Annotated in this window: 64 protein-coding genes; 36 read left to right on the top strand and 28 right to left on the bottom strand. The window is 38.3% G+C overall.

Going from position 1 to position 56,220, the window contains the following annotated elements; translation table 11 throughout:
• The first annotated feature begins 153 nt into the window (after positions 1 to 153).
• The 5 genes from ACI3ES_RS05380 to ACI3ES_RS05360 all read left to right on the top strand — a co-directional run bounded on the left by ACI3ES_RS05380 (position 154) and on the right by ACI3ES_RS05360 (position 2,975).
• Positions 154 to 414: a GNAT family N-acetyltransferase gene (locus ACI3ES_RS05380; RefSeq protein WP_407631926.1), complete on the top strand. Its 261-nt coding sequence runs from the start codon at positions 154 to 156 to the stop codon at positions 412 to 414.
• A gap of 325 nt (positions 415 to 739) precedes the next feature.
• Positions 740 to 817: a putative holin-like toxin gene (locus tag ACI3ES_RS05375; protein WP_370687703.1), complete on the top strand. Its 78-nt coding sequence runs from the start codon at positions 740 to 742 to the stop codon at positions 815 to 817.
• Between the two features lie 223 nt (positions 818 to 1,040).
• The gene (locus ACI3ES_RS05370) at positions 1,041 to 2,363 is read left to right on the top strand and encodes a Y-family DNA polymerase (RefSeq protein WP_407631925.1); all 1,323 of its coding nucleotides are present in this window, start codon (positions 1,041 to 1,043) and stop codon (positions 2,361 to 2,363) included.
• Entirely contained in the window at positions 2,356 to 2,724 is a 369-nt protein-coding gene (locus ACI3ES_RS05365) for a hypothetical protein (protein ID WP_256971342.1), read from the top strand. Before ACI3ES_RS05370 ends, ACI3ES_RS05365 begins: the two co-directional genes overlap by 8 nt.
• Positions 2,721 to 2,975 (top strand): hypothetical protein, encoded by a 255-nt coding sequence (locus ACI3ES_RS05360; RefSeq protein WP_011679840.1) that lies wholly within the window; start codon positions 2,721 to 2,723, stop codon positions 2,973 to 2,975. Before ACI3ES_RS05365 ends, ACI3ES_RS05360 begins: the two co-directional genes overlap by 4 nt.
• Positions 2,976 to 3,379: 404 nt before the next feature.
• Here ACI3ES_RS05360 and ACI3ES_RS05355 read toward each other — a convergent pair whose 3' ends face one another.
• Together ACI3ES_RS05355 and ACI3ES_RS05350 are read right to left on the bottom strand one after the other, a co-directional pair.
• Positions 3,380 to 3,703 (bottom strand): hypothetical protein, encoded by a 324-nt coding sequence (locus ACI3ES_RS05355; RefSeq protein ID WP_407631924.1) that lies wholly within the window; start codon positions 3,701 to 3,703, stop codon positions 3,380 to 3,382.
• Complete coding sequence (locus ACI3ES_RS05350; RefSeq protein WP_114668669.1) at positions 3,684 to 3,914, bottom strand: hypothetical protein; 231 nt, start codon at positions 3,912 to 3,914, stop codon at positions 3,684 to 3,686. Before ACI3ES_RS05350 ends, ACI3ES_RS05355 begins: the two co-directional genes overlap by 20 nt.
• 17 nt (positions 3,915 to 3,931) lie before the next feature.
• On the opposite strand from ACI3ES_RS05350, the gene ACI3ES_RS05345 reads away from it, so the two are divergent.
• A complete protein-coding gene (locus ACI3ES_RS05345) occupies positions 3,932 to 4,141 on the top strand; it encodes a hypothetical protein (RefSeq protein WP_256971340.1) in 210 nt (69 codons plus the stop codon).
• Positions 4,142 to 4,361: 220 nt separating this feature from the next.
• Here ACI3ES_RS05345 and ACI3ES_RS05340 read toward each other — a convergent pair whose 3' ends face one another.
• The 8 genes from ACI3ES_RS05340 to ACI3ES_RS05305 form a co-directional block, all read right to left on the bottom strand.
• The gene (locus ACI3ES_RS05340; RefSeq protein ID WP_002814570.1) at positions 4,362 to 4,580 is read right to left on the bottom strand and encodes a hypothetical protein; all 219 of its coding nucleotides are present in this window, start codon (positions 4,578 to 4,580) and stop codon (positions 4,362 to 4,364) included.
• Positions 4,581 to 4,590: 10 nt separating this feature from the next.
• The gene (locus ACI3ES_RS05335) at positions 4,591 to 4,809 is read right to left on the bottom strand and encodes a hypothetical protein (protein ID WP_256971339.1); all 219 of its coding nucleotides are present in this window, start codon (positions 4,807 to 4,809) and stop codon (positions 4,591 to 4,593) included.
• Entirely contained in the window at positions 4,796 to 5,239 is a 444-nt protein-coding gene (locus ACI3ES_RS05330; protein ID WP_061514929.1) for a hypothetical protein, read from the bottom strand. Before ACI3ES_RS05330 ends, ACI3ES_RS05335 begins: the two co-directional genes overlap by 14 nt.
• Positions 5,239 to 5,460 (bottom strand): hypothetical protein, encoded by a 222-nt coding sequence (locus ACI3ES_RS05325; protein WP_256971337.1) that lies wholly within the window; start codon positions 5,458 to 5,460, stop codon positions 5,239 to 5,241. Before ACI3ES_RS05325 ends, ACI3ES_RS05330 begins: the two co-directional genes overlap by 1 nt.
• 355 nt (positions 5,461 to 5,815) lie before the next feature.
• Positions 5,816 to 6,028: a hypothetical protein gene (locus ACI3ES_RS05320; protein WP_072613651.1), complete on the bottom strand. Its 213-nt coding sequence runs from the start codon at positions 6,026 to 6,028 to the stop codon at positions 5,816 to 5,818.
• Positions 6,015 to 6,386, bottom strand: a complete 372-nt coding sequence (locus ACI3ES_RS05315) for a hypothetical protein (protein ID WP_004915925.1) — start codon at positions 6,384 to 6,386, stop codon at positions 6,015 to 6,017. Before ACI3ES_RS05315 ends, ACI3ES_RS05320 begins: the two co-directional genes overlap by 14 nt.
• A gap of 10 nt (positions 6,387 to 6,396) precedes the next feature.
• Positions 6,397 to 6,741, bottom strand: a complete 345-nt coding sequence (locus ACI3ES_RS05310; protein ID WP_407631923.1) for a hypothetical protein — start codon at positions 6,739 to 6,741, stop codon at positions 6,397 to 6,399.
• Positions 6,742 to 6,757: 16 nt separating this feature from the next.
• Positions 6,758 to 7,189, bottom strand: coding sequence for a JAB domain-containing protein (locus ACI3ES_RS05305; RefSeq protein ID WP_407631922.1), 432 nt, complete (start codon positions 7,187 to 7,189; stop codon positions 6,758 to 6,760).
• 455 nt (positions 7,190 to 7,644) lie between these two features.
• Here ACI3ES_RS05305 and ACI3ES_RS05300 point away from each other — a divergent pair, with 455 nt between their 5' ends.
• The 10 genes from ACI3ES_RS05300 (at position 7,645) to ACI3ES_RS05255 (ending at position 22,810) form a co-directional block, all read left to right on the top strand.
• A complete protein-coding gene (locus ACI3ES_RS05300) occupies positions 7,645 to 7,911 on the top strand; it encodes a hypothetical protein (RefSeq protein WP_407631921.1) in 267 nt (88 codons plus the stop codon).
• Positions 7,898 to 10,165, top strand: a complete 2,268-nt coding sequence (locus tag ACI3ES_RS05295; RefSeq protein ID WP_407632057.1) for a toprim domain-containing protein — start codon at positions 7,898 to 7,900, stop codon at positions 10,163 to 10,165. Before ACI3ES_RS05300 ends, ACI3ES_RS05295 begins: the two co-directional genes overlap by 14 nt.
• 13 nt (positions 10,166 to 10,178) lie before the next feature.
• Positions 10,179 to 10,661, top strand: a complete 483-nt coding sequence (locus ACI3ES_RS05290; RefSeq protein WP_021210368.1) for a hypothetical protein — start codon at positions 10,179 to 10,181, stop codon at positions 10,659 to 10,661.
• Positions 10,658 to 12,556, top strand: coding sequence for an AAA family ATPase (locus ACI3ES_RS05285; protein WP_407632056.1), 1,899 nt, complete (start codon positions 10,658 to 10,660; stop codon positions 12,554 to 12,556). The genes ACI3ES_RS05290 and ACI3ES_RS05285 overlap by 4 nt, the downstream gene beginning before the upstream one ends.
• Entirely contained in the window at positions 12,543 to 15,563 is a 3,021-nt protein-coding gene (locus tag ACI3ES_RS05280; protein WP_407632055.1) for a type IV secretory system conjugative DNA transfer family protein, read from the top strand. Before ACI3ES_RS05285 ends, ACI3ES_RS05280 begins: the two co-directional genes overlap by 14 nt.
• A complete protein-coding gene (locus ACI3ES_RS05275) occupies positions 15,560 to 17,671 on the top strand; it encodes a pLS20_p028 family conjugation system transmembrane protein (RefSeq protein ID WP_407632054.1) in 2,112 nt (703 codons plus the stop codon). Before ACI3ES_RS05280 ends, ACI3ES_RS05275 begins: the two co-directional genes overlap by 4 nt.
• 62 nt (positions 17,672 to 17,733) lie before the next feature.
• On the top strand, positions 17,734 to 18,237 hold the full coding sequence (locus ACI3ES_RS05270; protein WP_407632053.1) for a hypothetical protein: 504 nt from the start codon (positions 17,734 to 17,736) through the stop codon (positions 18,235 to 18,237).
• 209 nt (positions 18,238 to 18,446) lie between these two features.
• Positions 18,447 to 19,670: a DNA adenine methylase gene (locus ACI3ES_RS05265; RefSeq protein WP_407632052.1), complete on the top strand. Its 1,224-nt coding sequence runs from the start codon at positions 18,447 to 18,449 to the stop codon at positions 19,668 to 19,670.
• Entirely contained in the window at positions 19,663 to 20,574 is a 912-nt protein-coding gene (locus ACI3ES_RS05260; protein ID WP_407632051.1) for a Dam family site-specific DNA-(adenine-N6)-methyltransferase, read from the top strand. The genes ACI3ES_RS05265 and ACI3ES_RS05260 overlap by 8 nt, the downstream gene beginning before the upstream one ends.
• A 64-nt stretch (positions 20,575 to 20,638) precedes the next feature.
• A complete protein-coding gene (locus ACI3ES_RS05255) occupies positions 20,639 to 22,810 on the top strand; it encodes an AlwI family type II restriction endonuclease (RefSeq protein WP_407632050.1) in 2,172 nt (723 codons plus the stop codon).
• A gap of 46 nt (positions 22,811 to 22,856) precedes the next feature.
• Here the strand turns inward: ACI3ES_RS05255 and ACI3ES_RS05250 are convergent, their stop codons facing one another.
• From ACI3ES_RS05250 to ACI3ES_RS05240, 3 genes are all read right to left on the bottom strand, one after another.
• Positions 22,857 to 23,039, bottom strand: a complete 183-nt coding sequence (locus tag ACI3ES_RS05250) for a transposase (RefSeq protein ID WP_407632049.1) — start codon at positions 23,037 to 23,039, stop codon at positions 22,857 to 22,859.
• A 500-nt stretch (positions 23,040 to 23,539) separates the two neighbouring features.
• Entirely contained in the window at positions 23,540 to 23,821 is a 282-nt protein-coding gene (locus ACI3ES_RS05245; RefSeq protein ID WP_270314199.1) for a hypothetical protein, read from the bottom strand.
• Positions 23,821 to 24,600 carry a ParA family protein gene (locus ACI3ES_RS05240; RefSeq protein ID WP_407632048.1) on the bottom strand — a complete coding sequence of 260 codons (780 nt, stop codon included), beginning with the start codon at positions 24,598 to 24,600 and terminating at the stop codon, positions 23,821 to 23,823. The genes ACI3ES_RS05245 and ACI3ES_RS05240 overlap by 1 nt, the downstream gene beginning before the upstream one ends.
• Before the next feature lie 434 nt (positions 24,601 to 25,034).
• Between ACI3ES_RS05240 and ACI3ES_RS05235 the strand changes: the two genes are divergently transcribed.
• The 9 genes from ACI3ES_RS05235 to ACI3ES_RS05195 all read left to right on the top strand — a co-directional run bounded on the left by ACI3ES_RS05235 (position 25,035) and on the right by ACI3ES_RS05195 (position 31,724).
• Positions 25,035 to 25,298: a hypothetical protein gene (locus tag ACI3ES_RS05235; RefSeq protein ID WP_332844427.1), complete on the top strand. Its 264-nt coding sequence runs from the start codon at positions 25,035 to 25,037 to the stop codon at positions 25,296 to 25,298.
• On the top strand, positions 25,298 to 25,951 hold the full coding sequence (locus ACI3ES_RS05230) for a hypothetical protein (protein WP_004915941.1): 654 nt from the start codon (positions 25,298 to 25,300) through the stop codon (positions 25,949 to 25,951). Before ACI3ES_RS05235 ends, ACI3ES_RS05230 begins: the two co-directional genes overlap by 1 nt.
• Before the next feature lie 2 nt (positions 25,952 to 25,953).
• The gene (locus ACI3ES_RS05225) at positions 25,954 to 27,909 is read left to right on the top strand and encodes a type IV secretion system protein VirB4 (RefSeq protein ID WP_407632047.1); all 1,956 of its coding nucleotides are present in this window, start codon (positions 25,954 to 25,956) and stop codon (positions 27,907 to 27,909) included.
• A gap of 1 nt (position 27,910) precedes the next feature.
• Positions 27,911 to 28,105, top strand: a complete 195-nt coding sequence (locus tag ACI3ES_RS05220) for a hypothetical protein (protein ID WP_004901748.1) — start codon at positions 27,911 to 27,913, stop codon at positions 28,103 to 28,105.
• 3 nt (positions 28,106 to 28,108) lie between these two features.
• The gene (locus tag ACI3ES_RS05215) at positions 28,109 to 29,359 is read left to right on the top strand and encodes a phage tail tip lysozyme (protein ID WP_407632046.1); all 1,251 of its coding nucleotides are present in this window, start codon (positions 28,109 to 28,111) and stop codon (positions 29,357 to 29,359) included.
• Between the two features lie 12 nt (positions 29,360 to 29,371).
• Positions 29,372 to 29,797: a thioredoxin family protein gene (locus ACI3ES_RS05210; RefSeq protein WP_407632045.1), complete on the top strand. Its 426-nt coding sequence runs from the start codon at positions 29,372 to 29,374 to the stop codon at positions 29,795 to 29,797.
• Between the two features lie 2 nt (positions 29,798 to 29,799).
• Positions 29,800 to 30,357 carry a hypothetical protein gene (locus ACI3ES_RS05205; protein WP_267287109.1) on the top strand — a complete coding sequence of 186 codons (558 nt, stop codon included), beginning with the start codon at positions 29,800 to 29,802 and terminating at the stop codon, positions 30,355 to 30,357.
• Between the two features lie 2 nt (positions 30,358 to 30,359).
• A complete protein-coding gene (locus tag ACI3ES_RS05200) occupies positions 30,360 to 30,956 on the top strand; it encodes a hypothetical protein (protein ID WP_407632044.1) in 597 nt (198 codons plus the stop codon).
• 132 nt (positions 30,957 to 31,088) lie between these two features.
• Complete coding sequence (locus tag ACI3ES_RS05195) at positions 31,089 to 31,724, top strand: YitT family protein (RefSeq protein WP_021210356.1); 636 nt, start codon at positions 31,089 to 31,091, stop codon at positions 31,722 to 31,724.
• Positions 31,725 to 31,801: 77 nt separating this feature from the next.
• Here the strand turns inward: ACI3ES_RS05195 and ACI3ES_RS05190 are convergent, their stop codons facing one another.
• Both ACI3ES_RS05190 and ACI3ES_RS05185 read right to left on the bottom strand, forming a co-directional pair.
• Positions 31,802 to 32,317, bottom strand: coding sequence for a nucleoside 2-deoxyribosyltransferase (locus tag ACI3ES_RS05190; RefSeq protein WP_139968636.1), 516 nt, complete (start codon positions 32,315 to 32,317; stop codon positions 31,802 to 31,804).
• 62 nt (positions 32,318 to 32,379) lie between these two features.
• Positions 32,380 to 33,300: an IS30 family transposase gene (locus ACI3ES_RS05185; RefSeq protein ID WP_012268558.1), complete on the bottom strand. Its 921-nt coding sequence runs from the start codon at positions 33,298 to 33,300 to the stop codon at positions 32,380 to 32,382.
• Between the two features lie 414 nt (positions 33,301 to 33,714).
• Between ACI3ES_RS05185 and ACI3ES_RS05180 the strand changes: the two genes are divergently transcribed.
• The 7 genes from ACI3ES_RS05180 to ACI3ES_RS05150 all read left to right on the top strand — a co-directional run bounded on the left by ACI3ES_RS05180 (position 33,715) and on the right by ACI3ES_RS05150 (position 43,293).
• Entirely contained in the window at positions 33,715 to 34,632 is a 918-nt protein-coding gene (locus tag ACI3ES_RS05180; protein WP_407632043.1) for an IS30 family transposase, read from the top strand.
• Between the two features lie 143 nt (positions 34,633 to 34,775).
• On the top strand, positions 34,776 to 35,591 hold the full coding sequence (locus tag ACI3ES_RS05175; RefSeq protein ID WP_267287112.1) for a hypothetical protein: 816 nt from the start codon (positions 34,776 to 34,778) through the stop codon (positions 35,589 to 35,591).
• Between the two features lie 325 nt (positions 35,592 to 35,916).
• Positions 35,917 to 36,306: a hypothetical protein gene (locus tag ACI3ES_RS05170; protein WP_013102158.1), complete on the top strand. Its 390-nt coding sequence runs from the start codon at positions 35,917 to 35,919 to the stop codon at positions 36,304 to 36,306.
• 15 nt (positions 36,307 to 36,321) lie between these two features.
• Positions 36,322 to 38,451: a hypothetical protein gene (locus ACI3ES_RS05165; RefSeq protein WP_407632042.1), complete on the top strand. Its 2,130-nt coding sequence runs from the start codon at positions 36,322 to 36,324 to the stop codon at positions 38,449 to 38,451.
• Positions 38,452 to 38,461: 10 nt separating this feature from the next.
• On the top strand, positions 38,462 to 39,343 hold the full coding sequence (locus tag ACI3ES_RS05160) for a class A sortase (RefSeq protein WP_407632041.1): 882 nt from the start codon (positions 38,462 to 38,464) through the stop codon (positions 39,341 to 39,343).
• 61 nt (positions 39,344 to 39,404) lie between these two features.
• Complete coding sequence (locus tag ACI3ES_RS05155; RefSeq protein WP_407632040.1) at positions 39,405 to 41,540, top strand: LPXTG cell wall anchor domain-containing protein; 2,136 nt, start codon at positions 39,405 to 39,407, stop codon at positions 41,538 to 41,540.
• Positions 41,541 to 42,267: 727 nt separating this feature from the next.
• The gene (locus ACI3ES_RS05150) at positions 42,268 to 43,293 is read left to right on the top strand and encodes an IS30 family transposase (RefSeq protein WP_407632039.1); all 1,026 of its coding nucleotides are present in this window, start codon (positions 42,268 to 42,270) and stop codon (positions 43,291 to 43,293) included.
• Between the two features lie 665 nt (positions 43,294 to 43,958).
• Here the strand turns inward: ACI3ES_RS05150 and ACI3ES_RS05145 are convergent.
• The 12 genes from ACI3ES_RS05145 to ACI3ES_RS05090 form a co-directional block, all read right to left on the bottom strand.
• On the bottom strand, positions 43,959 to 44,516 hold the full coding sequence (locus ACI3ES_RS05145) for an IS30 family transposase (protein WP_407632038.1): 558 nt from the start codon (positions 44,514 to 44,516) through the stop codon (positions 43,959 to 43,961).
• Complete coding sequence (locus tag ACI3ES_RS05140) at positions 44,500 to 45,420, bottom strand: IS30 family transposase (protein WP_012268558.1); 921 nt, start codon at positions 45,418 to 45,420, stop codon at positions 44,500 to 44,502. Before ACI3ES_RS05140 ends, ACI3ES_RS05145 begins: the two co-directional genes overlap by 17 nt.
• Before the next feature lie 84 nt (positions 45,421 to 45,504).
• Positions 45,505 to 46,254 (bottom strand): IS30 family transposase, encoded by a 750-nt coding sequence (locus tag ACI3ES_RS05135; RefSeq protein ID WP_407632037.1) that lies wholly within the window; start codon positions 46,252 to 46,254, stop codon positions 45,505 to 45,507.
• A 125-nt stretch (positions 46,255 to 46,379) separates the two neighbouring features.
• Entirely contained in the window at positions 46,380 to 46,751 is a 372-nt protein-coding gene (locus tag ACI3ES_RS05130) for a hypothetical protein (protein ID WP_114667736.1), read from the bottom strand.
• A 297-nt stretch (positions 46,752 to 47,048) separates the two neighbouring features.
• Positions 47,049 to 47,852: an IS3 family transposase gene (locus ACI3ES_RS05125; RefSeq protein WP_180921964.1), complete on the bottom strand. Its 804-nt coding sequence runs from the start codon at positions 47,850 to 47,852 to the stop codon at positions 47,049 to 47,051.
• A gap of 8 nt (positions 47,853 to 47,860) precedes the next feature.
• Entirely contained in the window at positions 47,861 to 48,121 is a 261-nt protein-coding gene (locus ACI3ES_RS05120) for a transposase (RefSeq protein ID WP_103152754.1), read from the bottom strand.
• Between the two features lie 53 nt (positions 48,122 to 48,174).
• Entirely contained in the window at positions 48,175 to 48,438 is a 264-nt protein-coding gene (locus tag ACI3ES_RS05115) for a hypothetical protein (protein WP_317211412.1), read from the bottom strand.
• The gene (locus ACI3ES_RS05110; RefSeq protein ID WP_114667665.1) at positions 48,435 to 48,806 is read right to left on the bottom strand and encodes a hypothetical protein; all 372 of its coding nucleotides are present in this window, start codon (positions 48,804 to 48,806) and stop codon (positions 48,435 to 48,437) included. The genes ACI3ES_RS05115 and ACI3ES_RS05110 overlap by 4 nt, the downstream gene beginning before the upstream one ends.
• A 35-nt stretch (positions 48,807 to 48,841) precedes the next feature.
• On the bottom strand, positions 48,842 to 49,474 hold the full coding sequence (locus ACI3ES_RS05105) for an SAP domain-containing protein (RefSeq protein WP_114667666.1): 633 nt from the start codon (positions 49,472 to 49,474) through the stop codon (positions 48,842 to 48,844).
• A 17-nt stretch (positions 49,475 to 49,491) separates the two neighbouring features.
• Positions 49,492 to 50,814 carry a Y-family DNA polymerase gene (locus ACI3ES_RS05100; RefSeq protein WP_114667667.1) on the bottom strand — a complete coding sequence of 441 codons (1,323 nt, stop codon included), beginning with the start codon at positions 50,812 to 50,814 and terminating at the stop codon, positions 49,492 to 49,494.
• A 159-nt stretch (positions 50,815 to 50,973) separates the two neighbouring features.
• Positions 50,974 to 51,381 (bottom strand): hypothetical protein, encoded by a 408-nt coding sequence (locus tag ACI3ES_RS05095; RefSeq protein ID WP_114667668.1) that lies wholly within the window; start codon positions 51,379 to 51,381, stop codon positions 50,974 to 50,976.
• On the bottom strand, positions 51,365 to 51,589 hold the full coding sequence (locus ACI3ES_RS05090; RefSeq protein ID WP_114667669.1) for a helix-turn-helix transcriptional regulator: 225 nt from the start codon (positions 51,587 to 51,589) through the stop codon (positions 51,365 to 51,367). The genes ACI3ES_RS05095 and ACI3ES_RS05090 overlap by 17 nt, the downstream gene beginning before the upstream one ends.
• Before the next feature lie 480 nt (positions 51,590 to 52,069).
• Here ACI3ES_RS05090 and ACI3ES_RS05085 point away from each other — a divergent pair, with 480 nt between their 5' ends.
• The 3 genes from ACI3ES_RS05085 (at position 52,070) to ACI3ES_RS05075 (ending at position 54,233) form a co-directional block, all read left to right on the top strand.
• Positions 52,070 to 52,771 carry a CPBP family intramembrane glutamic endopeptidase gene (locus tag ACI3ES_RS05085; RefSeq protein WP_114667670.1) on the top strand — a complete coding sequence of 234 codons (702 nt, stop codon included), beginning with the start codon at positions 52,070 to 52,072 and terminating at the stop codon, positions 52,769 to 52,771.
• Positions 52,772 to 52,945: 174 nt separating this feature from the next.
• Entirely contained in the window at positions 52,946 to 53,395 is a 450-nt protein-coding gene (locus tag ACI3ES_RS05080) for an ASCH domain-containing protein (protein ID WP_114667671.1), read from the top strand.
• Positions 53,396 to 53,663: 268 nt separating this feature from the next.
• Positions 53,664 to 54,233, top strand: coding sequence for a GNAT family N-acetyltransferase (locus tag ACI3ES_RS05075; protein ID WP_407632036.1), 570 nt, complete (start codon positions 53,664 to 53,666; stop codon positions 54,231 to 54,233).
• A gap of 150 nt (positions 54,234 to 54,383) precedes the next feature.
• Here ACI3ES_RS05075 and ACI3ES_RS05070 read toward each other — a convergent pair whose 3' ends face one another.
• On the bottom strand, positions 54,384 to 55,415 hold the full coding sequence (locus tag ACI3ES_RS05070; protein WP_142511840.1) for a zinc-binding alcohol dehydrogenase family protein: 1,032 nt from the start codon (positions 55,413 to 55,415) through the stop codon (positions 54,384 to 54,386).
• Between the two features lie 169 nt (positions 55,416 to 55,584).
• Here ACI3ES_RS05070 and ACI3ES_RS05065 point away from each other — a divergent pair, with 169 nt between their 5' ends.
• The gene (locus tag ACI3ES_RS05065; RefSeq protein ID WP_114667674.1) at positions 55,585 to 55,920 is read left to right on the top strand and encodes a helix-turn-helix domain-containing protein; all 336 of its coding nucleotides are present in this window, start codon (positions 55,585 to 55,587) and stop codon (positions 55,918 to 55,920) included.
• The last annotated feature ends 300 nt before the right edge of the window (positions 55,921 to 56,220 follow it).

Below are 56,220 nucleotides of genomic sequence, written 5' to 3'. Positions count from 1 at the left end.
TAGAATTATATTAGATTAGAAAGTCAGTGCGCGGTTTAATAGTTTAAATAAAATATCTATTATCATACCAATTGGTCGAATCATAAAAACCAGAATGGTTTTTTTACTTTTGTTCTAAAAATTTTCTGAAAAGGGTGTATTAGGAGGAAAATTATGCAATTTGTCAACTATAATGGCCGCTTGAGTGTACCAGGAAGAAATGATGATTTAGCCTTTATTGATTATGAAGAAGACAGGAATACATGGAAAATTACAAATACCTATGTTTCACCTGCATTGAGGGGACAGGGTATCGCGCAACAAATGATTGATGAATTAGTTTCGCTAGCCAGAAAACAAAATATTAAAATTAACCCAGCTTGTCCTTTTGCCGAAAAGTATTTGAAAAAGGACTTTATGCAGATATTGAACTAAAATAATGCTGAGTCAATTAACTAGCTCGACATAACGTGTGCTATCATCAGTAACGCTATATCATCTTTTTAAAGCTGTTAAAAATAAGGGTTCCAAAGACTTTGTGAAAGTTTTTTGGAACCCTTATTTTAGTAAGCATTTTTAAAATTTCACAAGCGTTTGAGTTTTAGAGCAATTGGTATTTTGGAGTATGCTATACTAGTTACAGCAAACAAGTTAAGATGGTGGCTATCCCGAATGGAGGTGGTGCTTATGGTGTAACAGCTAGAAGCCCAGATTCTAGGAAAGGAGATGCCTAGTGTCCGTATCGGATGCATTACAGCTAATGATTAGCTTTGGAATGTTTATTCTATCGTTAATTACTTTAGTTGTTGTGTTGATCAAAAGCAGCGCAAAAAAATAACCATTCTTAGCTTTGGATGAGCGAATGGTTATTAGTTTAACTTAAAGCTTAGCCACCGTCGAAACGGGTTTGCTAGGAGTCGTAGTTAGCGCTACGGCTCTTTTCTATGTCTTTATTATAGCATAGCTTTGGATTTTGTCACAAATTTAATGCTTTGTTCGCTTGCTTAATCGAACGCTTGTTCGTATAATGAATTATACACAATTGTTTTTGGAGGTTGCTGATGGAAAACGCAATCACAACTGAATATGATTATAGCAAAGAAAACCGTGGCGTGTTCTTCCTAATTGATTCAAAAAGTTTCTACGCCAGTGTTGAAAATGTTGAGCGGGGCTTTAATCCATTAAAAAGTGATTTAGTCGTGATGTCTGAACAAGCAAACACGAATGGTGGTTTAGTCCTAGCGGCCTCACCAACAGCTAAGAAGGACTTAGGCATTAGTAATGTGATGCGCCAGCATGATTTACCTGATGTGCATGGCTTGTTTATCGCACACCCTAGGATGAATAATTATATTGCTGAAAACCTAAAAATCAATAATATTTATCGTCAATATACCGATGATATTAATTTGCTGCCGTACTCGATTGATGAGTCTATTTTAGACGTAACCCACTCTTGGCGGTTGTTTGGTAAAACTCCTGAGGAAGTCGCTTTTAAAATTCAAAAGCAAGTTAGAGCGGAAACGGGTGTCTATTTAACAGTTGGTATTGGTGACACGCCTGTGCTCGCAAAAATAGCCTTAGACATTGAAGCAAAACACACTAAAAACCTGACGGGTATTTGGCATTATGAGGATGTGCCGACAAAGTTGTGGCCAATTACGAAACTGGATGATGTCTGGAGTATCGGTTCCCGCACAGCACATAAGCTTGAAGTGATGGGTATCCATTCAATGTACGATTTGGCGCATCAGGACCCTTATCAATTTAGAGCCAAAATGGGATTGGTTGGCGAGCAATTGTTTGCCTTATCTTGGGGCATTGACCGTACAGATATGGCTGAGGTGGTCGTGCCTAAAAGCAAATCATACAGTAATTCTCAGGTATTACCGCGTGATTATAAACAAAAAGAAGAGATTGAAATTGTTGTCCGTGAAATGGCAGATCAAGTGGCGACCAGGATTAGAGCACATAAGAAACAAACTTGTTTGGTTAGCTTGTTCATCGGGTATTCTTTTGACGAAAGTGAACGCCAGGGAAGTCATGGTTTTAGAAAGCAACAAAGGATTGATCCAACTAATGATACCCGAAAATTAATGGCTATTATGGTGGCTTTGTTTGAAAAGCACTGGCATGGCGAAGTGATTCGCAACATTGGGATTGATTATGGCGGGTTAATTGAGGACAGTGGCGTACAGCTTGACCTCTTTGAACAACCAGAAAAATCAATTAAATCCAATAAGATTGATCAAGTTGTTGATGAAATTCGAAAACGCTTTGGCACCACAGCCCTGATGCGGGCGATGTCCAAAGAAAAAGGCGGTACGGCGATTAACCGTGCCAGCCTTGTTGGTGGTCATAACGGAGGTAACAGCTATGAGTGATGCAGAATTTAGTAAGATGATTAACAATTACTTTCAAAACGACTATCGCGAGCGTGGCAAGGTGAAGTGGAATGGCTATTTCCTGTCGGACCATACCTCAGCTTTAAAGCGTGAAGCACAGAACAAAAATGCCGTACCTGTTAAATTACCAATGATGTCCTTAACGACTTGTCAAAATATCTTGCGTCATGCCTCAGCGAATTATGAATTTGTGACTGTACAACAAAATATTGAGGACCCGGATGGCAATTTAGTGCCTAACGTAACTGGTTTGGTCGATGGTTTTTCTGATTTAGGGGTGTATATTAATGAGTCCTATATTGCCTTTGAAAATATTAGAGCGGTGGTGAAAGAAAAATGAATCAAATTGATGCTATCATTGTAGATATTAAAAAGATGTTTGCTAAACAACCTAACACAATCTATGAAGTAAGGGTGGTCGATCAGATATACTCAAAGAAGGTCAATATTTTCTTTGAATACTATAAAATTGGCAAAGCAACACACTCACAACAAATAGCTCGCTTAGATAGTGAGTACAGAGAACAGATACCTGAAATCATTGCTAAAATTCGCAAAGAAACTGGGCTGACAGTTAACACCAATATTTAAAAGCGTCACTCAAAAGATGATATAATACACAAGTAAATGATACCAGTGGCATTTACAACGCGCTTAACCATTGGATACCGAATGTTATAGTTCGGTAAAAGCTCTGATTATCAGGGCTTTTTATTTTGTTATGAATTGCGATGACGCGGCCAATATATCATTAGTGCTAATACAAGTGAAAGAATGAGAATAATTAGCACCAGCATCGCTAAGACACTTTTGATGCCAAAAGCAATAGTTAGACTTATCAAAATAATAAGTGGCAAATAAAAATACCAATATAAAATCACATGACCCACAAATAGGATACTCACATACAGGATGGTGCCAATGATGTGGCCAAATAGCCAAAACAGAAACATCGCTAATAAACATAAACAAAAAATTAACATGATTTTATCCTCCTATTCGGATAGTTTTGTCAGACAGAGAGAAAAAAGCTCCTTTGTCACTGAGGGATAGTTCAATAGATTCCTAATACCAAAATGCGTTTGCGTATAAGCACAGACCAGATAACCAAAATACCAGTCATGACCTAATTCACTCAGACCGTCTGGGTGATCAACAAAAAGACGTTGCAGTCGCTTTAAAATACGCGGACCAAAAATAGCATCGTCAAAGATTGCTTGTGCCAAACCTGGATAGATATATTGGCCATTGCTTTCTAACATGACTAGCCCGTTAGCATTAGTAGTGTTAGACAATGTTTTAGTTGTGAGTTTTGACATGAGTTTTCTCCTTATGGGGCAGGTGACCATTGTCGATCCAGGAACTCATCGCTTTATAAGCGGACTGCTTAAAAGCCAAACATGCTAAGACATAAAAGCCAGCCAGGGTGAGTAAGACATACAGCATCGTGCCATTGATGACCATTAGTAAAATATCCAAACTGATAATTGTTGCGGCAATAGTAGTGATAACTTTGGTAATTCGATTCATAGTAGTTCTCCTTGATTATGTACGCACCAGGCAGAAACTTTTTCCTGTCGGCCCTGCCTGTGATTGGTGTGTTATTTCGTTTTGACGATGAACATGGGGACACAAGCAGCGCAGAATACAAGGGTGAGCGTGGCGAATTTACGAAGCCCTTGTATTCTGTGCTAGTGCTTGTTGCTGTGGTATCACCACCACAGTTTACAAGTCACTGGTTGTGGCACAATGTTTGACTCAAAGCGAAGTGGCACCCAAGAGCTTGGCAGGACAAGCGTAGCGTGTTTGATCCCGCTTGCGGGTCTGGGGAGCACGGCAAAAAATTTTTACCGCTCATCATCTTCATGTGCAATCATAATCACACCAACTATGTAATAGAGTATGTAAACCAATAAAATGATTAACACAAATAATTTAAAAACAAATGTCCCCATATTGCCACGCTCCTATTTGTGATTAAAATTCCTCGTAATCCGTTGTCTCTTGTTTGTACTCCGCACTGATTTCACGTAAATCTAAATCATCTGCCCCTAAGATCACTTTTTCATCAAAATAGTGACGTTTACCAATTTCAACAGCTTGTGTCAGTTTCTGTTCATCTGTGAGTGTATCAGGGACATTAACTGCCACTGTTTTAACCAATGTTTCCATATATTTAACGTTGACGATTGCCATATTATTCTCCTTAAATTGTGGTTCTTAGGGTAACGCGTTTACCCTCAGCCAATTCTTCCATGATAAATGCGCTTAATCGCAGTGCTTCATCATCTGATAAATCTATTTCACCCGAGTCATTGCTTGTGGACTCACTGACGTAAATTTCACTACCGCCCATAGGGAATTCATCAGACCATGAAAAGTAACGTATGGCTATATTTTCAATCACTTCGTCATTCATTGTCATTAGTCTCCTGTTGGTTTTGCGTGTAATAGGTGAGTCCGTTTTCTTCAACTTGATTGAACATTTGGATAAAGTCCTTATCAAGGATATTTTTCTTTTTGTTCAATTCAAATTGTGACCAAGTAAATTCCATTGCTTGATATTGACTGGGGGTAATACTGCTAGGCTTTACTTTGGTATCAAGGCAGAGCATAGCTTGATAAAACAATTTGGGGCTTTCTTTTTGCAAAGCTTGTAAAGTGTTGAAAATGGTGTTGACTAATGAAACACTAACGCTTGCTTCAACCATTTCTTCAAAGCCTTTACTTAATTGCGCCTTATAGTGACTAGTTGGCACTTTGGTCTCATTGAACAAATAAGTCATATCAGCGATTGATTGTGCCATTTTGGCGATTGGTAATTTGCTAAAATCATCATAGAATTGCTTTGTCATTATTTTTTCTCCAGTTCATCAACATTGACTAATTTAATATTGTTGCCGTATTGGGTGGCTAAAAAGACAAATGTGTCCTTCAAAATATAATCTATAGAACGATTAGTGCCATAGATTTGTAAATAAATTGGGTAGCCATGCGTGAGAACAACTTGCTTATCAGTTGAGGCATAACGCACGGTACGACCGCTGTTGCGAATGAGTTGATAATAAACTTCCATAAGAAATAAACCTTTCCAAAACTTTTCCTGTTGGCAATCGCTCCAATTGAGCTGGTTGCGTCGTGACGGGTAACAATTGGCATGATAACCAAAGAAACACAAGGATTGCGCAGCAACTTGCCACGTCCTTGTGTTTCTTTGTAGAGACTGTTTGGCGCTTGCGCCTTACAGACTCTTTATCATGCGATTGTGAAAACGGCACAGAGCAAACAGAACAATTTGGTGCGATGCGAACGGAAGTGAGCCTTTTGAGCCCCCAATTAACTTTACTGGTGTGGTATTAACCACGCCTGTCAAGTTAATGATCAGGGAGACTGGGGGAAGGGCTATGACTAAAAAATAGTCATGGCTTGTTTTATTGAGATATTGATTGAACAATAGCGTCAAGAATTGTATCAATTGAAACACTCGCTAGAATGTCTCCATAATCTTTGAAGTAAGTCCCGTTATGTCTCGCTAGACCATTACTAGCAACGGTTATTTCATCACCATTTTTTAAGGTCGCAATCATCACACCATTGGTAGTGATTAGCTTATTTACAATTTCAAATGGGTTAGTTTCTGTCATTTTGTTGCTCCTTGTCTGATTTTGGTGAGTGATAGTCTGGGCTGTTTAGCCACCATGCATTCATGATTTTAAACAACTTTTTACGAATGGTTGCTGCACTGGCTTTGGGGTTGCCACATACTAGTTCCGTCACATCTTTATTAAAAACAAGGTTGGATAATGGATATTCTGCAAACCGCAATGAGAAGAAATAGTCATAGTCACCGTCATTGTAGTCATTACGATACGCCTGCAAGCGAATTTGTTTTAATTGTTTGTCGCAATCCCGCCAGCTCAGTAATTCTGCAGTTATTGAAATATTTTGTTCAATCATCATATAGTCAGTTATCAAGTCTTGATGAGGTTCATACCATGCCATAGTGTCTCCTTTACATCCAATCTGGTCTTTCATCACCATCAATACTGCCGTGAATATGATTGACTAGAATTTCGTTTGTGACCGTGATGTTGTTGTCTGCGACATAGCCAATTGTTAATCTATCAAATTTCTCATTTAGATGTTGATGGTGTACCCAATTGTTGTTGACGGGGTAGTAAAGTCCTAGCTCGGATAACTCATCTTCCAGCCGTGACCAAACATTAGCCGTCAAGTCATCTTCATCATAGCTTTTAGCCTCATAAACAAGTTCTACGGCTTGAATAGCACCGCTAGGAATGAGTACCATTGCTGGATTTTGTAAGTAGGTTTCCATTCTAATAATTTTGATATTCATTTTTATATCCTCCTGATTATTTAAACTGATTTTCTGCAAATGAGTAGTAATCATCTGTGCTAACAATAAAATGGTCATTAACTGGTACTTGTAATAATTGACCAACTTCTCTTAGCTTTTGTGTTAAGGCAATATCTTCCTGTGACGGAATTAAATGACCACTGGGATGATTATGCGCAAGAATGATACTACTGGCGTTATTTAAGAGCGCTATTTGAAACACTTCCCTAGGGGATACAACAATACTCGAAATCTGTCCTATGGCAATCGTGTCTGAAGCGATAACGTCCAATTGAGAATTTAAGCTCATGACAATCAATCGTTCTTGCAATTGACGTCCGATTTTATGTTTGAGATAATTACCGACTTCCATTGCTGATTTAGCAGTAAAGTCTACACTGACATCTCTCAATTGAAAACCTGAATTTGTTACTGTGATATTAGACATTATTTTGTCCTCCTGTTGGTTTGTTTTGTGACCAATTTATTCTTATTGCGTTGTGAACGGACAAACTAAAACAAGCCAGGGCGGGTTTGCAAAGCTCGCGTAGCGACACGTAGTGCTTGGCCTTGCAAATTTAGCCCAAATCTTTGGACTTTAGTCCTTAGATTTGCTTGGCTTGTTAGAGTTTTGGTAGTCACAAAAGCAAGAATAGATGGTGCATAACAGCCAGCAGGCAGGAAAGCCATCACATTTAAACGGTTTGAAAATCGTTTGAATGTGATGGCTTTTTTTGAACCCCCAATTAACTTTACTGGTGTGGTAATAACCACGCCTGTCAAGTTAATGATTAGGGGGACTGGGGGAGGTTTGTGATGTCTCAGGAAAAACCATTTACTTTTATGATGTTATTTAAAAGGTTGGTATATTGACCCTATATTAAACAAAAAGGGAGCTACAAAATGGCTAAAAAAACGATTGACCAACAAATCAAAGAAAAGCAAACACGTTTGTATGAACTAGATTTACAAGCAAAGGCAATTCAAGACGAAAAGCGGGCCATCAAAAAAGACATCAAACAACTTAATGACGCTCTTGTGGCTGAATTGGGACGATCACTGTTAGCCAAAATGAATTTGGAAACAGATGATATTGACCAGGCATTTGCTGAATTGAATCACTTACCAATTGACAAACAAGTTGGAGGACAAGCTCATGGCGATCAGTAAGGAAGAACGTGCGCAACTTAAATTATTACCAATTCGTGGCTATTGCGATTGGAAAGGTATTCCTTACACGACGGATACTCCCACTGAGTTACGCATGGTTGAGCACGATAGTTTGGTGGTTAGAACAAAATTAAACCGTTTTGTCTGGAACTCGACTGGTGTTAAAGGGGATTTAGTTGATTTCATTCACTACTACGAATTAGGCAAATCAGATGGTGACAGTAAAGGTGCCGCTATTAAAAATCAACTGGCCTACGCGCGCTTTGTCAAAGGTGAAAATATTGATGTCTCTAAACTGTACGAAGACAACACACCGCGTTACAAGTTTGATTATGACAAGGTCTTCAAAACTCAAGAAACAAACGTAGCCAAAGATTATTTAGTTAATCAACGCAAGCTCAATCCACAGTTCGTTGACAATTTATTGAAAAGTGGCGCAGTTGTACAAGGTAGCCGTTACCGTGAAGGTGATAAGTTGCATCAAAACCCCGTCATCTTTCCCTGGAAGGATGTGAATGGCAAAATTGTGGGCGCTGATCGTCAAGGGACTGAACAAGACTTTGAACATTACAAAAAGCGTGGCACATCCAAAAAAATATTTGCTGGCAGTGATACCTCAACGGGTTATAACCTCTCATTTGGTTCAGGTGACAAAACATTGATTTTATTTGAAAGCCCAATTGATTTATTGAGTTATGCACAACAAAATCATCAAGACATGGTGAAAAGTAACGCCACGCTATTGTCTGTGTCTGGCACTGATGCTAAGCGTGGCTTGCAATATTTGAATGATGCGGTTGCTGCTAAGCAAGACAAATTTAATAAGATCATTGTGGCTTTTGACAACGATGTCGCAGGGTTTAAAGCCGCTGATTACTTTGATCGTTTTAGTTTTAAAAATCCAATTACTGGTGAAGCGATTGAAGCAGAGCGTCATATTCCCTTACAAGGCAAGGATTGGAACGAACAACTTAAAGCAGGTGTTACAGGGCGGCGCGTCATGAGTATGACGGATAATGCTAATCGCTTAGATGCCTTAGAAAAACTTGCAATGCAAGAGACACAAACAGTCAAGCCAGATTATGTGGATGTCAAAATGAGCACCATTCAACCTGTCAAGGAAGTCTCAGACACAAAGACAGGCAAGCAAACAAATCAACGTCGTTCTAAAGCTGATCGTCGTAAGGAGAATGCTTTAAAGAATAAACAGATAATTCAAGAGGCAATGGGAAGGGTGGCCAAGTACCAACAAGATCCCGCTGAACTTAAAAAGCTCCTTGACTTTACCGCGACTGGCTTAAATTATTCGGCTCGTAATTCAATGTTGATTCAACTACAAAATCCAAAAGCCACCTTGTTAAAAGGCTACAAACAATGGTCTGCTGATGGCATCCAAGTTAATAAGGGGGAAAAGGGCATCAAAATATTTGGCGCCCCAACAAACTTGAAAACCATTATTGATAGCAATGGTGAAAAGATACGTTGGTCTGATGCGACACCTGAACAAAAGCAATTAGCCAATAACAATCAATTGGAAGTCCGCAGTGTAAAACATTATCCAGTCGAAACCGTATTTGATGTTCGTCAAACCAATGCCACAGCTGAGCAATTGCCAAGTTTGTTACCGAATCGTCCAATTGACTTAGCCACTGATAAAAGTCCAAAACATTTGGATGCGGCCTATAAAACATTATTAAAGTTCGCCGACAAGCTTAAAGTGCCCGTCATTGACCAAGGTTTAGACGAACAAATTGCCAAACGACCAATGACCTGGCAAGGACAAGCAAAAGGGGCCTTTGTTCAATCAAAAACCAATAAGGATGAAAAATATATCCTGTTGCGCAGTGATCTTACCCCAACCGATAAAATTCACACCTTAGCGCACGAAATAGCTCACGCGCAGCTTCATTCCCTGCAAAGTCAAAATAATTGGCCAACAGCTATTAAAGAAACGCAGGCTGAGTTATCCAGCTATGTGATTACTAAAAACCTAGGCATTGAACCTGGTGAGAAAAGCGTTGATTATATTGCGGGTTGGTCAAAGAATTTAAAGGCACTTGAGGGTCAAAACACTGGCAAAATCATTAGTCAAGCACTCAAAGCTAGTACCGATGTTACTCAATATTTATCGGATAACTTGAGCAACGGTGAAGTACGTCAACCAAAAACAACAAAATTGCTTAAGCCTGATAAGTTAGCGGTTGTCGAACAAAACTATCAGGCCATTAATCAAACAACTACACGACACATGTAAAAGGAGCAAACACATGTCACAAGAAAACATTCAAGAAGTTACAGGTTTTATCACAGGCATTACAAAGTCTGCTGAAGTTAATATTTTATCCTTCCAGGAAAAGGGGCAACCAGGTGCAATTGCTTTGACAATTGAAACCAGGCGCTACCATGAATTATTCCCAGCAGGCGATCCGATTCTAGGTATTGAAATGGTGGCCGTATTACAACAAGTTGGCAAGAAACTACAAGTAGTCTCAATTTATGATCCCGAAGGTGATTTTATTGCCGCTGATGAGGTGCCAGAACTTGGCCAATTGAATCATCAATTAGATGATGTCAAAAGCACTGATGTCTACACAAGTTTAATCGCTGACCGACAAAAAGCAGTCGATCACATTGATGCGAGTACAAGCGAATTAGAAGAATTAGCCAGAGAACACGATGCTGCCAATCAAGTTCCTGAAAGCAAGACGAATTATGGTGATCCCGTTACTGACCAGGGAGGAAATGAATGATTGAATTAAAACACAACAATTCCACACCTTACCTTGATCACTATACAACAGACATTAGTGCCAAAGTGATGTCTGAGCCAAACAAATATCATGCCTACGAACGTGAAAGTATTACGCGTCGTATCATGGTCTCTCTGATGAAACAAATTCAAAATGCGCCTTTATTAGTTGGGTTACCTGGCGTTGGTAAAACAGCTATTGTAGAGGATTTGGCACGCCAATTGTTAAGTACCTCAGTTTCTTCCCTCAAAGGCAAACACTTAGTTCAAATTAGTTTGGCCAACTTGATGAAAAGCAGCGATGGTGAGTCATTTGCTCATAAATTCCAAGCCATCATTGATGAATTGATTGTCAATAAAGACACTGTAATTGCTTTTATTGATGAAATTCATCAAATTGTTGGCACTGGTGCTGAAACGTCAGGCAGTTCATTGGATGCGGGTAATATTATCAAACCAGCTCTGAGTCGTGATGATCTCCAAATTATTGGGGCAACGACCACGAAAGAATTTCACGAATATGTGGCGCGTGATGGCGCACTGATGCGGCGATTTGATTTGATTGAAGTACCAGAACTGAGCTTTGACCAAACGAAACGGGTTTTGTCTAAAGTCGCCTTGCAACTAAATAACGGTATTGAAGTGACAGAAACAGTACAAGACAGAATTATGGCACTATCACAACGCTATATCACTGACCGTTACTTTCCTGAAAAGGCAATTATGTTGCTAGATGGTGCGTTAAGTGTCGCACGATTAGCTAATAAATCTAGTTTAGAAGACACAGATGTTGCCACAATCATCTATGATGATTATCATGTGCCTGAATATGTCATTAATCAGACGACTGATGAACGATTATTAAACCTGTTACCAAGACTAAAAAGCCAGGTGATTGGTCAAGACACAGCCTTAGAAAAAGTTGCGATGAAACTGACTAACCGTGAGGCAGGACTAGCTGACACCTCAAAGCCTGAGTCATTTCTCTTTATGGGGCCGACTGGTGTTGGTAAGACTGAGACAGCCAAGCAACTAGCGCTAAATCTATTTGGTAACGCTCAAAACTTTATCCGCTTTGATATGTCAGAGTTTAAGTTTGCAGGGACTAGCCTAGAAAGATTTAAAGATCAACTCACAACTAGAGTCAGGCACACACCTTACGCCGTATTGTTGTTGGATGAAATTGAAAAGGCTGATCCAGAAGTCATGGATTTACTTTTGCAGGTCTTAGATGATGGACGTTTGAGTGATGAATATGGTCGGGTCGTTAACTTTAAAGACTTAATCATTGTCATGACAACCAACTCAGGGGCCACAGCAGTGATGAATCGTGATGCCAAATCAGATGCTGTTAAAGAAGACAAAAAACGTCAAGCAAATTTTGAAGAACAACTCGAAATTGCCTTGCAAAGTGATGGTTACCGTCCTGAGTTTATTGCAAGAATTGGTGCCATTATTGTCTTTGATGTCTTAAAGATGGCGGACATGGTGCGAATTGTTGAATTGAAGTTGTCACGACTCAATCAAAAAGCACAAGAGAGTGGTTTCAACATTGTTTTTGACACACAAGAGGTGGCGCGTTATATTCCATCGTTTGATTTGGGCTTTGAATATCTGAATGACAAACAGGAGGTCAGCTCACCAATTGCCAACTACATCGCAGACGTTGGTTATAAACCGTCTCGAGGTGTCAGACCAATTGATGACACGATTGCTACGTATGTGAGTGATCCAGTGTCTGCCGCAATTATCCAAAAAAGACAAGGACTGGTGCAAGACTTTGATACTTTCATTTTTAGAGCCATTGGTAACCCACCATCTTTGACAAGTCCTTATGGTGAATGGCAAGTTGTGGTTTCCACAGTTAAGGAGGCAACAGACAATGAAGCTATTTAAAAAAGATTACCGCGCTGAAAGACAATTCATGCGGGAAAGTTACATTCGTTGGCGTGGTCGTCCCTGGTTCTTATGGTTGTATGGCATTATAGCAACTATTGGAGTGATATTCATATCGCTTTACGTCACGATTATTGTTGACTTGTTGGTAAGAGTTGTTGGCCCATATATTCAAGCCTTCAAGTTCTATATGCAAAGTGGTGTCGCTCAATGGCCAGAATTCAACGATGTCATGAACATGACCGCCACGGTGCTCAATCCACTCAATATTTTCACTATTCTTTCTCGATTAACTGTATTGACAGGTAATGTGTTGATTCTGTGCCTGTTACTACTACTCAAAAAATATGTCTTCCAACGTATTTATGACTGGTATCAATTGTTTAGAGACCAAACACGTAACACTAACCGTTTTGCGGAAGTCCGTGAGGTGGATAAGGTTTACAAATTGATTCCTGATCGCAATAAGAATTTTAAGGGTCGCCCAGGACAACCAGTGCTGCACACACAAGGATACACCTTCGAATTCTTTATGATTCATCCGTTCCTGTGGGCGTGGCAATGGTTTAAACGGCCACTAGGTATGAATTCACTAGAATTTAGCGGGGTGTACAAAAAAATACGTCCCGTTTTACTGGCACGTTTGCCAAAGCTATTTGAAAAGCAACTTATTGTTCACGGCGGTTTTGATGGTTTTTATTGGGTGGATACCAGTAACACTCATTCCAAGACCACTGGGATGACACGTTCTTCAAAAGACCAAATGCGTGGCTATACCTTAATTGACATCATTCGTCGTGCCGAAATCAAATGGAACATTATTGATACGGATGCCAAAAACGAAGATGCCAAAATGAGTTATAAGTCATTACGCACAGCGGGCTATGACGTGAAACTACTTAACATCATGGAGCCAAGTGAGTCTGAGTCCTGGAATCCTCTTGAAATTGCCATTGATTATGCCTTTGATGGTGATTGGGACAGTGCCAATACGGAACTACGTAAGGTTGTACAAGTCATTGGTGGTTCCAGTGGTGAAGAAAGTAGCCACAAAGATATTTGGGATAGTGCCGCTGAAAGTACCATTCAAGCAGTCATGTTAACGGTATTAGATATTGCTGTACGTCATAAGGACAAATCAATGGTGACCATCTCTAACGTCCTGCAATTTATCAATGATATGAACAAGTTCACGGATAAAGAAGGTGATGGCTTAACTAAGTACATTACTAATATTGGTAAACTACCGCGAACACCAGCGCGCAATATGATTATTCTAAACGCCGCTGAGTATCTATCCGCCACAGGGGATACCAAATCATCAATTTCTTTCTCAGTTATGAATCGTTTGAATTTGTTTGCCTCAGAGTCAATCACACGTCTGACAACCTTTAACACTATCAATTTGACCGATTTAGGGTTTCCAAGAATGCTAAAGATTAAGTTCTCTGACCGCTATAAAGGCGTTCATGTTAGCATTCACGTTTATGAATCAGGTAAAAAGCATGCAATAGAAAAGGACAAGCTAACTGTGTCCCAATCAGGCACGCTAACTTATCCGATTCATAACCATTTACCCGTCTCATGGCAAATTGAGTTGTCACTCGATAATGACGGCAATTCAATTGCGATGCGTAAACAAAAGTTTACGTTGACTGGTAAGATTGTACAACGAAAATTACTCAATGGCAAGATTAAGCGTGACTTGTTTTCTAAGCAGCCTATCATCCAATGCCTGGTTGATCAAATTAAAGCACAAGGCACTACTGAGACACCAGGTGTCACCTTGCGTTACTCAGAAAATCCAATGGCAGTCTTCATCATCACGCCACAATCTAACGATGATTTCTCCGCTTTGGCCAGCTTGTTTATCTCACAAGTTTTCTCAGTCAATACGGACATTGCATCAACGATTACCCGAAGGAAAATGGACAGTTGGATCCTTTATAAGCTCAATGAGTTTTCTATGTTCCCACGTATTCCAGGTTTTACCAATATTCTAACGCGTGGTTTAACCTATGGGCATCTTGTAGATTTGTATATACAAACCTTAACACAACCGCGTCTTCATTACTCTGAAATGGAAACCAATGACATCAATGGTAACACGGGTAACTGGTTCCACATTTTAACTAATGATGAGCCCACAAATGAAGCCTTATCCAAGCAATTAGGTGAGGTTGAAGTCCAAACCGAATCAGTCAATTCACAGATTGGCTTAGATCGTCAAGATCGTGGTAACCGTCATGCACAAGTTAGCAAGGTTCGCCTGTTAGATGCCAAAGAAATTAGTGAATTGAGTCCGCGTGAGATGATTACTATTCGTACGATCAAACGTGCAGATAAGAAGGGAAGATCAGTTAGACCTTTGCCAATTTTCTCTACGGGTGCATATAGAATGCCGTTTGCCTATGAATTATTGGGCAAGCAGTATTCACTTGATTACTATACGGCTGACTTGAACATCAAAGCTCAGCATAACGATTTGAAATATGATGACCTCTATCATGACTTTGTGCCTTACTTTGATGAGCTAGATCAACAAGTTCAACTAGAAATTGAGGAAGAAGGCCCAGGTGGCAATCAAATTGATAATCGTCAACTCAATACGTTAGCTGATGATGAAATCAACAACATTTTGGCCAAAGCGCATCAAGGTATCAAAACAGATGAAGTGCAAACACAACAAGAACTCTCTGATGAGGAACGTTACTTGCAGTGGAAACATGACTTTAACCCTGATGAACCATTTATGACCGAAGAACAATTAGATGATGTTGAGCTACGTCAAATTGTAGAGAAATCCATCAAAATGAGGATACCGCGCTCAAATAAAACGGAAGAACAAAACAGTGCCGTTGCTTACTTAAATCGTGGCAAATATTTGACACTTTCTGGCAACAACAATAACGGTAAAGTTCTACGATTACTAAACAACGAACCCGCATACATGTGGGAAATATATAAGCAGCTCAACGCTGCAACAATTCAAGGAGAAGTCGAATGACAAATCTATTCTCGGGCCTCAATACATTAGCGGGTAGTTTACCAACTTTACCTAATAATGGCCCAACAGCTGATTTTTACAACCAATGGTCGCAATACCTATCACCATTGCCACATATTTTCTTAACGCTGATCATGTTATTTATGCACAGCATTGCATTGATTTTCTATTACATTGCGAATGCAGCCTTTACGGCTTATCAGTCATCTTTCAAACTGTTAGACTTTATGAATATCTTTTTTGAGCCAAATAGCGATGTTTATCAAAATTGGAATTTAGGTAATATTCTTAAAGACTTTCTGTACCTGGGTTTTGTTATATTTGGCATCATGATGATGGTGCAGTGGATACAATATACCGCTACTTCTGGTCGCAAGGGCAGGGAATGGCCTAAGGGAATCACCATTACTGTTGGTGTCATTTCTGTTTTACCATTAATAATCGGGTTAATGAGCGGAATTGGGACAGCCACGGTCAATGATACGTCAGGTACTAAAGAAAAAAACATTGTCACACAATTATGGCAAGGAAATTCCACAGACTTACACTATTTAGCAAGAGATAATTTTGACTTGAGCAAATATAAAGATGACGAGCGTGTATTCAAGGATGCAAAAACAAAAATTCAAGGTTCTGACTACCATTCAGTAATGAGTGATGCTGGATATACAGACGGTTTGACTGATGCACAAAAGTCTGTATTTACCAAAAAAATAGGTGGCAATGGCAACATGGCTGATATTACCGGTGACTCACTTGTTCTGGGTAAGACATTTGCGGATGATTATACAGTGATGAAAACTAATTGGTTAGGCATTATTGGTGGTGAAATCGTCTTTATTATCGTCGTAGCCGGTGCGATTGTGCGTTTGCTGTCCTCAGTCTATAAAATGGCTTTTATGGCAGGATCCATTGTTTACTTTGGCCTCAGAGATGGCACACAAGGCAAACGTGTCCAACAAGTTCTGGGAATGATTGAGGGACAAATAACAGGTATTGTCATGATGCCAATTTCATTAATCTTCTTCTTTGCCTGGGTAGAATTTGCCTTTAATACCATTAATGGTTTAGGTCTAGATATGTGGCCATTCACCATACTGTCAATAGCTGCTTTGTTAGCAGGTGGAAAAGGGCTTGCAGGTGGCTTTGAAATGATTGAGCAATGGACTGGCGTTCGTTCAGGTCATAATCCTGTTGCATCAATGATGTTAGCCAATCAGGCTGCTCACATGGTAGGTGGCGCCACAAGGGTTGCCAAAAAAAATATTGGCAAGGGTCTCAACGCAATTTCACCAGAACAGAAAAGGAAGAATCGTGAACTAGGTAAGAAGATTGCCAACTCAGGTGGCAATCAAGGCTTAGATAATAGTAAAGCACTGACTGATCATAGCTTAAATGATACTGGTGTCGATGCATCCGCACAAGCCACAGGTAAGGCGTCAAAGGCGGCTGAGGTAGCAGGACGTACAGTAGAGGCAATGAAACACCCAGGTAGTTTATTGAAAAACACTGGTCGTGCGGCTGGTGATAAAGTTAAAGGTGGCGTGAATAAAGCCGTTGGCAATGTCAAAGACTATGCTGGTGGTGTCGCCGACAACTTTGCAGGAGGACAACAAGCCGTTGAAGCCTTTAACAAACGTCATTCACCTGTGACACCAAATTCAAACAATGGTAATACACCATCTTCTTCTCAACCACGTAATGTGCATGAAGCACTTCCAAAGGCAGCGACAGATTCACCTAATGCTCATCCAACGGATACAGCAAATACGCCTCAATCTAACATGAGCCACGCTATGTCAGATGCACACCGCGGCTTACCTACTAGAACTAATTCACCCAAGTCTAGCGCTGCTAATTCAACTAAGCCAATGGTGAGTGGTGGAACAGTTGTTCAACCTAAGGGAGTTGGTGCAACACCAGCAACCATGTCACGTCCAAACACCCCACGTTTGAGCGGTACATTGCCTGGCAAAAAGACAGTGACTCAACCACTGACACCTGTTCAACAAAAAGAAAAGGATCGCGCCTGGGCTGAGAGTGTTATTGCAAAACAAAAAGCGAAAATGCAGAATCAACAAAACGTATCAAGTAAAGAAGATAAGTGAAACTTTTAATTTGTAGGCTAATACGGTAAAATTAACGGTAGTTGATTTTAGGGAGTATACCGATGGAGAAAATTAAGCAAAATAAAATTTGGATTACAATTGTGGTGATTGGAATTATTGTTATCGGAATTTTGTTAGCCATGTTGCACCAACAAAAACAAAACAGTCCTGAGGCACAATCATCAAGTTACGTGTCAAGTGCTAAGGCTTCATCCGCCTCAACCTCAGTTCAGGACAAGAACAATGAAAAAGCTTATGCTAAAAAAGCTGCTAAAATGAAAGGCCATGTTTATTCTGACTATTTTACATCTTGGTCTAAACAAGACTTTAAAAATTGGGCCAATGAATATCTAGCAAAACCTCAATCTGAAAGACACCAAGACGGCGTGAAGGAGAGTTTTGGAACTTCAACTAGTTGGGAAAACAGCGATACTAATATGACATACCCACTAGATAAAATTGCAAATCAAATTCAAACTGCTGGGGTAGCAACGAATTACTACGACACAGTTAAAGAATTTAACAAGGCCAACCCTGGATTCAATCCTGATGATATAAAGAAATAGCTAAGCTAAAAAGCCGTGATTACTTAAATCGGCTCTTTGTCAAATGAAAGACCTCTACAAAAATGAATAAGAAAATAACCCGAAATATAGCAAATGGCTTGTTAATCGGGTTATTTTTAGTTAGGTAAAATCTAAATTCGTGTCGATATAAATTCTTCTTTGATGTATAATAAAAAATGGGAAAAAGAGAAGATGCGAAGGATGCTTGTATGTCTGTAAAATTGATGGATTTGGCAAATAGATATGGTGTGTCACGAAGGACGATAAATGGATGGGTTCATAGCGGCAACGTCACAGTAACGCATAATGAAGTTACAGGTAGAATTATCTGGGACAAACAGTCACTTAAGAATCTCGATGATTTTGTAAATCAAAACAATGCCGTTCAAAAAGACAATAATGAACGTGACATGTTGTCAAAGTTTTCAATCGGGAACCGGCGTTACCTAGGCGCTAAAACACGTATGCTTGATTTTATTGGTCGAGTTGTTGAAGAAAACACAAATGATGTTCGTAGCATTGCTGACATTTTTGGTGGAACAGGTGCCGTCGCTAATTATTTCTATACACGCCGCAAAAATATAGTAATCAATGACATACTGGATAGCAACTTCATGGCTTACCAAACTTTTTTTGGAAATGAAGATGTGAACTGGTCGCAAATTGATAAGTTACTTAGGCAAATGAATGAACTACCCGGTAACGATAATTACGTTAGTCAGAATTATGGGGATAAGTTCTTCTCTATGGGAAATGCCAAAAAAATTGGTCAGGCTCGTGATTTCATAGAAAACCAGGACTTAAATGAACGTGAAAAATCTGTTTTATTGACTTCCCTTCTCTATGCAATGGATAAAGTCGCGAATACGGTGGGGCACTATGACGCGTACAGGCAAGTGATGGACTCCGTAGACCCTATTGTTTTTAGAAAGCCTGTTGTCGTTGAGAATGGAGCCCAAAAAACAATTTACCATGAAGACGCTAATCAATTGGTGCGTGAAATAACTGCGGATTTAGTTTATATTGACACACCATATAACAGTCGACAATATGGCGATGTTTACCATGTCTTGGAAAACGTAATTGATTGGAAAAAACCAGAATTGTTTGGTGTTGCGATGAAGCCTCGAGACCGGCGAAAAACCAAGAGTGACTATAGTACAGCTAAAGCTCCTGAAGCTTTCGACGACTTAATTCAACATATTAATGCCCGTTACATGTTGGTATCTTACAATAATATGGCAAAAAAAGGTGCCGGACGTTCAAATGCTAAAATAAGTAATGAAGAAATAATGCAAACACTTGAGAAGCGTGGTCGAGTTGTTCGGCATGAATTGCCGTTCCAAGCATTCACAACAGGCAAAACAAAACTTGATAACCACATGGAATATCTTTATCTGGTTGAAGTTAACGTGGAGGCGGCGCATGATTAAGTCATTTATAAATTACCCCGGTGGAAAATATAAGTTGTTACCTCAGCTAAGAAATCACTTTCCTAATGATTATGATAGGTTCGTGGACCTATTTGCAGGTTCTGCTGTGGTGTCTACTAATTTGGCGATGGAAAATTCTGATATTTTTGCCTATGACATCAACAAATATCTAATTGGATTATTGCAATATGTGCAAGGGTCTGAATACGATGAGATGATGTTGAACATCATTAATATTATTGATGAATTTGAATTATCTGATACGTTAGAACGTGGGTATGACTTCTACGGGGCTAATTCAACGGCTGGATTGGCGAGTATCAATAAGCAATCTTATGTGAATCTAAGAAAGAAATTTAACACACAATTGGGAACCGGATTTGTTAACCAAGATGTCTTATACACACTTATTGTGTTCGGATTTAATAATCAATTACGATTCAACAAGGCCGGAAAGTTTAATAATCCGGTTGGTAAACGTGATTTTAATGAAAAAATGCGGGAAAAGCTTCGGCAGTTCAAAGTACGCGTAGATGAACTGAACATTCAATTTGAACGTTCAGATTTTCGCGACGTGGATGTTGATGAACCCAATACGTTTTTTTACGTTGATCCACCATATTTGATTACGACAGCTGTTTATAATGAGAATGGTGGTTGGTCGCCTGAAGATGAGTATGACTTGTTGGCATATTTAGACAGGATTCATGAGTCTGGTAATCGCTTCGCGCTTTCTAATGTGTTTAGCATGAAGGGACGGACAAATGACATTTTAGTGGATTGGGTTGCCCAACATGCAGACCAATATGTCGTGTTTCATCTTAACAAGTCCTATGCTAATGCAAACTATCAAACTGATGAAAATAGCGGTACTACCGATGAAGTATTGGTTGTTAATTATTAATTTGGTAAATTAATGATAAGATGCTTATAATGTAAGTTGTAGGCATTTTTTATTGGAGTTTGAAATGAAATTAGCAAATCAAGATTCACCTTTTAAAATTGGGGATACATCATTTAGACGTGCAGATTATGATACATCTATTCCCGAAATATTGAAGTCACTCGACGAAAACAACAGAATCCATGGTAGTTGGTCTGATTTTAGCGGCGAAGCAAAACAGTCTGCTCAACAAGCGTGGTACGATGAATTGTTAGAAAATAGTGATTTATTTGATCGTCAAAATTCCAGCACAAATGAAAAGACCAACGACGGTGTTCGTGCTCGAACATTAGTTCCAATTATTGCGAAGCTTGGTTTTACGGATGGTAATGATTTGACTGCAATTGGCCGTTCTTTGATTGATGGTACTACACAAGATTTGGACTCCGTTGAACAACTGATTAATTTGGACTCGCTTAGTAGCACTTTTTTACGACAGTTGTTAAAGGTCAGAGTTTATGAAAAAGGAAATTCGAAAACTGATTGCGCATACTTCGCTCCGTTTTTATATGCACTTGATTTCTTGTTGAAATATGATCACGTACCAGTTCGAGATTTAAATTACATACTTGAAGGAATACGCCCCACGATGACGATTGACGATGTGACAACACTTCGTGATGATTATCAACGTGTTCACTCAGGGGATCAGAGTTTTTTCACATACTATTACCGTCATTTAACACCATTTATGTCCCCAAATCCGACCAGTGAAGAAACCGCAGAAGCACTATTGACCGAGATAGAGAGTTTGGTTACACAAGGCGTAACTGCTGAGACATTTAACACTCAGTACATTGAAGCCGAGGATGGTGAATACATTTCACGTTTCGGAAATATTTTCAAAAACAACAATGGACCTCATTATGTGAAGCGATATGCTCAATTCTTCTTTGCGTTAATTTCGGCCCGCATAAATCAAACTGACTCATCAATTCAAAATTTGATTACAATCTACAAGACAAATGAAATAAAAACTTCTATTGACAGTGCTTTTGGCCCACGTCCAATAATCCCAAGAGGCCGGACTTTACTAGAATTTGAACGCCTGCAATTGGAAGATGCGCAATCTCGCTTAGCTGATGATCGTCCAGACTCTAAAATGTGGAGCGGTTCGTACCGTGATATATATGGTCAATTTATTGTTAGTAAATTTACTAACAATGTCGGGGAGTACGCAGATCTGATTACTCGATATTTGAACGTTTCTCGTATTGTAAGTAGCGACAATGGACTCTACCATTTACGTTTAAAACCTTTATTTGCTGAACTAATGAAGTACACGACTAATACTTGGTTAGGAATAGATAGACCTTTCGATTATGAAGAAAAAATCGATGGCGAGTTTAAAACTGAACAAACATTAACCGAGATCTTAGGAATAAGTTCATTGGACTTGAAGTCTATTATCAACAACGAGATTCGAAAGGCTCATTTGGACGATCCAACTGTTTCTTCTACCAAAAATCTTGTGGAATATTATCGCCAAAAAGAAGCGCAAGAATTTTACGATATTGTTAGTGAAAAATTCCCAAAGGATAAAACAATTCAGATTCTACGAGACATTGTAGCATACGATGGTCGGAAAGGTTCCGTCTCTGATAACGTTGTGATGGATCAAGTCACGCACAACACAAATACGCCAGGAATATTTGAATATATGCTAGGTATTGCATGGTGGTACCTGGCAGAAAAGAATATTAATTTGTACTTTGCGTATAATCTACGACTTGATAGTAATTTCATGCCGACAGGAGCCGCCAGCGGTGGTCAAGGAGATATTGAAGTTGATTACAATTTATTCGGCTTGTTACTGGAAGCGACCGTACAAAATAAAAATTCCCAAAAAGCTGGCGAGCTAGAGCCTGTAATTAGGCACACTACTAATCTGAATACCCGCACGGTTACTAACAAACCATGGTACGGAATGTTTGTAGCCACTGAATTAGATCATAATGTGACCAACATATTCCACTCAATGCAGTGGACCACGCTTGAAGATTCGGGCAATAAAACTAAATCGGTGGATGGCGTAGGTATTTTTGCTCTTTCAACAAGTGAGTTGATCACGTTACTTGAGAAGAATCAGCGACTTGACGAAGCGGTAATTGAAGCATTTGTGGCTACTTTATCTGACAACTCACAAGCTGTGTCCACAGGATGGCGGGAAGACGCTATCAATCCGTTATTAGCCTGATTCGTAATTTTTATTCAACGATCGGCTTCGTAAGAATCATGAATATCTAATTGCGGAGCCGCGTCCAGTTAAAAAAACCGTAGCTAATGAGCTTTAATACCTTAATAGGACCATTTAGGGCCTCCAGTGGCCCATTAGAGTACCTGCTAGACAGGTACTCTTTTAGTTTGCGCAGCATCTTACGGCCTGTGACGGCGCATACGCTAAGTGTGTGATCGTAATCAGGCATCGCGTTTTTACTTACGAATGGACTAGTGACTAAGAACTTGTCGCCTCCAGTGTGGCACTTCAAGATCTGCTTAGATAGGGTTTCGCTTAGACATTAACAGATGCACCATGCAGTTATGTTTCCAGCCTTTACGGATAATTTGACCAACGTTAATAACCCCACAGCGCTCGCAAGCACTTGGGGTGGACGTCAAAAGACCTAAAGAACCTTGGGGTGCCGGTTCTTTAGGCCTTTGGTTGTTTCTTTGTTGATTAGAGTAATATTTGTATTTTGAATATTCAATACAGAATGAAGAATAGTATCAACGGCCAACGGTGAGATCGCTCCTAATAGTGAGATTACTTGGCTAAGTAATCTCACTATTAAGTTTATTCTGATTCTTGGTAACTATGGGGCAGCTCAGTGTTCGTTATGATTTTTTTTACTTTTAGTAAGTTAAACCATTAGGTATTCTAGATATTGTAGCGACCTTAAATCACGGACTTTTGTTTTGTTCTAAATTATTTTGATTGACTTAAGACTTGCTCAAGCACTAAATCTACAAAGGCGCTTGATGAGCGGAATCCTTGTTTGGTTGCTAATTTCTCAATGCCTTGTTTTATCTCGGGGCGAATGGTGTAAGTCGTTTGTATTTTACGACTACTATGATTTGAAGAAGGTAGTTTGAATCCGTCACCTAACGATACCTCTGATTGTGGTTCGTCTCGACTAAAGGCATCTGCCATTTGTTTTTGAGCGCTGGCTTCATCAAACATACGGGGGTCTTTTTTATCGTAATCCATTATTTCACACTTTCTAATAGCTTTTGATAAGCATCATTAATTTGCTGCAAGGTTTTAGGGTTGCGCTTTGCTTGGTCTAAATCAAACACTGGGGTTTTAAGCATCGTTGAACTATTAAACACTTCACGCTCATTTAAGACAGCGACAAGGTTTTCAATTTGGTCAATAAGTTGCCCAAACTCATGACTTGAACGGGTATTATGCTTTACACGATTTGCAAGGTACAAAACTTTCGCTTCAATCAGTGATTCGCGTGTTCTAATATCAACGGCATCATCACGGAACTCTTTCATCCGTAAATCAAATTGTTGTTTTGATTGAATAAAACCATACTCTGAGGGTTCTAGTGGCACCACAACATAATCAGAAACGGCAATCATATTCTTCGTTAACGTTCCGAATTCTGGATGGGTGTCAATTAGAATATAGTCATAATCTTTGATTTCCTCAAGGTGATCTTGAAGCCACATCATCATCAAAAAGTTTTTATTATTCTTTGATTGTAAGGTACCTTCTAATTCGTCTAAATGAGGGCTAGCAGGTAACAAACCTAATTGTGGGGTAATTTGTCTAATTTGGGCTAAACCGCCTGTAAAGACGTCATATAGCGTATTTTTATTAGTATAGCTTTCATAGGTAGAGGACAAGTTACCTTGATAGTCTGAATCAATTAACAAAACCTTGTAGCCTTGTCGAACCAGAAAACTTGCAAAGTTAAATGTCATCGTTGTTTTACCAACGCCACCTTTAGATGCTGAAAATGTAATTGTTTTACTCATGATGAAGCTCCTTAGTTATTTTATTTGTCAAAACGAAATAACGATGAAACCATCAATCCAGGCATGTAAAACTTGTTTACATATATATTGTATCATACGTATAACATGTATATCAATATACTATACTCTAAATATAGGTAAAGGTATGTTTGTGTTATAAGATGAATATATACACATCTATCAATATCTTATATAGATTGGATACACAAAAAGATAACAAGCAAATCATTGTCTCCTGTTCGTGCAGGGGCTTTTTCTTTGGCTCAGGAAAAACCATTTACCTTTATGACATTCTTTCGATACCTTGTACACTGACCACAGATTGAACTTCAATCCAGGCAAAAATAACTTGTTAAAGGAGAAATTATATGTATGAACACTTTACCCCTGGACGCAATATTTGGAAGAAAGTGTCACGGTGGATGTTTTTCACGATGGAACGAATCTTCGTATTAGTCATTGTTTTTGGGATTACTTACCTGATGATTAAATCATTCTATCCCTACAATATTGGCAAGTATGGGCTGATTCTAATTGTCAGTAATGCGTTACTAGCTGGCTTTTTAATTTTACCTAGTCCAAGTAACCCAATGGGTCTCATGTATCAAGAAATCCTACGTGGCATCTTAAAGTCCAGCAAGCACGCCACAGGTGATCTAACTGCGATTACTGAAAACAAGAAACGAGAGGAAAAATAATGGGAATAAAAGCTAAACAAGCACAAAAGGGAAAGGGTTTAACAGTTGTCAAACAAGCACTTGATAATCGCAAACCAATTCCAATCTACTTTGCTTTACCTTATAAAGACATTTTGAATAAAAAAGGGCATCCAATTTTATTGGCAGATGATACATACGCGGACATGCTCAATTTACCTGGAAAAGATTTGGATTTCCTGAATGCTGAAGGCGATAAGAGTTCCAACGCCATTATCGCTGACTTTCACCAGTTGTTATCAGTTTACGTGGAGGACTTTGATATTTTCGTTAGTCAACTACCCGCTGACACGCGAATCCAGCAAGCTTCATGGGGACAAGAGTTAGTGAGAGTGGAAAGCCAATTGAATAGTGTTGACCTAGATGATCGTCATTATCAACAATTGTTAATGATGCGCCAAACTATTTTGCAAGAAATTAATATTGAAAAAAATGTGGTCGGTGACATTAAACATCAAGAATATACCGCTGTGATCTATGGCAAGACGTTAGCTGCCTTAGATAAAAATCGCCGTGACTTTATGGCACACGCAGGCATGGCGTTTACACCTGAGCCAGTTTCAATTAATCGTAAAAAGATGGTCATGTACCAAATTAACAATCCTGGGGAAACCTTAGAACTGGAGGAAAAATAAGCATGCGCACAAGTTTAAATACAGCAAAACGTTCCGTTCTAAAAGCACGCGGCTATAATTTAGAACTTATTGAAGAAGTTCAAAACCCTAGTGGCATTGAATTTCACACCACCTACTTTGATGATGGTATGGCATGTAGTGCCATTATTAACGTCTACGACTATCCCAAAAATGAACAATTACAAGGCTGGTTTAAGGAACTCATTAATCACAAGAACACCATTGTAGACATTAAGATTGGGACTGAAAACAAGTTTGAAGTGCAAAAAGCACTTGAAACAGCTACTAACACGTTGCGTAGTAAGGCCCGCAGTGAAGTGACCTCACAAGGTGACGCGTTGGAAGCCGAACAAGATGCTGACATTACACTCCAAGACTTGAATGAAGCCCGCAATGGTCGTGAAATTTACAAACGTGTCTACGTTAGATTATTGGTATCAGATGTTTCTCCAGAGGAACTACGCCGCCGTGTTAAAGAAATCCAACAACAGCTTTCTAACTACCGCATGAAAGTTTATCCTTCTGAGCAATTGACACACTTCCAACAGTTCTTTATGCCAGCAATGTCAATTGAAAATCAAACGATTAAGGACAAAGGATTTCCAATGAAGGCCTATGCTTTAGCTGGTTCTTATGCCTTTAATCAAACCTTTATTGCACATCCTCGTGGTTCATACATGGGCTTAACCATGCAACGTGGTGAGGTTATGTTTGATCCTAGCTACAATGACCACCGTACGCAGTTAACCGCTTATAACCTAGTTGTGGGTGGTGAGCGCTCAGGTAAAAGCTCGTTTGCCAAAAAGAACTTGGGGCCATTAGTTTCTCGTGGTGATACAGTTTGGGTATTTGATAAGTCTAATGAATGGCGTGATCTGGTGAATTATTATTACGGTGTCACTTTGACACTTGATGGCAGTCAAAACATCATTAATTTGATGCAAGTGTTTGGCACTGTCCTAGATGCAAATGGCAATGTTGATGTCATTGCAAGTTTCAACCAGCATCGTACAAAAGTGATTACGTACTATGCGACACTTAATCCACAAGCTGACAAGAAAGAATTGGAAATGTTAGGGAACTTGATCACCGACTTTTATGTTGAACAGCGTATGTGGTCATTGTCACCAAAAGACAACCCACAGGATTTACGTGTGATTGGACTACGCAACGAAGATTATCCAATTCTCGAAGACTTTCAAACCTTCCTAGAAACCCGTAACATGCTGACGCGCAACATGACACAGCTTGCCGTAGAACGTTTGGATAACATCTTATCGACAATTAGCAGCCTAATACAAAACCATGGCGACATGGTGAATGGTGTAACGACCATGCCTGATCTGTCTGGTGAGCGTTTGATTCGTTTTGATACGAGTGGTCTTTCAAGATTAGAAGATGATCTCTACAACGCCCAATACTTTACCATTTTGTCTTTGATGGAAAGCTACATCACGATTAATGGGACACAACAACGTGAGCGCATTAAACGTGGTGAAGTCTCAACTCAGGCCAACAACAATGGTAATCCACCAAAATATTTCTGGTGGATACAGGATGAAGCGGATGATATTTTCAATGCTAAACATTCATTAGGCATTACCTTCGGTGACAACATGATGGCGCAACACGGAAAAGATTTCTTCGGGATGTTTGCTATCTTTCCAGGACTCAAAAATGTTGTGCCAACAGGTAATGCATCAGACACTGAGGCTAGTCGTGCCGCATCTTCCTTCTTTGGCCGATTCCCAAAGCAAACGATTGCACGTCTATCAAAAACGGATACAACCCGTTTACGTAGTGTGGTGAGTGAAACTAATATCACTGATGGTCAATTGGCAGCCTTACAAGGATTGGATCAAGGTGATTTCTTAATGAACCTGGTGGGTAAGCAAGCCACGTTCATGCACGTTGATCTTAATGACTCAGAAATTAATTTGTTTGGTGGAGGACTGTAAGATGAAATTGCCACATCCATTAAAGAAGGCACGTGATAACCGTGAAAAAATGAAGCAAGAGGCGCAACAAATCGTTGAAAACTATGACAAAGGTCAAAAGCCTCAACCAGTGGATAACAAAATTATTTGGTATGTCATTGGTGGTTTTGTTTTTGTTTTTATTCTCAAAGGCCTCAGCCTTTTAATCGGAGGTTAGACCATGTTAGAACGTTGGATGCAAGATAAGAAACGTCGCTTGTATGTCATCATCGGCATCATCACTACAGCAATTCTGTCAATGTCAGTTATTGCCTTAATGTGTTTCATGGTCTTTTCAACACAGAATGCCAATTGTTGGAATGATGATACAACCATTGATGATGGTCGCACTTCAATCGGTGGCGATTGGAAAGATCCCAACTCAGCAACGCACAAAGCCATACAACATGTCATTGACCGTTTTCATAAAGAAATTAAAATGTCAGGCGACAATATCGCTGCTGCAATTGCGATTGGTCTTAGAGAAAGTGGCTTTAATCCGAAAGCCGTCAATCCGGCTGGCTCGGTAAAAGGCATTTGGCAGTGGGGTGCTGGAGGTATTAACGGAAATCGCTATGGTGACACAGCTGATACAGTGCAAGCACAAGTTCAACTGGCAATCAATGAATTGCATAGTAGTCATAAAGCAACTCTAATTGGCTTAGCGGCCGCTAACAACATTAACAGTTCAATGGTGGCTTGGGATACAAAGTTTGAAGGGGTCGGAGAAAATGATCCACAACGAAAAGTCGCCGACACCGCAAAAACTGCCGAAGAAGTCAAAAGGGTTTTCAAACTAGATTATGCAGGTGATATTGATGTCTTTGATGGCGGCAACAACGACTCGGGTTCTAGTGATACCTCAAGCGATGCCAATTCAAGTGCTATGTCTGATGCCTCATGTGACACAGGGTTGGATACCAACACAGATGGCTTGCCAGTTAAAGGAAAATACAACATAACAGGTGGCTATCCAAAATATGCAGGCCTAACAGGCGCAGAACATTATGGTGTCGATTTTCAAACCGTCAACCACACTATGACTGGTGGCGAAAGTAATGTGTACGCTGTTCATGATGGCACGGTAGTAGCCAAAAGCTTTGATAGCGTTGGGGGTAATTGGCTAGTGATTAAAAACACTGACGGGGTGTTTACCTATTACGGTCACGCACCAACTCAGTCAGCCATTGTTGTCAATACAGGTGATAAGGTTTCTGCTGGTCAACACATTAGTCATGAAGGACAAACTGGTGAAGCAACAGGTATTCACGTTCACTTCGCCGTACAAACAAAAGATCAATATAATTGGGCGCCCGAAAGTAAAGGACTAAAATCCCCTGGGCTTTATCTCAAGCTACCTGCAAAGGCAGGCACTAACGTTGTTATTCCTAGTGGGCCATTTGACTCTAGTACAGGCAAAACAGATAAATAGGAGTATTCAAATATGAATAAATTAAAGAAATGGGGCATTGCAGTGTTCTCTTTAGCCGTCATTGCGATATTGACTGCAATTGGTGGGACTTATTATTACAACACGGAAGTGAATGGTTATCCAGATACCAAGAACTTCGCTGACAAGATTGACCAGTTAGATGCTGGTAGCAAGCAAAAGACAGTCTTAATCTTCCATAAGCCTGGTTGCCCTGACTGTAAGAAAGCGCGTAGCACGATCAAAAAGACGATCAAGACACATCAAAAGACAATTGATTATGTTGTCATCAACGTCAAGAAGTCTGATGCGCAAACCTATCTCGCTAAGTACGGCGTGACACAAGTACCCACAGTGATTGCTTTAAAAGGTAATCAAGTGATTGACAGTACCAGCTCAATCAACAACAAAACGATTGCCAAAGTGGTCGCAGGAGATTAACCATGACAAAATTCAATTTAAACTGGGTTTACGCCTTTGTGTTAACGCTTGCTTGCCTGTTTTTAGTCCAGCAAGGACTTACTTATAAACGAACAATCAAGAGTATAAATATCGTGCATCAAGAAATCAAGGCAACAAAAGCTAAGTCAAGTCAGTATAGTGTTCAAGCTAAACAACTTGATAAGGTTAAAACCGCTGATATTCGAGATACCCAAAACATTGAAAAGATTGGCAATACTTTCCTCAAAGAAATGTTTGCCATCCTACCAAAGTTAAATAAATCAGATGCTAAAAGTAGTGTGGCAACGGATGACGTTGTGTCAGCTTTTCTAGGGGCAACGTTTGGTGGTGATGTGGATGAAGGGGTACCAACTTTTCATTTAGAAAGCAATGATATTGTCTATTCCAAAGCAGCCGATGGCTCAGGTCTAGGATTTGGGACAGTTAAATATCAATTAGGCAAAGAGGAGACTAGCACAACACTATTGATGCACATTGAAAATGGCAAAATTACAGAACTCCAGACGGGTGCTGTAAAAGATACCTCAGGAAGGAAATAACCATGTCAAAAGTTAATAAAAAAATAGCCTTACTGTGGGCTATACCAGCGTTGATGGTGATAGCTGGACTGGGCTTTTGGTTAGCTACTCAAGTCACTGTTAAAACACATCAAAGTGCCTCAAATGAACTCGCGGTAGAACAAAGCAAACTCATCAACAAGAAATCAAAGGTCGGCACGGTACTGGATTCAAAGCAACCTAATGTTTCGGCTGCCTCTACTTTGCTTGATAAACTATTTACTCTCGATTGGACAATTGCCTCTCAAAAGGAATTTGATGCCAAAGCCAAACAGATGACACCTTATGTGACTCAGGATGTCGTCAAAAATAGTTTAGACTTCAAGGCTGATCCTGATAAAATGATTACACAGACAGGTGTGGTAATGACCTATGATCACATGGATTTCCTACCCACCTCAGCAAGCGCAACAGCAGTGAAGGGGAAGGTGATTGTCTTTGTTAAAAGCCACCTCAAGGACTCGGCAGATGCCACCACACGTTTTGTCTATAATGTCAGCTACAATCCTAAAACAAATCTTGTGACACAACTAGACCGCATCGGAACTTATCAATTACAAAGTGATAGTAGCGTGCTATAAACTAGATAAAAATTGAAAAGATCAATTAAAAATTAATCTGCGTAGAAAGATACTTATGGCATAGATATAAATTGACAATGATGTATTAAACGTTTAGACTTCTCTTATAATTAGTAAGAAAAAGGAGAAGAAATGTTTAAGAATGACTCACTTTCAATTTTCATTCGCCTTTGTTTATCTGTTGTTGGTACAAGTATAATAGCACTGGGTATCGTATTTTTTCGCTTATCGAGTCTGGGAATAGACCCCGCGACAGCCGCTGATATCGGTATATCAAATACTTTTAATTGGTACTTAGGAAACTATCAACTAATCTTTAACGTGATTTTATTTCTGACTATTTGCATTTTTGATCGCAGTCAATTTGGCATTGGTACTTTAATTAATATGTCATTACCAGGATACATTGTTGGCTATCTTACGCCAATATTGAGTAGGATAATTTTTCACACGTTTAGTAAGAGTTCTATCCTAGAAATTATTATTTTGTTTGTTTTTGGTATGGTTCTTTTTTCATTAGGTATTAGTCTATACACAAGCGTCAATTTAGGGGTTTCTCCTTACGATGCTGTCGCCCTGTCATTTGAAAAAAAGGGTTGGATTAGTTATCGATTAACCAGGTCTATGCAAGATGTGCTTTTCTTTACATTAGCACTTGTATTTGGTGGACCATTGGGAATTGGAACATTGATTATAGCATTCACGACAGGATACTTCGTACAAAGTTGGCGTTTCTTTTTTAAAAATATTTTGATCAAATATGACTAGTTCCAATCCAAAAACATAATTCATCGTGAAATGATATGAAAAAAACCTTAACCAGAAATTTCGATTGGTTAAGGTTTTTAGATCGTTTTTCCAACATAGAAACGTTTGTTAATTTCATAAAAATCAAATGTTGCTAGAGTATTGTTTTCGAGATGATGAATTGCTCCTTGAGCCGGCATCAGATTAATGGGATACTCAAACGTATCACCAACTGTTAATACAACCACAGGTTTATGAGTGGCGTAAGCATATCCCATTTCCCAAATTGTACCAGTATCTTGATCTTTTGCGTCAAGTAAAGCAACAACAATGTCGGCATTATCGATTGCATTAACATCGTCATCAAAAGTGGCAGTAGCCCATTCCTGATCAGGATTGAATTCACCATCTACAATCGGATTTGAGCCTTGGTACTGGTGAAGTAAGGGCACATGAACATGAGCTACGGTCGTATTTTTGAGTAAGGAACTGAAAGAATCTTTCAGAATTTCCTCTTGAAGTGGGTTAAACCAACCTCCGGCTAAATAGATTGTTTTACCTTCATGGTGCTCAGCCGTTTCGGCTATAGCATGTAATTCATTAATCAGTGTCATAAGATGGTTTTCCTTTTCTTTTTTGGCTCAAATAAATGATAGCATATGGCAGATTGCAAGAATCATCCGAACACCGCATGTTTCTGAAAGACTTTTCGTGGTGATTGCCAGTTGAGCGTTTTCATTGGCCTGGCATTAATCCAATGATTAATTTGATCTAATTCTTTCTGACTGATGGTTTCAATTTTGCGTTCTTTTGGGATAAAACGACGGACATATCGATTTAGCACTTCATTACTACCACGTTCTTCTGGTGAATATGGGTGTGCAAAATACATCGGTATGCCTAGCTGTTCTTCTATTTCATCATATTTTGCAAACTCTCGACCGTGATCAACTGTAATTGATTTAGCATTTTTTATACCCTTGAAAAACCTAATAATAGCTGGTGTCACTGCCTGACTATTGCGCCCACTGACATGTCTCATGATATGTTGTCGACTCAATCGTTCTGTGATGGTCACTAAAACATCGCCACGTGTTTTACCAGATTGCATCGTATCAACTTCAAAATGACCAAATTCTTGTCTTAATTGGACAGCTTTTGGTCGTTTTTCAATTGAACGGCCATGAGCAAAAACACGTCTACGGCCGTCAGATTGACGTTTACGTCGAATACCTTTATCAGGTAAATCTGATAACTTAATTTTAAGCAAACCATGATGAATCCAGTTGTAGATGGTCTTGAAAGCAATACCCAATACATGAGCAGCCGTTTCTGGTGACCACTTCAAGATACCAATGTGATGGTTCAAAAAAGCTGATATTTCAGGTGTTAGGGTCGGATGGCGACCGTGTTTGTGCCGATTACACTGGGCTAAATGATGAGCCTGTTGTGCATTGTATGGTTTAATTCGATTTAACTCGTAGGTAATAGTTGCAGGAGAACGCTTTAAGAAACGGGCTATTTCTCGAGTTGAATGATTAAGTTTGATCATTGTTTCAATGACAGAACGTTCGTGAGCTGATAAACTAGAAGACATAAGCTGCAGATCCTTTATGGTTGATTTTAGTCAATTACCATTAAAGTCTCTGCAGTTTTTTTATGCAAGGTGTTCGGTTTAATTTTACAATCTGCCATATATTAAAACAATTCTGATAGTGTTTATCCGATAACTAGCCTTATTTTTCAATGAGTGAATGTGAATCAATAAACAACAAACTTTTGTTGTAATATTTTATGACATCAAACAGAGACTTTTGCTCTTCATAATAGCATCTGAAACTGCTCAGAAGCCATTAAATTGTACTATTCTTATTCAATTAATGAGACAACATTTGACTGAGATGCAATTGAGATTATGGTAGATTGTAAAATTAAACCGAACACTTGAATAAAAAGGCCGCAGCGCCTTTAATGGTAATTGTCTAAAACAACCATAAAGGAACTGCGACTCATGACTAGTTTATCATCTCAAGAACGCACTGTCATTCAAACTTTACTCGAATTGAATTATTCTGTTCGTGCCATTGCGCGCTTTATTAAACGCTCTCCTTCAACCGTTTCGATTGAAATTCATCAAGTTACACCCTATAAAGCTGAGATTGCTCATGCGTTGGCATTGAAAAAACGTCATCTACGTGGTCGTCATGACACGCTAACACCAGCTATCGCTGTCTTTTTGAATCACCACATTGGTATATTGAAGTGGTCACCAGAAACCGCTGCGCATGTTTTAGGGTTACCTTTCAAAACGATTTATAATTGGCTCAATGCTGGTCGACTCAAACTATCATTGGCTGATTTGCCTGACAAAGGTATCCGTCAAAAGCGTCAATCTGATGGTAGACGACAAGTATTTGTGCATGGTCGTTCGATTGAAACGAGACCTGAAAGTGTGAAAGCACGACAAACCTTTGGACATTTTGAAGTTGACACCATGCAATCGGGTAAAAGACGTGGTGATGTGCTGGTGACAATTACTGAAAGACTAAGCCGGCAACATATCGTGAGACAGGTCACTGGGCGCAATAGTCAGGCAGTGACACCAGTCTTAATTCATTTTTTTCAAGGGATCAAAAATGCCAAGTCAATCACTGTTGATCGTGGGCGAGAATTTGCAAAATATAACGAAATCGAGCAAAAACTAGGCATTCCAGTCTATTTTGCGCACCCATATTCACCAGAAGAACGTGGGAATAATGAGATATTAAATCGATACGTCCGTCGTTTTATACCGAAAGAACGCAAAATTGAAACAGTTAGCGCCAAAGAATTAGATCAAATTAATCATTGGATCAATGCGAGACCAATGAAAACACTCAACTGGCAATCACCACGAAAGGTTTTTCAGCAGTTTGCAGTGTTCGGTTAATTCTTGCAATCTACCTTATAAATAAAGTGTCACACTATTATAGTAGTTTTGTTATTTTTATATGATACATTATGAATAGGATGTTGTATTAGTTTGTTTTCAACTTAAATTTGGACAAATATTGATATAAAAGGAACATTAATATGTTTAAAAAATTATTTCATTCAAAACCCATCATAGTGTGGACAGTCGTCATTTCTATATGCATCTTGGTCAGCGCTTTTTTGGCACATATAGCAGCCGACTCTCAGAAAAAATATGCTTATGTTTTACGTCACGCTGTTAGTAAATCAATTAGAAAAGCTGAAATATCGCAATTTAGACCAAGTAGCGAGATGAACAACCAAAGTACTATCCAAAGCAATACTCCTATTAGTAAGGCATCAGAGACTAGTTCTTCAATACCATCTGTCAACTCGTCAAAAGGATCACCAGAAAAACCACAGAATAAGAGTTCAGACCATTCAAATGATTCAATCACCTCAAGTGCAATATCAAATATCAATGATTCAATCAGCGATAGTGTTAGCACGATTTCATCACCTACATCATCTAAATCGTCTACATCATCTATGAAAACCGGTCCTGTCGATAGCTCGAACAATAATCAAAATTCTTCTTCGTCTTCTTCTGCTTCCAATAATGGTAGTGATAGTGAATACAGATCAGACATTACATCCACTCAATTGTTAAATAATTCCGCCGATTACTTCGGGCAAAAAATCCAATTGTCTGGAGATGTGTTATCAATAAATAGTGATAATAAGGTTATCATGTCTGTTCCAGGAGATCCTAACAAACAAATACTAATTATTTTAAATACACTGAATCAACCAATTGTTGAAGGAGATAACCTAACAGTTTATGGCATCTATAAGGGCAACTCTTTGGAAGGCACCACTGAACTTCCTCAAATATTTGTGGACATAATAACTGACCACAGTGGGCAAAAGTGGTAATGTAAAATAATCAAATACCTTCAACATGCTCTTATACTAAAAAAGTCCATTTTTTAGTATAAGAGCAATTATTAGTGCAAAAAACTTTTAAATTATTTGGCTTGAATGATTAGAAAACTTATGTATTTCACTTTGTTAACACACCATTTTAGTACTCAGAAGGCAATAAAGTGGATTAGATTTTATAAATTAAGTATACCCGTCCAATTGGATGGGCTTTTTTATTTGCCTCAGGAAAAACCATTTACCTTTATGACAATTTTTTGATTCTTGTTATTCTGTGCGTGTGTTGATAACACAACAAAGAAAAAGGAGGACTTTTTGAATGAAAAAGTCAAATGCACATAACAAGTTTCTATGGGAGCGTCGTCCGATTTCACGCTTACAACAAACATTAGCGGGATTGGTTGCTTCATTACCAATGTGGCTACCGACTGTCGCCTCAGCGGATATTGGTGATGCTGCCAAAACAAGTGGTTCAAAGGTCATCACAATTCTTTATATTGTGTTGATCGTTGTGGGCGCTATTTGCTTATTGATTGGTTTCATCATGCGTGCTACTGGTAATGAACAGATGGCGCAAAAGAGTAACAGCAAGCTAATGCACGCCATGTTCGGTATTGGTGGCGGCGCCTTAACTGGACTATTGCTGACATGGATTTGGCAAACAGCAACTACTGCTGGTGGCGGAAACGTCATCAACTGGCCATTCTAAACGGGGGAATAAGATATGTTTGGGAAGAAAAAACAAACTAGTATCGGTGGTCCATTTTTTGCCCGCGTTGAACAAACTGAAATTGATCTCAATGATGAGGTGATTCAAGACCTGGCAGAAAAAAGTGGGGTAAGTGAAAGCTGGCCGAATGTATCACTGTCAGGGCTACAACAATTCGCTGCTGGTTTGGTCAATGATGTGGTTCGCGCAGGTGATCATGATGTTCGTTTAGGCAATGTCGTCTACTTTATCACTAACGAAAAAGGTCGTGCTGAGCCAACCGGATTAAGTTGGGAAAGAGCGACATTAACAGCAGGGTTTGAAAACATTGTTGTTAGTACCGCTGATCATATTTTTAATGACACAGAAATTCGTCAAGATGAAGATATGACTTATGACATTATTGTTGAAGCCTTACAACCGCTGATGGATGCCGTGCTTGCAGATGGTAGTCTGTCATCAGATGATTTGCCAGATTTACCTTCTGAGGAACAGTTTAGACAAGCGCGTGAAACTGGTGAAGTCCTAACAGTTGAGCCTAATAAGTTCCAACGCACAACGATTGAAGACAAGCCACCAGTAGTTCAATCTGTTGAAAATGAAACTAGTGCCCAATCACAGGAAAAGGGCGTAAAGACTGTACCTGATATTCCTAAGCTAGTTGACCAGCCAAAGCAACCATCAACTGCTGAAACAGTGAAGCCGATTGTTCGAGCTGTTGTTCCGACTCAAGACACCTCAGAGGGTGTCATGACCGAAAGTGATCCCACACAGAAGTTAATTGATCGTGTCAACCTGGCACCAAATGCATTTGAATTGAGTGATGTCAAAGCTGATTTACCTGCGGAACACCCCGATTACGTGGTTAGTCGTTTGAACGCTGACAAAGCCAAAGCAAATGACTTTTTGAATGATACCAGCAACATTTACACGCAAAAGATACGCAAAGCGATGTCCGACTTGTTGAAACAACAACAAGCAAAGACTAAAGCAGCTGTTGAACAGTTACGTGACACTAATGTTTCTGAGACGGTTGATGCACAAATGAAGGAAGAACGGGCAACAGAGTTTGAAACCCGTTATGCGCAAGCACATCAAGCTCGTGAAGCAGGTTATCGCACGGCTGTGGAAGATGAGAATGCGCGTCATGATAATACACTCAAAACGCTCAAGAGTGACTTTGTAAGCGACTTAGAGGCTTTGAAAGTATCTGTTAATCAAGAGCTGGATAACTGGTTTATAGAACGTTCTAAAGACTTGCAAAGTAATCTTCAAGCCACAGTAGACGATCAGGTTTCAGAAGTGACGTCACAAGCGCAAACAGAGACGCTAACCAGTCTTAAAGCTTTGCGTGATGAGTTATTAGCTCAAAACACACAATCCTTGCTAGACATGCATCAAAAGCTGGAAGAAGACATCAGTAACAAGCGGGCACAATATCAATCAGAGCATGAAAAAGCGATGATCAGTGCCACTGAGTTAGAAAGTGCTAAAACTCATGCTGGTAGCCTCAGTGAACTTGAGCAACAAGTCCAGATTTTGAAGCAAACTAATCTAAACCTCGAGCAAAAATTAAAAGGTAAAGATGCTGTCAATAATGATGAGGTTTCCCAACTTCGTCAACAATTACAAATGCTTCAAAATGCCCCCAAGACATCATCACATGATGAAACTAACCAGCAATTGATGACTTTGTTAGCAGCGCAAATAAAGCAGCCTCAAGTTGAACAAAAGAAAACAAGTGCTTGGCAATCAGCGGCGATTGGTGTCTTGGCTGTTCTGGCTATTGGTGGTGCGGGCTTTGGTGGTTATGCGATGGCACAACACAAAACCGATGCCACTGCACAATCATCAAAAGCAGTCTCTACGAGTAGTCACAACGAAGGCAACGCAACCATAACCTTAGCACCCGAATCATCTGAAGCTGGTTCTTCTTCAAAGGTAAGTTCTTCAAGTAGTCAATCAAGCTCATCAAGCTCACAAGCTAACAGTTCTTCTACTTTAGCTGATCGCTACCATGTCGGTGAAGACGTAGATGCCACAATCAATGGTCAAACAGTCACCGCTAAAGTCGTTTCGGTACAAGACAAAACCATCACAGTGCATCATGATGGCTACGATTATGTTGTCCCGTTTGACAGTTAGGCGGTGAACTATGGCAATCAAAATTGAACAAGTCAAGCGCCGTCGAAAGACTGCGCAACCGAGACGTCCAAATTACCATCGATTGAAAAGGCACCATCCAATTCTAAAAACACTGTTATTAGCCATGTTTGGCATCTTAATTGTCACTGGCGCTGTGATTTACGGTAACCATACGCAGTGGCAAACAGCGAAGAAGGTTCAAAAAGCTAGTCATAAGGCTGTTGCTCAAGCAAAAAAACAACCTGTTGTCAAAGCAAGTCAAGTCAAACAAGTGGCGGCACAGAAAAGTGTCAAACCTGATTACTCAGGGACTGGCGGTTTATCTAGCAAAGAAGATATGTTGAAACTAGCCCAAAGCAATCAAGCTGAAATCCTACGTGGACATGTGGCTGTGCCAAGTTTTAGCATTAGTGAGCCAATCTATGAAGGCACTAGTAACCACGTCTTAGCCATTGGTGCGGGCATGAATGCACCCAACCTAAAGTTTGGAACTGGATTAGTGCCAATATTTGCTCACAATATGGGTGATTATAATGCCGTGTGGCCATACCATCCTACCAAGTTTAGTGCCTTGCAAAACATGACTGAAAAAACCATCATAGGGAAAGATATTTATCTCTCTGATGGTCATACAGTTTATCGTTATAAAGCGACCAAATTGGATTATGGTATCGCTGTGGGCGCGATGAATCAAGAATTGTCTATTGAGAACACAGGCAAACCAAAGGTTAAATTGGTTGCTTGTTTGGAAGATCAAGAATTTTGGCAGCAGGTTAAAGCGAGTCACTACACAAATTTCACCGCTAAAAAGCGAATCGTACTGACTGGTGAATTAGTTGGTCAACAATCAATTAATTTCCTGGACAGCAGCTTAAAGCAACAACTGCAATAAAACCAATAAAGGGGGTCGGGATTTACGACCCCTCCAAAAATCGGAAGAGAGAATATTTATTATGTCACATAACATTAAACGCAAAACAAAAGTAATCGCAGTATCGGCAATGGTGGCGACGTCTGCAATTATTGGCTTAGTCCATCCATTTGATAACCATAACATCTTCGCGGATGACTCAAAAAATTCTGACGCAAAGGGAACATCGGTCGATGTCGATCATAGTGAGTTGGATAAGTCCGTGGCTGCTGCTAAAAAAGCAGGCATGACAATCACACAAAATGCTACTGTGACTAAAGTCATTACAGCCAGTCAATACGCGGCAGAAGCAACTAAAATAAAGGCACTTTACGCTTCACAAAAGTCAGCTATTGATGCGGCATTGAAGAAGCAACAAGCTGCTAATGATGCTTACGATAAGGAAGAGGCACAATACAAGGTGGACAAAGCCAAGTACGATAAAGACAAAGCCCAATATGACAAAGACAAGGCCCAGTATGATAAGGATGAGGCTGCCTTTGAAAACGGGACTGATGTCAATACTGAAATGCAAGCGCTGACCCAAAATCATGATAATCATGATCAGTATGATACTTTTATGACAGCAGACGTTAACCAAAAAACTGGTGAGTTCACAGTGACTCATGACATGAATGATGGCGTGTCAATCATTGGTCATGGTGTTTTGAAAGGTAAATTTAATCGGAAAGTCACTTCAAAGGGCGATGGATCTGAAGTCATCATTGCAGACTCTATTACTTTAACGTCATACAAGTATACAAATGAACATCCTAACACAGCTGCTAATGAAAATATCAATTTCCACGTCTATGATAATTCTGGCAAGGAATTATTTGTTGTCAATCATGATGGCGAGAGCACCTTTACCAAAGACATCAATAAAACGGTATCACTGGGTACGAGCTTTACTTTGAAACCTAACGAATCAACCGATAAGCAACAAATTTTGAAGGTTGATGATAACTGGGTTTATAATACGCATGGTCAAATCTATACGAAATTTACCAATACAAATAAGCAACCAACCGCACCAACACCACCCAAAGCGCCAACTGAACCTGCTAAGCCAACACCACTCAAGGGAACCTATGGCTTGACTCAATTTATTGTGACCCCAGAACCTAAAAAAGATGTTGATGCAGGTCAAAATGCTGGGGATAAGGATGGTTCTGATAACGGGAAGTCTGTGATTAAGGGTGATGAGTTAACTTATTCATTGAGGACAACAGATTTGCCAGCTGATCGCACTGACGATATGAAGACTATCAAGTACGTTGACACATTGCCAAAAGAAGTGGACTACAAGTCAGCGAAAGTCTATTCCAAAGATGGCAAGACTGATTTAACCAAGTATTTCAAAATTAGTTATGATAAAAAGACACGCATGTTTACAGCGGAAGCGAATGCAGATTATTTGAAACTGATTAACGCAGATAAGACAAAAGCTTTCGAATTACCAATTGTAGATGTCTATGCGATTGCCAATACTTCAAATGCTAAGTTCGACAACACATACGATATTTGGGAAAACGATTCAAAGACGGAATCAAATACCGTTGAGAACACCACACCTGAAATTAAGTCTAAAAAAGATGTTGAATCAGGCGAGGCAAAAGGTGACTCTGACAAGTCAATTGATGGTGATGAAATCAAGAAGGGGCAAGAAATTACTTATGCGCTAACAGTTAACGACTTAACAGCCAACCGTGCCAGCGATTTAAAGACATTTAAATACGTTGATACATTGCCAAAGGAAGTGGATTATAAGTCAGCGAAGGTCTATTCAAAAGACGGTAAGACTGATCTAACTAAGTATTTCAAGATTAGTTATGATGAAGAGACTCGAGTCTTGACAGCTGAGGCTAACGCAGACTTTTTGAAGTTAGCGAATGCAGATAAAACAAAAGCCTTTGCCTTACCAGTGGTTGATGTTTATGTAACAGCTAACAAAGATAATGCCACGATTAAGAATACGTATGACATCTGGGAGAACGGTTCAAAGACGGAATCAAATACTGTCGAGAACAAAACGCCAGGTGTTACACCAACACCCACGCCAAATACGAGCTATGTCGAAACGCCAAAGGGTTGGTTATATGGGGCGATTGCGGCGATTGCACTAGCAGGCGCAGCCTTTGGATTCCGCAAGCCAATCAAGAAGTTGTTCCACAAATAACAATATTTGACAGTGCCTCAGGGCATTGTTTTTTTTTGTTTTGTCCTTATCAATCGAAAACACAATGAACAATATACCTTGTTTTGTTCTTCACAAAGTGGTATATTTAAGAGGATCAGAAGAGGTCTTGACATGCAATATCAGTAGTTTGCTTTCAGAATTATTACAGTTAACCTGCAATAAATTATCATATCTCACTTCATATATTTTACTGTTGTTGCGTGGCTTTTCAGAACATTTTTCCTAAGTTAAACAGTGAGTCTTTACGCCAGATTTACTGCGCAAATAAAGCCGTCCATTGATGGCTTTTTTGTGTGTTTTTATAAACAAGCGCACTTGTCAAGCCAGATAGACGTATAAAATTGACGGCGATTATGTAAATTGATTAGCGCCATAATATGAGAAAATAAACCAATATTTTTAGTTAAAATCAAGTCTATTATCAATGTCAATAACAGTCTAACGGCTAACATACACGTCAGTATATTACAAACATATTCACGTGTATGTTAGTCACTATATACGTATATATATATGTGTGTATATAAGCGTGTATATGTTAGCCTATATAATGATGTTATATACACTAACATAAATACATCACATACATTTAAAAACCTTGCTATAACACCGTTTGCGCAGTTGTTCACTTTTGTTTTTCTTAACATTTTAACTATTGACCGAATGTCAATTTTATAGTGTTATTGAGAGAAGGAATAATTACCACATGACTAAGAAAAACCCAAATTCCAAATATGGTCGCCTTAATTTTACAGAGCGCGTTACCATCAAAAATATGATTGACGAGGGTAAAACCAATGCAGAAATTGCTCGAAAGCTGAACCGACCTCGAGCTACCATTACACACGAATTGCAGCGTAATGCCCGTGTCATGACTTGGCGTGGCAAAAAGAAAATATTGCGCCATACCTACGAACCTGTGCAAGCCACTAGACGTGCTGAGTATTACCAATCAAAGTCGCATCGTTCACAGCCTAAAATCACTCCTAAAAAACGCGAAAAGATAGATTACTATCTCAAAAAGAAACATTGGTCGCCAGAACAAATCGCACATGGTGTGCCACGAATTGGTGTTTGCACACGAACAATCTATAACTGGATACTTAATCGCAACCTGAGTGCGACATTAAATGATTTACCGCTTAAAGGCAAAAGACGCAGGCATCTAAGGGCAAAACCAGTTAATCCAGAACATAAACGGATGATGATTGAAACGCGTTCAATTCACAACCGTCCAGAAGTCATCAATAATCGTTCAACATTTGGTCATTGGGAAATTGATGGGGTGATGAGTCCTCAAGATTCCCAATCTTTCGTGATCACATTTGTAGAACGAAAAACACGTTTTATGGTTGGTGTCAAAGCAAAAAGTAAGAATTCAGAAGATGTCAAAACAGCCATAGATACCTTTATGTCAAGGTTTGAGAATGTTTGTGACAGTATCACATGTGACCGCGGTACAGAATTTACGAGTAGTTTATTTATTTACAGCATTGAAGATACTTACGGTAAGAAGTTATATTACGCTGATCCACAATCACCAGGACAACGCGGTACAAACGAACGCATGAATCGTGAATTAAGGCGTGTATTTCCTGCTGGCTATGACTTTACTAAGATTACCCAACGTAAGCTTCAAAACGCCATTCAGGACATCAATGAGCGTCCAAGAAATGTGCTCAGGTTCAAAACACCTGAAAAAGTCTTTACTAAGCGAATCATGGCAGGTTAATCATCAACAGATGCTAAAAATCGCAAATTGTTAAGACAGTTCAAAGTTCAATAGCTTTGGGCTGCATTTTTGCGTATAATAATAACCAGATAAACACGAATTAAGTACTTGATTAGCTTAAAAAAATCAAAATGAAAATGCAAAAACTAAATATGCGACCAACATTAAACATCAAAAATAAATTATGGTAGTTGAAATTTAGAAACGCAAGACCACAAAAAGCACAAAAACAGTTTTTGTAATCAGATTGTAAACAAATCCGCTATCACAACAGCGACAACGGATTAGCGAAAATAAAATCAATTTTTTTAGATTATTTGTTACTTTAGGGGTTGACAAATTCAAGACATTTGTTAGTTAACATAATATATATTATCGAAAGTTGACTATCAGGGGCAGATTGCAATAGGTATTCTCTATTTGTAAAGGTTTATTAAGGTGTCTGTTACATTCTGTAATCTGTAATGAGTTTGAAATTATTATTGAACACACTTAATCAACAAGTATACGCTTGTTTTTTAAATTTTCCAGTAACAGCGAACCCTTAATTGACGTGCTTTTAGGACTATTTCACATAGTCATTTCGCTTTGTATGTCGTTATTATGACACAAAAAAAGACTAATCTCTAGTCTTTGTGTGAGCTTATTTAACTTTTAAACGTTTCTTAACTTATATCATCAATATCAACCTTGACATCTTTATCAGCATCTATATCTGTCAAATTCACATCTTTTAAAGCATTGATTTCTTCAGCTAACTTTTGCTCATATTTTTTAATTTTCTGCTTGATATACCGTTCTTTATAGCGTTCCATATTACGGTATTCCTTATTAAACCGTTCATAAGGTGTTGAGCCTTGTAGTGCAATACGCATTGGTTTACGGTTGATTTTATCAGCGATCACTTCCAAATCTTTTTGCTTGATTGTTCTAAAGGTCGTTTTCTTCGGGATAAACACTCTCAATTCACGGTTTTTGTATTCGTTCGTCCCTCTTTCCTGTGGCGAAGAGGGTGTTGCGTAATAAATTTTGGTCTTATATTCTTGCTGGACAACTTCTAAGAAGTCCCATGACATGAACTCAATACCATTATCAGCTGTGATTGTGCGTACCCATTTACCATAATTCTTATAGAAATATCTAAAGCCCTTAATCACATCAAACGATTGCTTACTATCAATTTTGATTAAGGGCAGATTGCAAGAATCATCCGAACACCGCATGTTTCTGAAAGACTTTTCGTGGTGATTGCCAGTTGAGCGTTTTCATTGGCCTGGCATTAATCCAATGATTAATTTGATCTAATTCTTTCTGACTGATGGTTTCAATTTTGCGTTCTTTTGGGATAAAACGACGGACATATCGATTTAGCACTTCATTACTACCACGTTCTTCTGGTGAATATGGGTGTGCAAAATACATCGGTATGCCTAGCTGTTCTTCTATTTCATCATATTTTGCAAACTCTCGACCGTGATCAACTGTAATTGATTTAGCATTTTTTATACCCTTGAAAAACCTAATAATAGCTGGTGTCACTGCCTGACTATTGCGCCCACTGACATGTCTCATGATATGTTGTCGACTCAATCGTTCTGTGATGGTCACTAAAACATCGCCACGTGTTTTACCAGATTGCATCGTATCAACTTCAAAATGACCAAATTCTTGTCTTAATTGGACAGCTTTTGGTCGTTTTTCAATTGAACGGCCATGAGCAAAAACACGTCTACGGCCGTCAGATTGACGTTTACGTCGAATACCTTTATCAGGTAAATCTGATAACTTAATTTTAAGCAAACCATGATGAATCCAGTTGTAGATGGTCTTGAAAGCAATACCCAATACATGAGCAGCCGTTTCTGGTGACCACTTCAAGATACCAATGTGATGGTTCAAAAAAGCTGATATTTCAGGTGTTAGGGTCGGATGGCGACCGTGTTTGTGCCGATTACACTGGGCTAAATGATGAGCCTGTTGTGCATTGTATGGTTTAATTCGATTTAACTCGTAGGTAATAGTTGCAGGAGAACGCTTTAAGAAACGGGCTATTTCTCGAGTTGAATGATTAAGTTTGATCATTGTTTCAATGACAGAACGTTCGTGAGCTGATAAACTAGAAGACATAAGCTGCAGATCCTTTATGGTTGATTTTAGTCAATTACCATTAAAGTCTCTGCAGTTTTTTTATGCAAGGTGTTCGGTTTAATTTTACAATCTGCCTAAGACATAAAAACGTGTTTTGCGTTCTACCAATGTTAGGATAGCGCTTTTATCGTTGATTTCGCCATTTTTACCCTTTGCTGGTAAGACTAAATCAATTTCCCAATGGCCGAACTGTCTACGTGTGTTTATCTTTGGTGGTCGTTCATAAATTGAGTGACGAACTAGAATACCTTGTGACTTTAGCTTTGAACGCAGTCTGTCAATCTCACGTTGTTTTTGATACTGCGTTTTAATTTTCACTTTTTCTGCATCTGTATTATGCGCACGCTTACGATAATATGGTCTTAAATAGATTTTTCCTTGTTTTGCCCAATTCCTAATCGTTGATGCCGAGACTTCAATATCTGATACATGTGCTTCAGCGATTTGTTCTGGTGTCCAGTGTTCAACATTGACCCAATGCTCTATCAACTCTTTTAATTCTGGTGTCAGCAATTTTGAACCGTTGCCACGTCTCACACTTCTTTGAGTGGCTATAAATTGTCCACGTAAGGCAGAGTATTTGATACGTGAATGAATTTCAAGATTATATAATTGGCGCTTACTTAGATTACTAAAGTCAAAGATATTCCCTTGCTTTAATTCTCTAGAAATAGCCGATTGCGAGCGATTAAGTTTTCTAGCAATTTCCGACTGTGTCAATTTTTCATCATTCCACATGTGTTCAATTAAGTGCCGATCATTCTCATGAATACGTGGATATTTTATTTGGTCTCGTGGTAATTTCTTAGTCATATAATTTATTATTACTCCTAATTAGTTATGTGAATAAGATAATATTATCACACCTAAACTATGCTTAAAAGCCTACAAATAAAGCATATAGAATTGTGAACCTATTAGCATATTACAGAATATTTTTATACAACATTAAAATCATCAAGAATATTTTTAATATCAGCTAGTTCTTCATAATATTCTGTGAGCCAACGTGTATCTAAGCGCATACGCTCAAGTTCAGGCAACAAATTATTTTCCAAGTTTTTAGCATGTTCTGCTAATTCCCTCAAAATACAGGCTTCATAGTCGTTTACATCATCAAATGGTCTAAAGGCTTCATCAGTAAAATCAGTAATATTGTGAATGCTGTAAGCTATCTGCCCTATAATTTTGTTATTATCAGACCACTTTAATTGTTCACGTAAATGACTATCAACCTCAATATCACGTAAACAGCCAACATAACGGTTGATGATGCAATACCTTAAATTATCAATTTCTTCGTTTATCATCACGTTGCCCTTTCTCTTAATTGCTTTTTAGCTTGATATAATTGTTCTTCAATCTTATTTAAACCACTTTCTGTGTTACGATCAGTTCCCTTAATTAGCAAGTTTAAAACTTGTTATAACAATACCGAATTTTCTGTTTTAAAAAAACATTCCATAATTTTGGAATGTCTCTCTCACTTATTGATAATGTGTTTAGATTCTATTTTTTAAGCTATACAAAGAAGAAAAACATCATACTATCCCATACAGCATGTAATGCTCAGAAGTCAATAAATTGGACTATTTTTATTCAGTTACTTAGGCAACATTTGAGATACGATTGCGATTATAAAAATTGATATACCAACCAATGGCTGCTTGGACTTGCGTTAATGTTTCGTATGCCTTCAAATACACCTCTTCACGTTTCAATATTGAATGAAATGCTTCCATACGGCCATTATCGTATGGATGTCCTTTGAGTGAATATGAATGTTTCAAGCCATAATTTTGACATTTAATATTAAATTCAGCACTCGTGTATTGTGACCCCATATCTGAATGAATAATTAATGGCTTTCGATGCTTATCTAACGCCATCTGTAAGGCACTTGTGGCTAGCTCGGCTGTCATTGTATCACCAATTTTATAGCCCAATACTTTTCTCTTCTCAGGATCCAAAACGGTCGCTAAATAGACCCATTTGTGGTTAGTCAACTGAATATAAGTGATATCTGTTTGCCAAACACCGCTCAAATCATGCAAGTGTCTAATCAAATTGGGCTTTTGATCAACAGTCACGACAGTTTTTGGCTTGCGATAACGTTTTTGCATGCGGGATTTAATCCCTAATTCACGCATCAATTTGAGTGTCATATACTCAGATACTTTCGGCCCGTCAGTTTGTTGACTATAAGCAGAAATACGGCGATAACCATAAAATTTAAAGGTTTTCCAAACGTCTAAAATATAAGGTTTTAGAGATTCTCTACGCTTTTCTCGTCGACTGGTCTGCCAATGGCGCCAGTTGTAATAGGTACTAGGTTTGATTTTAAGTGCACTTAAAATACGCACAAGCGCATAGCCTTGTGCTAAAAATTGGTTAACAAGCGGCAATCCCACATTACGGACTATTTTTTGGCTAGTAAGATGGCCGCTCGCTTTAAAATTTCGTTTTCTTCCTCCAAAATAGCGAGACGCTTTTCTAATTGCTTGACATCTTTTAACGTCTTTGACTGACCATGAATCATGACTGGGGTAGCTTGCTTGACCCAAATAGCAATAGAATCTTTTGAAGGTCCAAATTCGTCTGCTAATGACTTAAGTGAACGTCCTTCTTGGTGAAGTTTAACCAGTGAATCTTTAAAATCTTGTGAATAACGAATTGACATAAAAATACTCCTATACTTTCATTTTACGGACTGAATAAAAATAGTCCATTTTTTTAGTATAAGAGCACACTTGTATGAACTGTTAATCTAGTAGCTTGATGAATCTGTTTTGCTAATTCTGGTATTTGTAATCGATATGCCTCATCAAGGCGGGCAATTTGTTGTGAGCGCCTAGCTTGACCGATTTTATAGTATTCAAAAAAGATATTAACTTTGTTGGCATATCGCTGATGAACGATACGTACTTCATAAATCGTATTGGGTTGTTTTGTGAACAGCGTTTGAATGGTTGTAATAATGTCTTCAATTGGATTCATTTTTCTCTGATGACCGTCCTAATATCTTCAAAAGCGATAAATTGTTGATTGATGTAGACACCTAATTCTGTAAAACCATTGACTAAACCAGTCACATTAGGAATCAGATAACCATCATTAGTTTCAATATTCTGTTGCACAGTCACCATGTGATAATTAACACAGGCGTGTTGTAAGATACTTTGTGCCTCATTTAGTGGTATCATAGGTAACTTTTGCGTTTTCTGATTGCGTTGAAAGTCCTCTTTAACTAAAGATGAGGTGTGATCGGATAAGAAGTAACCATTCCATTTGATTTTGCCACGTTCGCGATAATCATTTTGAAAATAACGATTGATAATGGTGCTAAAGTTTTCTTTATTGGCCATATTACTTTTCCATTTCTACTATGAATCGATAATTATCAAGATAAGTATTGACGAATATCGGATTGGTACTGTTTCAATAGTCCTTGGCTGTAATGTTTAGGTTGATTAGAGTCTCTAACTCTTGCCCATAAAATTGAAGCGACTGTCATTCGTTCACGATAAACTTTGGTATAATCATCGGCCATAAATGTTTTGACAAAGTCATTCCATTGATATGTCTGTTCTTCAGCGTTGGTTACTAAATTTTCATAGGGGTGCTCGTAAACATCCATCAAGTCCTTGACTGTGGCCGTTTTGTCTTGTGTTGTTTCAATTGCTCTCATCTTAATAGCCATCGATTTTTTAAAACTAAATTGGCTTAACCCATAATATGCTTTAAAAAATGCTCGCGCTTCATTATTCAAACTAAAACCGGACGCTAATATATTGGTATTGGGTGTAATTGAACTAGCTTTTAGAGTGCCTTTACGACGTATTGTTCTGGTTGTTTTAATGTTTGATACTGGTATACCAGTAAGTAGTTTAATAATATAGGCTGTTAACTCAGCCTTTGTTCCAGTGGCTGGTAGACTGTGCCTTTTGCAAATTTGTTGCAGTTCCGTTTTGTACCAATAGTAGCTCTGAAAGTCTTTGATACGCATATTTTTGTTAAAATCAGGTCGTGCCATGAACAATATCCTTTCTGTTAATCATAGCTATTACCCCCATTATGACCACCCACTAAGCTAGCGCGATTAATAGCTGTTCCCCCGGCCTCTTTGGACATAGCTCGCATCAAAGCAGTCGTGCCAAAACGCTGACGAATTTCATCAACGACTTGGTCAATTTTATTGGTTTTAAGGAGATGCTCAGGTTGCTCAAAGAGATTAAGCTGTACGCCAGTGTCATCAACTAAACCACCATAATCAATCCCAATATGTCTAATCACTTCGCCATGCCAATATTTTCTAAAGAGATTAACCATAATAGCCATTAAAATATTAGTATCATTAGTAGGACTAATACGGCACTGTTTCCTAAACCCATGAGATCTCTGTTGCTCACTTTCGGCAAAAGAATAACCGATAAACAAACCAACTAAGCTTGTTTGCTTTTGATGGGCACGAATTCTTGTAGCGACCTGATCAGCCATTTCTCGAATAACAATTTCAATTTCATCTTGTTGGCTATAATCACGTGGTAACACTTGCGAGTTACTATAAGATTTACTTTTTGGTTTAATTTTGTCAGCCAAATCAGAACGATCAATCCCCCAAGACAAAGCGAATAATTGCTCACCCATTAATCCTAGTTGCGAACGAAAGAGATATGGATCTTGATGCGCTAAATCATACATCGAATGAATGCCCATCAAATTGAGCTTATGAGCAGTCCGTGAACCAATACTCCAGACATCAGTGAGTTGTGTGATTGACCATAATTTCTCTGGCACATCTTCATAGTGCCAAATGCCAGTTAAATTCTTTGCGTGTTTGGCTTCAATATCAAGCGCCAATTTGGCTAAAACCGGTGAATCACCAATACCAACAGTTAAATAGATACCAGTTTCTGCTCGAACTTGTTGTTGTATTTTGAAAGCAACTTCTGCTGGCGTTTTACCAAATAATTGCCAAGAATGTGTCATGTCAAGGATAGATTCGTCAATGGAATATGGTAATAAGTGCGCATCATCAGTGTATCGACGATAGATGTTATTAATACGTAGATTTTCTTGAATATAAAGGTTTATTCTTGGATGAGCAATCACTAAGTCCGGGCAAACAGGAATATCTCGTTGTCGAGTAACATTAGTGATACCCAGCATTTTCTTGGCCATTGGTGAAGATGCCAAGACTAAACCACCGTTGGTGTTCTCTTGTTCCGACATCACAACAAGTAAGGCTTTTAGTGGATTGTAGTCACGTTCCACACACTCCACACTGGCATAGAAACTTTTAGAATCAATCATAAATATCACACGGCGTTCTTCATGTGTATAATCATATTCAGTTTTCTGCTGGTTAACCATAGCCTATCTCCAAAACAAAAGACGTATAATTCATTATACGAACAAATGTTCTGTTTAGCAAGCAGAATTTATTAACATACTTGAGTTATTTTGATGGATTTAAGTTCAAATAAAAATACCTTAAAAAATTCAAGGTATTTTTATAGCAATTAGCCGTCCTTAATTATCTTGGTATCGATAGTGGTTTTCATAAATCAAAATGCCTGATACCACTACTGCAATTATTGTCCCACAAAGCAAAGCCAGTAAGATATGTTGTGGCACTGTAACCATAAAGAACAAACTGCCGATAATAAATATAAGCACGAAATAAGACAATAGTCTTAAGTTGGATCTCTTTGGCTTATCTTCAATGCTTGCAGTGACATTGACTGATAGCAGTGATAGTGTCATTGTACCGACAATGAACGCAGCCCAAATCGGATTACTGGCACTAATTGCTTTGTCCACATTTTTAAAGCTTTGATAAATTAACATTAATACAATAACAGCATTCTCAACGAGAAAGGCTATTTTAAAATTTTTGATTAATTGTATCTTTAAACGTTCATCAACGACTTTTTTCATTTTCAAAATCCCCCTGTTGTAACCAAAAAACGTCATCAAGTGTCTTATTGAGTCCATAACAAATTCTCAAACAAAGACTAATTGTTGGGTTGTACTCACCTTTCTCAATTAAACTCATTGTTTGACGAGTAACACCAGCAATATAGGACAGATCTCTTTGAGAAATTCCAGCTTCAACTCTAAATTTCTTGACATTATTCGTAAGCATCACAAATATCCTTTTTAAGTAATGTATATATTACTTAAGTAAATTATATATTACCTTATGAAAAAGTCAAGATTGAAAAATTATTTATTGAATACTGGTGCGGATTAGTTTTGTTTTGTTTACTTTAACTTAGCTTCAGATTTCTGTTTGATGTGGATTTTCCTTTCAAAACCCAATCACAAGAAAAAAAGCTAGCACAATTTGATTTGTGCCAGCTTCTAAACTTATCCTCATTACATAGTATATTGAAATACAGCATCTCTTAATAAAATAAACTTGCAAATAAATGACTAATTATTTGTATTTGTTGTTAATCCGTTATCTTCCTTAACCTTTCAAAATAATTTAAAAGCAAAACATTTAGCAGACAGAATTTAAATACGTATTAAATTTTTTATCTGACATATCAGTAATTTTAATAAGAGTACAATTAATCATATTAACTAAAAATATTATTTAAACACAAAGGATTTCAACATAATGAAAAAAGCATCATTAAAAATTGTATTTCTAAATTTCATGACACCTGCATTGATATTCTTGTGTTTTGTTTGGCTAATGCCACTACTTAACAGTTTCGCTATTTCTTATTTGAACTATTCTTCTTACCAAAATTATCAAGGGTGGTTACTGTCTGACATCACTTTATACATTATCCCCATTATTCTCTTATCTCTTTATCTCACAAATAAAATTAAAAAGACAATCATATGGGAATCACCAAAATTACTCAGTATCCTGCTTAGTTTGCTTGTTGTAGTATTGGATTTCGTATTAACAACAGTAATCAATAAAGTCTTCCCTATTCCCGTTGCCAATAACCAAAGACTGATTTTAAGCACATTAAATAACTCTTCAATATTAGGCATACAATTAGAGCTGTTAGCTATTACTTTTCTTGGACCAATCTTTGAAGAATTAATGTGTAGAGGTTTGTTAATGAATTTCTACTTTAGAAAGTCAAAATATGGCTTTGATGTTATATTTAGCGCAATCATTTTTTCACTGCTTCATCAACATCAGAATTTAACAGTCTTGCTTCCTTATTTCATTTTTGGATTATTGTTAGGATTGTTGTATCGATTTACAGGTAAACTTCAGTACACCATGTTAGCACATATCTTCGTTAATACGCTAATTGCTTGGCCCTACATTCAAGATAATGTCATCATTTTTTTATAAGCTTTGATGTTATTCGACCATTATTTAGTTATTAGTAACTTTCTCGTATTGGTTGTTTCGCTTGATACGATTGTTTGTGGCACCGCATATTTCATCACACGACTTTCTGAATGAAATTTTGTCAATGGTATAATTAATCCAATATAATTTCTAAATAAGATTGAGGGATCAAAAATGACACCAGATGAACTTTTTAACAAAGCAAAAGAATCTAATATTGTACCCTATGAAGCCAAACTACAATCTGCTTTTCAGTTTGGTGTATATGCTGATGAACTAGCAAGTCTAGTCATAAGTGGTAAAAAAACTGCAACAACAAGCTCACTTGATTTATATGAAGACAATGAACCACTACCACAACATGGTGCATATGATGTCGTTTTAGATAGTCAAAATCAAGCCGTGTGTATCATAAAAAATGACAGCGTTGAGATTAAAAACTATCTAGATGTTAGCGAAAAACATGCCTATCTTGAAGGTGAAGGCGATCGAAGCCTGCAATATTGGCGTAATGTCCACAATGAATTCTTTATCAATGAATATCAATTATTAGGACATGTATTCAATGAACGAGAAGCTAAAATGGTTCTCGAAAATTTCCATGTGGTGTATCCTGTAAAATAATCACTTCGATTTCTTTTTGGGTACCGGGATCTTTTCAATATTTTATAATAAACTTTTTGCCATACCAATTTTTCTGGCAGTAGTGTCCACTTATACTTACCTTTTCCAATGCACTTGTCCAATAACACTTGATGACAGCACAACCAATTGCACTGTATTGTCAATCTTATTAATTTAATCATTTTACAAGGGAACATTTGTTTGGTATAATAATTGCTATGCTTGACATATTTAGTCCAAAACCATTAAACAAAGAATGAGGTATACTGTGACAACTCAAATTTACAGCAACTGTCCCGTATTTGAAAATAACTATTTTATGTTACGACAAACCATAATGGCCGATAAAGCAGATTTATTTAAGGTTTATAGCGATAAAAAAGCTGTTCCTTTTTTTAACTCTGATAATTGTGATGGGGATACTTTTTTCTATGATACACTTGCAAAAATGGAGCAAGCAATAAGTGATTGGAATTTAGAATATAAAAACTATGGTTTTGTCAGATTCAGTATTATTAATAAATTTACTGAAGAGATCATTGGGACTATTGAAGTTTTTCATCGTTACTCTGAAATAGATATGTTTAACAACTACTTAATTCTCAGAATGGATTTGCGAAGTGATTTTGAGAGGTCAGATGTTGTCATGAAACTGCTGCGTTTAATCGTTGATCCGCTTCAAACCATTTTCAAGTGTGATAATATAGCCTCAAAAGTAGTTCCTTTGAATACTGAAAGAAAAAAAGCTTTTCAAGAATTTGGTTTCTCTGAGGTTAATAAACCGCTAATTGGAAATGATAGTAAAGAATATTTCCACTATTTTGTGTTGAATAAATAGTGCTTATACGAGGTTGCTGAATATTCTATTTGATAACGGTTTTTTGTCTGTTCTCAAGCTGTCACCAGAATAGCTTTAAACTGTTTGGCTTCCAAAATTATGATTGAGTTGGTATATTTTAATCTTATAAATCGTAATGCAAATATACTACTAATACCAATTCGTTAATGTCACTTTTCCAATCGTGTGACCTGATTCTACATCAGAATGTGCCTTTTTCATGTTTTCAGCGTTAATTGGCTTGTATGTTTTTGTGGTAATGGATAGCAATTTGCCCTCTTCATATAATCTTGCTAGATGAGTTAAAATTTTATTCTGGCTAATCATATCTTCAGTTTGATAATATGACTTGCTATACATCCATTCCCAACTGAATGAAACCCGCTTTTTAGTTAGTTTTTGAAGATCAATTAATCTGCGGTTTTCCGTGGTGGCTGTCACTTGCCCGTCTGGTTTGATTAATTCAGCAATCTCATGCCAATGCGCATCTAAATTATTGAGATTTAGAATATAGTCAACATATTGATTACCTAAAGTGCGAACCTGTGTTATTAAATCTTTATGATGATCAACAACATAACTCGCGCCTAACTTTTTAACCCATGAAATTGATTCTGGTTTTGACGCGGTTGCTATAACAGTTAAACCGGCTAGCTTTGCTAGTTGAATGGCCATTGACCCAACACCGCCCGAACCATTAATAATCAAGATAGTTTTTTTATGATTACTGGAGGACCAATCAATGCTTAATTTTTCAAATAATGACTCATAGGCTGTTAATCCTACTAGGGGAATCGCAGCTGCCTGTGAATTGTCTAAATTATTTGGTGCCAACCCTGTAATTCTTTCATCTACTAATTGATATTGGGCATCACTACCGGATTTTGTAAAATCTCCCGCATACCACACGCGGTCACCAATATTAAAAAGTGATACCTCATCACCTTTTGCGATAACCGTACCGACGGCATCCCAGCCAATAATTTTCGGCTTTACTAATTTATTATTTCGACCACCTCTACGCACAAATGTGTCAACTGGATTAACTGATACACCGTCTACTTTAACGAGAATATCTCTCCCGTGTGCGGTTGGTACATCAATCAACACATTTTCAAAGCTATCATTGTTTGTAATAGGTAAGTGGCGATAAAATCCAACTGCCTTATTTTGTTTTTCCATTTTTCTGCCTCCTGACAAAAATAATGATAAACCTTTAAAAAAAATTGTTAAGACGTGAATTTAATCGCACTGAGTGACGTAATATATACTAGGTGCTTTTTAATTCACCTAATTTTTTTAATCAATAAATGCTATGATAAAGTTAGTGAGAATTGGAGGTAACCTGAAAATGAAAGAAATTTATGATTGTGACCTTGGCTGTCCTGTTCAAAACACCCTACAATTCATATCTGGTAAATGGAAAAGTGTCATACTTTATCATATTTTTAAAAATGAAGTGCTAAGATTCTCTGAATTACAAGCAAAACTACCTTATGTTTCAAAAAGAATGCTTGCAAAGCAACTATCTGAATTAGAAGAAGATGGTATATTAGACAAACAAATTTATCCAGTAATTCCGGTTAAGACAGAATATCGAGTAACAGAATTAGGTAGTAGCCTCTACCCTGTTATTGAAGCTATGGAAATTTGGGGAACAAATTACACTCACATGACTAAGTCTTAGGATATAGCTTGCAATCAAAAAATACAGATACTCATGTCGAGTGTCTGTATTTTTTGATTGCAAGGCATAACAGCGTACGGCCAAGAATGGAGAATTGTTTTGTTGCAGTATTCTGCCAATTCATTTTTTCTTGTAACTGCCTATCGGTAGTTCTCTTAATAGCTCAACTTGACAGATTGTTTAACAAATCATTTAAAAGTCACAATTTAAGATTAAAGTAAGCATCATTGCTAAGTCCACTGTACGGCCGAAAAAGGCATTTCCCTCTTTTTAAATAATACTAATACCAGTACACAATAT

Source organism: Leuconostoc falkenbergense (assembly GCF_045801155.1).
Classification (GTDB): Bacteria; Bacillota; Bacilli; order Lactobacillales; family Lactobacillaceae; genus Leuconostoc; species Leuconostoc falkenbergense.
The sequence above is the reverse complement of the archived record's forward strand: the minus strand, read 5'-3'. Positions and strand labels throughout refer to the sequence as shown.

Excerpts from the sequence above, each read along its gene's own strand:
- ACI3ES_RS05380 (WP_407631926.1), top strand. The coding sequence starts at position 154 with ATGCAATTTGTCAACTATAATGGCCGCTTGAGTGTACCAGGAAGAAAT.
- ACI3ES_RS05375 (WP_370687703.1), top strand. The coding sequence starts at position 740 with ATGATTAGCTTTGGAATGTTTATTCTATCGTTAATTACTTTAGTTGTT.
- ACI3ES_RS05370 (WP_407631925.1), top strand. The coding sequence starts at position 1,041 with ATGGAAAACGCAATCACAACTGAATATGATTATAGCAAAGAAAACCGT.
- ACI3ES_RS05365 (WP_256971342.1), top strand. The coding sequence starts at position 2,356 with ATGAGTGATGCAGAATTTAGTAAGATGATTAACAATTACTTTCAAAAC.
- ACI3ES_RS05360 (WP_011679840.1), top strand. The coding sequence starts at position 2,721 with ATGAATCAAATTGATGCTATCATTGTAGATATTAAAAAGATGTTTGCT.
- ACI3ES_RS05355 (WP_407631924.1), bottom strand. The coding sequence starts at position 3,703 with ATGTCAAAACTCACAACTAAAACATTGTCTAACACTACTAATGCTAAC.
- ACI3ES_RS05350 (WP_114668669.1), bottom strand. The coding sequence starts at position 3,914 with ATGAATCGAATTACCAAAGTTATCACTACTATTGCCGCAACAATTATC.
- ACI3ES_RS05345 (WP_256971340.1), top strand. The coding sequence starts at position 3,932 with ATGTACGCACCAGGCAGAAACTTTTTCCTGTCGGCCCTGCCTGTGATT.
- ACI3ES_RS05340 (WP_002814570.1), bottom strand. The coding sequence starts at position 4,580 with ATGGCAATCGTCAACGTTAAATATATGGAAACATTGGTTAAAACAGTG.
- ACI3ES_RS05335 (WP_256971339.1), bottom strand. The coding sequence starts at position 4,809 with ATGACAATGAATGACGAAGTGATTGAAAATATAGCCATACGTTACTTT.
- ACI3ES_RS05330 (WP_061514929.1), bottom strand. The coding sequence starts at position 5,239 with ATGACAAAGCAATTCTATGATGATTTTAGCAAATTACCAATCGCCAAA.
- ACI3ES_RS05325 (WP_256971337.1), bottom strand. The coding sequence starts at position 5,460 with ATGGAAGTTTATTATCAACTCATTCGCAACAGCGGTCGTACCGTGCGT.
- ACI3ES_RS05320 (WP_072613651.1), bottom strand. The coding sequence starts at position 6,028 with ATGACAGAAACTAACCCATTTGAAATTGTAAATAAGCTAATCACTACC.
- ACI3ES_RS05315 (WP_004915925.1), bottom strand. The coding sequence starts at position 6,386 with ATGGCATGGTATGAACCTCATCAAGACTTGATAACTGACTATATGATG.
- ACI3ES_RS05310 (WP_407631923.1), bottom strand. The coding sequence starts at position 6,741 with ATGAATATCAAAATTATTAGAATGGAAACCTACTTACAAAATCCAGCA.
- ACI3ES_RS05305 (WP_407631922.1), bottom strand. The coding sequence starts at position 7,189 with ATGTCTAATATCACAGTAACAAATTCAGGTTTTCAATTGAGAGATGTC.
- ACI3ES_RS05300 (WP_407631921.1), top strand. The coding sequence starts at position 7,645 with ATGGCTAAAAAAACGATTGACCAACAAATCAAAGAAAAGCAAACACGT.
- ACI3ES_RS05295 (WP_407632057.1), top strand. The coding sequence starts at position 7,898 with ATGGCGATCAGTAAGGAAGAACGTGCGCAACTTAAATTATTACCAATT.
- ACI3ES_RS05290 (WP_021210368.1), top strand. The coding sequence starts at position 10,179 with ATGTCACAAGAAAACATTCAAGAAGTTACAGGTTTTATCACAGGCATT.
- ACI3ES_RS05285 (WP_407632056.1), top strand. The coding sequence starts at position 10,658 with ATGATTGAATTAAAACACAACAATTCCACACCTTACCTTGATCACTAT.
- ACI3ES_RS05280 (WP_407632055.1), top strand. The coding sequence starts at position 12,543 with ATGAAGCTATTTAAAAAAGATTACCGCGCTGAAAGACAATTCATGCGG.
- ACI3ES_RS05275 (WP_407632054.1), top strand. The coding sequence starts at position 15,560 with ATGACAAATCTATTCTCGGGCCTCAATACATTAGCGGGTAGTTTACCA.
- ACI3ES_RS05270 (WP_407632053.1), top strand. The coding sequence starts at position 17,734 with ATGGAGAAAATTAAGCAAAATAAAATTTGGATTACAATTGTGGTGATT.
- ACI3ES_RS05265 (WP_407632052.1), top strand. The coding sequence starts at position 18,447 with ATGTCTGTAAAATTGATGGATTTGGCAAATAGATATGGTGTGTCACGA.
- ACI3ES_RS05260 (WP_407632051.1), top strand. The coding sequence starts at position 19,663 with ATGATTAAGTCATTTATAAATTACCCCGGTGGAAAATATAAGTTGTTA.
- ACI3ES_RS05255 (WP_407632050.1), top strand. The coding sequence starts at position 20,639 with ATGAAATTAGCAAATCAAGATTCACCTTTTAAAATTGGGGATACATCA.
- ACI3ES_RS05250 (WP_407632049.1), bottom strand. The coding sequence starts at position 23,039 with ATGCCTGATTACGATCACACACTTAGCGTATGCGCCGTCACAGGCCGT.
- ACI3ES_RS05245 (WP_270314199.1), bottom strand. The coding sequence starts at position 23,821 with ATGGATTACGATAAAAAAGACCCCCGTATGTTTGATGAAGCCAGCGCT.
- ACI3ES_RS05240 (WP_407632048.1), bottom strand. The coding sequence starts at position 24,600 with ATGAGTAAAACAATTACATTTTCAGCATCTAAAGGTGGCGTTGGTAAA.
- ACI3ES_RS05235 (WP_332844427.1), top strand. The coding sequence starts at position 25,035 with ATGGAACGAATCTTCGTATTAGTCATTGTTTTTGGGATTACTTACCTG.
- ACI3ES_RS05230 (WP_004915941.1), top strand. The coding sequence starts at position 25,298 with ATGGGAATAAAAGCTAAACAAGCACAAAAGGGAAAGGGTTTAACAGTT.
- ACI3ES_RS05225 (WP_407632047.1), top strand. The coding sequence starts at position 25,954 with ATGCGCACAAGTTTAAATACAGCAAAACGTTCCGTTCTAAAAGCACGC.
- ACI3ES_RS05220 (WP_004901748.1), top strand. The coding sequence starts at position 27,911 with ATGAAATTGCCACATCCATTAAAGAAGGCACGTGATAACCGTGAAAAA.
- ACI3ES_RS05215 (WP_407632046.1), top strand. The coding sequence starts at position 28,109 with ATGTTAGAACGTTGGATGCAAGATAAGAAACGTCGCTTGTATGTCATC.
- ACI3ES_RS05210 (WP_407632045.1), top strand. The coding sequence starts at position 29,372 with ATGAATAAATTAAAGAAATGGGGCATTGCAGTGTTCTCTTTAGCCGTC.
- ACI3ES_RS05205 (WP_267287109.1), top strand. The coding sequence starts at position 29,800 with ATGACAAAATTCAATTTAAACTGGGTTTACGCCTTTGTGTTAACGCTT.
- ACI3ES_RS05200 (WP_407632044.1), top strand. The coding sequence starts at position 30,360 with ATGTCAAAAGTTAATAAAAAAATAGCCTTACTGTGGGCTATACCAGCG.
- ACI3ES_RS05195 (WP_021210356.1), top strand. The coding sequence starts at position 31,089 with ATGTTTAAGAATGACTCACTTTCAATTTTCATTCGCCTTTGTTTATCT.
- ACI3ES_RS05190 (WP_139968636.1), bottom strand. The coding sequence starts at position 32,317 with ATGACACTGATTAATGAATTACATGCTATAGCCGAAACGGCTGAGCAC.
- ACI3ES_RS05185 (WP_012268558.1), bottom strand. The coding sequence starts at position 33,300 with ATGTCTTCTAGTTTATCAGCTCACGAACGTTCTGTCATTGAAACAATG.
- ACI3ES_RS05180 (WP_407632043.1), top strand. The coding sequence starts at position 33,715 with ATGACTAGTTTATCATCTCAAGAACGCACTGTCATTCAAACTTTACTC.
- ACI3ES_RS05175 (WP_267287112.1), top strand. The coding sequence starts at position 34,776 with ATGTTTAAAAAATTATTTCATTCAAAACCCATCATAGTGTGGACAGTC.
- ACI3ES_RS05170 (WP_013102158.1), top strand. The coding sequence starts at position 35,917 with ATGAAAAAGTCAAATGCACATAACAAGTTTCTATGGGAGCGTCGTCCG.
- ACI3ES_RS05165 (WP_407632042.1), top strand. The coding sequence starts at position 36,322 with ATGTTTGGGAAGAAAAAACAAACTAGTATCGGTGGTCCATTTTTTGCC.
- ACI3ES_RS05160 (WP_407632041.1), top strand. The coding sequence starts at position 38,462 with ATGGCAATCAAAATTGAACAAGTCAAGCGCCGTCGAAAGACTGCGCAA.
- ACI3ES_RS05155 (WP_407632040.1), top strand. The coding sequence starts at position 39,405 with ATGTCACATAACATTAAACGCAAAACAAAAGTAATCGCAGTATCGGCA.
- ACI3ES_RS05150 (WP_407632039.1), top strand. The coding sequence starts at position 42,268 with ATGACTAAGAAAAACCCAAATTCCAAATATGGTCGCCTTAATTTTACA.
- ACI3ES_RS05145 (WP_407632038.1), bottom strand. The coding sequence starts at position 44,516 with ATGCGGTGTTCGGATGATTCTTGCAATCTGCCCTTAATCAAAATTGAT.
- ACI3ES_RS05140 (WP_012268558.1), bottom strand. The coding sequence starts at position 45,420 with ATGTCTTCTAGTTTATCAGCTCACGAACGTTCTGTCATTGAAACAATG.
- ACI3ES_RS05135 (WP_407632037.1), bottom strand. The coding sequence starts at position 46,254 with ATGACTAAGAAATTACCACGAGACCAAATAAAATATCCACGTATTCAT.
- ACI3ES_RS05130 (WP_114667736.1), bottom strand. The coding sequence starts at position 46,751 with ATGATAAACGAAGAAATTGATAATTTAAGGTATTGCATCATCAACCGT.
- ACI3ES_RS05120 (WP_103152754.1), bottom strand. The coding sequence starts at position 48,121 with ATGTCAATTCGTTATTCACAAGATTTTAAAGATTCACTGGTTAAACTT.
- ACI3ES_RS05115 (WP_317211412.1), bottom strand. The coding sequence starts at position 48,438 with ATGAATCCAATTGAAGACATTATTACAACCATTCAAACGCTGTTCACA.
- ACI3ES_RS05110 (WP_114667665.1), bottom strand. The coding sequence starts at position 48,806 with ATGGCCAATAAAGAAAACTTTAGCACCATTATCAATCGTTATTTTCAA.
- ACI3ES_RS05105 (WP_114667666.1), bottom strand. The coding sequence starts at position 49,474 with ATGGCACGACCTGATTTTAACAAAAATATGCGTATCAAAGACTTTCAG.
- ACI3ES_RS05100 (WP_114667667.1), bottom strand. The coding sequence starts at position 50,814 with ATGGTTAACCAGCAGAAAACTGAATATGATTATACACATGAAGAACGC.
- ACI3ES_RS05095 (WP_114667668.1), bottom strand. The coding sequence starts at position 51,381 with ATGAAAAAAGTCGTTGATGAACGTTTAAAGATACAATTAATCAAAAAT.
- ACI3ES_RS05090 (WP_114667669.1), bottom strand. The coding sequence starts at position 51,589 with ATGCTTACGAATAATGTCAAGAAATTTAGAGTTGAAGCTGGAATTTCT.
- ACI3ES_RS05085 (WP_114667670.1), top strand. The coding sequence starts at position 52,070 with ATGAAAAAAGCATCATTAAAAATTGTATTTCTAAATTTCATGACACCT.
- ACI3ES_RS05080 (WP_114667671.1), top strand. The coding sequence starts at position 52,946 with ATGACACCAGATGAACTTTTTAACAAAGCAAAAGAATCTAATATTGTA.
- ACI3ES_RS05070 (WP_142511840.1), bottom strand. The coding sequence starts at position 55,415 with ATGGAAAAACAAAATAAGGCAGTTGGATTTTATCGCCACTTACCTATT.
- ACI3ES_RS05065 (WP_114667674.1), top strand. The coding sequence starts at position 55,585 with ATGAAAGAAATTTATGATTGTGACCTTGGCTGTCCTGTTCAAAACACC.